The following is a 56,709-nucleotide window of genomic DNA, read 5'->3' as shown; positions in this document are numbered from 1 at the left end:
GGAATTCCACTGGCGCTGCGTGCGGTCTTGTCGTTTGAACGCCTGCTGGTTCGCAGCCGTATACTTCCCTACGACACGGAACCGGCGCGGCGGTTGCTGGAGGGCTTGCCGCGATTTCAGCCGGAGCATGGCGATTGGCAATGTGATCTTGCGGTCGCGTTGGGGGCCGGTCGCCTGCCTCGGGCAGGGCTCGACCGCGCCCGGTACGGGGAATGGGCGGTGTCCTATGCCGGGGCGTCAGACCCGACCTCGTTCGCCGCGGCGCCGGAGGTGCGAGCGCAGCCGCGCACCGAAGTGGAGATCACGGCCAGAACCGCGAAGCAGCCGCTGCCAGTTGTGCGCCGCAAGACGGGGTACAGCCCAAAGCCCGGCGCCGTGCTGAACGGGGCGTTCGTGGCTGAAAAGACAGTACTTTTCCTGATGCACGAAATCCGCTTGCTTGCCGAAGGTCGTGCCGTTGCACCGGAAGCCACAGCGCCGATGCCCGCGCCAGAGCCGCCGGGGATGAGCGCGACAATCGCGTATATGGCCGATTTCTTTCGGAAATCCGTTCGCAAACTGTCGGAGAGCCTGCGCCAACGCCGAAACCGCGCGCGGCAATTCTGGCGCATCGCGCGCGGTGAGGGCGATATCTTCGATTTCGAGCCGGCGAACGCGGAAGACCTGCCCGCAAGACGGCATCTGATGGCCGATCCGTTTCTGTTCGAGCACAAGGATGACGTGTGGGTTTTCTACGAGGCCACCAATGCCGACGGAGGACAAGGCTGGATAGAGGCCGCGCGACTTTCAGGGGCCGAGGCGGGGCCGTCCGAGGTGGCCTTGAAATGCCCCTATCATTTGTCTTTCCCATGTGTGTTCAGTACCGGGGATGAGATTTACATGATCCCTGAAACCCAGGAATCGCGTCGTCTTGAGGTCTGGCGAGCGACAGGTTTTCCAAGCAAATGGACGTTGCATGCCACGGCGTTCGAAGGCCAGTACCTGGCTGATTCCAGCATGTTTCGTGCCGATGACGGGCAGTGGTGGTTGCTGACGAACCTCTCGGAGCACTACGCGTTTCAGGATCATTCGAGCGAATTGTACCTTTTCGCCGTGGACGGCCCCGACCTGAAATCGATTGCGCCGCATAAGGACAACCCGGTGGTCTTCGGTGCGGACAGGGCGCGCAACGCCGGCGCCATCATTCGCCATCAAGGGCGATTGTTCCGGCCATCGCAGAACAACAGCTTTGGCGTCTATGGCTACGGCTTGAATCTCATGGAGATCCTGCGGTTGGACCATTCCGGCTACGAAGAGCGGATCTTCAGGCAGTTCACCCCGGCAGACAAACCGGGCAGCATTGCCTTGCACCATTTCAGTGCCGCCGGGGGCCAGTACGTGTTCGACTGGAGTGGAGAGTGAAATTTGCGCGGGCAGGCATTTCGCGCGCGACAACGGTCGTTGCGCGCCCTCGGATGGATGGGAAGGCCGACGAGCGGCGAGACCGACGCCCGCGCTACGCCTTCGGCGGGGTTTTCGGGAGGGTCACGTCAGCGGCTGGCGTGTCGGGGCGCCGGCGAACGCGGCCGATGCAGAGATTCCGGGGCCTTCAAGCAGGTGAAGTGTGGCGGAATTCCGTGGCAGGGGCCAAACTTATGCTTCAGTGGTAGGATTATGAATACCCCAGCGATTCGGGGGGCAAGCGACACGGGTTTTCACGACATACATTGGAGACAGCATGCCGCGAGTCGGTTTTAGTGAGTTTTTTGCCCTCGGACGTACAGTGGCCAACGGCCAGTTGCTTCGCTATGCGGGGAACGCGCCCGGCTACACGAGGCGTTTCGAAGACGGGCTGTCGCGCCTGACGGGCGCTGAGCACGTTCTGACCGTCAACAGCGGCACCAACGCGCTTGTCACAGCTTTGGCCGCCGCGGGGGTGGGGCCGGGCGACGAGGTTCTCGTCCCGGCCTATACCTGGGTGGCGACCGCGCTGGCCCCTCTGGCCGTGGGCGCCGTTCCGGTCCTGGTCAATATCGACGAAAGCCTCACGATCGACCCCGCAGACATCGAACGGAAGATCACGCCTTATACCAAGGCGATCATCCCGGTTCACATGCTGAATCTGGTCTGCGACATGGACGCGATCATGGACATCGCGCGCCGGCACAATCTGCTCGTGATCGAGGATGCCTGCCAGGGTGTCGGCGTAACCTACAAGGGGCGGCGCGTGGGCGCGATCGGGGATCTGGGCGCGTTCAGCTTCAACCATTTCAAGAACATCACGTCCGGAGAGGGCGGGGCCGTCCTGACCAGTGACGAACGCTACTTCGTGCGGGCGCGCATGTACCACGATCCGGGCAGCTTCATGCGCGGACATGAGCGAACCAACGAGCCGCTGTTCTCGGGCATGAATTTTCGCGTGTCCGAATTGACCGGTGCGGTCCTGCATGCGCAGCTCGGAAAACTCGAACCTTTGTTGAACCGGTTGCGCGCGCGTCACCCGATGGTGGCCGAAACCTTTGCCAACCTGCCCCACTGCCGCCTCTCGCCGCACAACGATCCGGAAAACGCGGTGAGCCTCAGTGTGATCTTCGATGACCCCGAAGAGGCCAAAGCCTTTGGACAGACCCGCGGAGCCGAACGCCTGCTCGAGACCGAGCGGCATGTGTTCACCAATTGGGAAGCCGTGCTGACCAAGAGGTCGTTTCATCCGAAGATGAACCCGCACAACTGGGCCAACCGTGAAATCACCTACGAGACCAAGGATTACCAGCGCACGCTGGACATCCTCGCACGGACATGCCGTGTCTCGCTGGGGGCGCAATACCCGCTGCCGGTGATGAAGCTACAGCAGCGTGTACTGCGCCAGGCCGCCCATCGCCGGACCGCGCCACAGGCCGTGGCGAATGCATAAGGCCGGCTGGACGGTTTTGCCGCCCGCCCAGCCGCCATTCTGAACTCGAGACGTTGCAGCGATGGCGAACAGCATCGAAATCGTCGTGATCAGCCTGGAAAAGGCCGTCGAACGAAGGCAGATGATACTTGGCCAATTTTCCGGGCTGACGATCCCGTGGTCGTTTTTCGATGCCCAGACCTGTCTCGCCAATCCCGCGCTGAGCTATGACGAGCCGCATATCCGACGCAAGTTCGGGCGAACGCTGTCGGTTCCGGAACTTGCAGTCTGGTCCAGCCATTTCAGCGTGATCCAGCGATTTCTGGAACAGGGGCAGACCGATTATCTCCTCGTTTTCGAAGACGACGTGATTTTCGACGCTTCTTTCCCGCTACGCGCTGTGGTCGATCTTTGCGAGGCGAAGGCGATCCACTACATCCGTCTTTTCGGGATGTATTACGCAGACGCGGTTCGTCTGGGCTTTTTCTACGATCGGTCGATCATACGCTACAAATCGAGCCCCGCAGGGGCGCAAGCCTATGTGATCTCGAAGGAAGGTGCGCGGCGGCTCGTGGCCAGCATGACAAGTGTCGAGGCGACGGTCGATCTGGAGATGGACCATTTCTGGAAGACCGGGCTGCCGATCTATGCGGTGTTCCCCTTTCCGGTTATCGAACGGTTTTCGTCAACCTCGATTCCGATGCACCAGCCCGGCGGCCTCAGCGGCGGAGAAAAGCGCGCCTGGCTGTACAATCGCGCCCGAAGAAGGTTGTCGAAAATGCGTGAAAACCGAAGACTTTTGGACGCGGATGCGGAATTCCGGAAATCGTCGATGGTATTCAAACAGATCCAAGACGCGGACTTGCAAGAGAGTTGACCGGTGGCGGAGCTTTGGGAGACCCGGCGCGCATTCGGCGTATGCCTCCGTTGACGGGAGTTGGGCTATGAACGTCGAAGAGCTTGCGGCACTGGCTGATGCCGGAACGCTGCGCTGCGATGTGCTTGTCGTCGGTGGCGGGCCGGCCGGGCTGACCGTCGCGCGCGCGCTGGCCGGAACCCGGCGCGATGTGTTGGTCCTCGAAAGCGGTCGCTTGCAGGAAGCGCCGGAGACCGAAGAGCTGAACACGGTCATCGGCGATCCTGACGCCTGGACGGCAGAGCAGTTGCGCCGGCGAGAAACGTTTCACGCACCCCAGGCGCGGCTCTGGAGCAATGACCGCCAGGCATTCGGTGTTCGCTGCCGCGCATTGGGCGGGTCAACCGCGGCTTGGGCGGGCAAGTCGGCGGCTTTTGACACCATCGATTTCGCTGCAAGACCCTGGGTGCCAAATAGCGGCTGGCCGGTTCGTCGTGATGAGATCGAGTTGCATTTGGATCGGGCGGCCTCTTCGCTGAACCTTGGGGTCAACTGCTACGACGACGGTTTGTGGGAGGTCATGCACCGCCGTCCGCCGGAACCGCGCCCAGATCCCGCGGTGATGGGGTCTTTCTTCTGGCAGTTCGCCAGGTCGACGATCGACCCGATGGACGTCATGCGCGTGGGCGCCGAGTTTCTGGCCAACCCTCCGGAAAACTGTCGCGTGCTGACCGGCGCAACGGTGCTGGAGGTGCTGACCGACCCTTCGGGTGGTCGTGCCACCGGCGTTGCGGCCGGCGACATGTCGGGCCGGCGGCACATCATCGAGGCGCGGGCCGTCGTTCTGGCCGCCTCGGCGATCGAGAATGCGCGCCTTTTGCTGAATTCTCGCTCCGAGGCGCATCCCGATGGGGTGGGGAACCGGCATGGCAATGTCGGGCGCTACCTGATGGATCATCCAAGCGCGGTCGTCGCGCATTTCGAACCGGACGCGGTGGTGCGGATGGCAGAAATGTTCGGCTTCTTCGGGGTCAAGTCCGCAGCCGGCGTGAACATGTACATGCGCGGGCTGGCGCCGACGCAACAGGTGCAGGAGGCCGAAAAGCTGCTCAACTGCGCTGTCTTCATGCCCGGTGAACGTGCCCCCGACGACCCCTGGGACGCCTTCAAGAGGCTGCTGAAACGCAAGAGCGGCAGTCCCGCCTCCGACGTCATGGCGATCGTCAAGTCTCCGGGCCTTGTCGCCAAAGGGGCGGGGCGTCTGGCCTTTCAGAGCAAATATTTCCCCAAGCCCGTTTCACGATTTGTGATCGATCAGATCATCCGTTTCCGGCCCTCTCTGGCGGTTGAGGAGTACATGACCGGCGGCGTGCCGCACAAGCTGGTTGGCCTTCCCATCCATGCGATCTGTGAACAGGCGCCCGACCGCGACAACCGCGTCTACCTGTCAGACCGGACCGACCGCTTCGGCATGCGACTGCCGGCTGTGCGCTGGAAGGTGGGCGAGATGGAGACCGGCACGCTGATCCGTTTGACCGAGATCGTGCAGCGGTCCTTGGGTGCGGCGGGTTTGCCGAAACCGGTGGCCGAACCATGGGTGACCCAAAAAGACGGCGCGGCGGCGGCGATCATCGACATGGCCCATACGGCGGGAACCACACGCATGTCCGAGACCCCGACGACCGGCGTGGTCGATGCGAATTGCAGGGTCTTCGGCTGTGACGGGCTCTATGTTGCCGGCGGGTCTGTCTTTCCGACAAGCGGTCATGCCAATTCGACGCTTATGATCGTGGCCTTCGCCCATCGCCTAGCCGATCATTTGGCCGGACAATTGCGGTGATTTTCACTTGTCATTGGAAGCGCCCGGCGAAGGGCGGCTTCCGCACGCTGGCGATCGGAGGAGTATGGGGCCGGCTATCGCGCGCCATCCGCGTGCAGCACTCTGATCCTGCGCCGCGCCGAGGTCGTCCAGCCGGGTTCGGCCGGACCCAGCTCGAAGTCCAGCGTGTCGCCTTCGGCGAGGTCGAGTTCCAGATCGCCCAGCATGAACGCCTCGTCGGTAATCCTGTCGACTTCGCGCAAGATCGTGCCGTTGTGGCGGATGATCAGCCTTGAGGGCTCGCTGTCTTTCGATGCCTTCCACCAGCCTTCAACCCTGTAGGTCCCGGGTTCGGAGGCCGTGAAGCGTTCGATGGCATGGTATGGCCGGTCGTTGAAACTTGCCGTCACGACCCCCCTGTCGCCGATGCGAAGCGGATTGAGGTCCGTAGCGCCGACATAGGAGGTCCAGTTCCAGTCGATGGTTTCGAGAGGCGTCAGTCCCCTCACCGGACGCCGGGCGAAATACGTCCAGGGGGCGCTGTTGAACTGATACTTGGTGTCTGCGACGACCGGCGTTTCAACTATGCTGACCGAAACACCGTCCCCGAGAATGACGATCGGTACGTCCGACAGCCGCGTTGTCGGCGCGATCTCATCGCCCCGCATGTCAAGAAAGGTGGCGTCGCCCTGTACTTCGATCGCAGCATCGCTTGCCCAGGCGACGAAACCGCGCCCGCCCTCTCCGAATTCGAAAAGGCGCACGGCCGAATTGTCGCTGCGCGAAGCGGCACGGCCGAGCGGCAAGAGCTTGTCCTGGAGTAGACGGAAGGCCGCCGCTGCGGGCTTCTCGACGTCGCCGCCCTGTTCGTACAACCCCATGTTCGGCCACCACTGCTCATCCAGCAGCGCGTACCAATGGGCCTCGGCAACGCCTGCGGCTGCCATGATACTCACCATCTTGACCATGAAGCCCGGCGCATCCGTCGGATCCTCGAACCAGTTTCCGAACTCGGTCACGTAGATCGGCTTCTCACCGCCGAATTCGCGCATAAGCGCCTGCAGCCGCTGTAGCTCCCACGGCAGGCTGTCCGGATTGTCCCGGTAGGGGTGAACCGAAATGGCGTCGCAGGATTGAAGCCCGCCATGCTCGAAGAACGCGCGCAGGAATCCCAGAGAGATCGTGTTGACACCCGAGCAGGAAAACTGCGCCTCCGGATGATCGCGCGCGAGCCTTTCATCAACGGCGGCCACGAGCTTGGCAAAGTAGAAGGGGCGGTCTTCGCTGAAAGGCCCGCGGGTGAAGTTTTCGGTGTTCACCTCGTTGCCGATCTCGATCGCCACCGCGTCGGCCCCGTAACGTGTCAGGATCGCGCTGATATAGGCGGCAAAGCCCTCTCTTCCTTCATCGGTATAGGGCGAGTTCTTATCGTCGTAGAGCGGGTTCGACTCGTTGACGACAATGAAAGGAACGAGCCCCGCGTCGATGATGGGAAGCATGTATTTGTCCGCGACATCGAACGTGAATTCGCCGCGTGTCGTTTCGACCGTATCCCAGTCTATTTCGTCGCGCACCGCGTAGGCGCCCAGATCCTTGGCGGTGTCGATCAGTCCAACATCCCAGCCTTGTTTGAAATGGGTCTGCACGCCCAGCCGGAAAGGCTGCTCGGTGCCCTGCGCCGACGCAGCGGCGGCACTCATCGCAATCGATAAAACAACAAGGTAAATCCAGACCATCCTGCCGGGCAGCCTATCAAGGTTGGGCTGCCTGCCAAAGTCAAATGATGCGGCGTCGGGCATCCTGACCGTATCTTGATCGATCTTCCGCCGCGTCGGCCCTAAGGCGTCGGAAGCACCAACACCCGCCGTTTCAGAAAAAGCAGCATCAAGAGGCTCCAGACCACCGCTGCGGCGGCCAGTTGTGCGGCAAGACCGGCGGTGTTGCCAAGAATATCGGGTGACATTTCCGTTCCGACGATCACCGCCGCGATGGCGGTCGCCAGCCCGAGGCCTGGCACGAAGGTTCCGATCAACTGTCGAAACGACATGTGGAGAGCCCGCACCATGACAGTCATCGAGATCACCGCGACGAGTGCCGAGCTCGTGAGATGCGCATAGCCCGCGGCCTCTGCGCCGTATCTTGCGAAAATCAGCAAGAGCAGCAGCAGCGTCCCCGCACCCAAGAGCCGGATGGCGAACTGGTGCCGCCCCCGTCCGGTGGTCATCAACGTTGGCTCCAGCAATGCGCTGAGAAACGAGATTGCGCGCGACACCGAGAGGATCGAGACAACACCCGCGGCTGGCAGCCACGTCTCGTCGAGGATCGTGGAGACGAGCTCGGGTGCCAGGAGCGCCACGGTTGTGCTCATCGGCCAAAGGATTGCCGCGGCAATCGACATGTTGGCGACCCAGGCATCGCGCAGCGGGCGAATGCCCACCTCCTCCTTCTCGATCCTGCTGAATTTCGACCAGCTGAGTACGCCAAGAGGCTGCAGGACGAGATCGGACGCGGTCATCGCGATTCGCGCGCCGCCGCGATATGCCCCGATCACCGAGGCAGAGGCGAACGCCCCCAAGATGATATCGGTGCCGTAATTCGTGAACAGATGGACGGAGGTCGTGCCCCATAGCGGAAAGGCCGTCGTCGAGGCTGTACTGGCCGTCGCGCGCCGCAGCCGCAGCCGCGGCAGCCGTTTCACCAGCCCGCCTGTTATGATTATCCCGACCAGAAGAGAGAGATAGCGCGGCGCGATCAGGGCCTCTATTCCCCAGCCGCGCTGCAACATGACGATCGTCATGGCCAATGCGCTTGCTTCAGCGACGAGAACGTAGAGGCTGGCCGCGCGTACCCGCTTCTTGCGGACGAGTTGGGCCTCCCACCAAGCGGTCGGCACGAGGAGAAATGGGAGCGGAGCGAGCGCGATCAGGGCAAAGCCCTGCGCCGTTTGCAGCCCTCCGGCGCCGAGGCCGAACAGCGCGATCACAACCATGCAGAGTGCACCGACGGCTGCGTTCAGCCAGAACAGCGTGTCGCGGTCATCGACGAAACGCCTGCTGCGCAAGAGTGCCTGATAAAAGCCGGTGAAGATGAAGGTGTTGCCGATCACCGCGGCGGCCCAGGCCAGCGCATAGGTGCCGAACACTTCGAGGTCGAGATACCGCGAAGCAACCGCGACCGAAATGAACGAGATCACCTGCCCGAGTATTCGTGCGCTCACACCAACGACGAAAGGCTCGGCAAGCTTTTTCAACATGGAGGTCCACGGTCCCTTCGCGCGGGGGGCGGGCAGAGTGCCACCCCACAGCAAAACAAAGCTCACATAGCTCGCGGCGAAGCACGTTCAAAATTTCGGTTAGACGCAATTCACATGGCAGTCAAGAACGGCGCCGGGTCTGAATACGCGCGGCCGTCGGTGTCGGCGCAAGGCCGCGCCCGGCAGGCGGTCCTTCGCTGCGCCGCGCGTTTCCAGCGACACGGCAGGGGCCGGAACTACGACCGGACCGGTCTGGCAGCACGGAGCGATTGGCGGTGTCGGCAAGCAGGAAAACGGCGATCACCGGCGATTGTTCCAGGCCGCAGACGCCGCCGTTGCGCGGATGGCGCGAAGGGTTTCACGCCACCAGTCACGCGCGCAGAAATGCCCGAACGCATGATGGCCCGCGTCGCAACGCCCGGCCTCGTCAGTGATGGCCGCGGTGCCGAGAACACTTCGGTGGCACGTCGGGCGGTCCTGGGTTAACTCTCGAGATGGATCACTCGACGGGGGCAGCCCAATGCGTGTCGTGCGGAAACTCATTGTCTTCGCCATCGTTGCCTTCGGGCTCTTGGTCGGTGTTCAAAGAGTATATGTGGAGACTTACAAACAGGCGCCGGTGAAACGGCCAGTGGGGGCGGTCGTGGTGCTCTCGTCAGGTCCGGTGGGGCCCCAGCGGAACGGCCGGACGGCGGTGCGCACGCGCGCCGGCGTGGATCTCTACTTCGAGCTCTCCAATGCGGGCGACACACCGCGCCTCGTGCTCTCGGGCGGCGGGGGCGGGCAGAATAGCATGGCTGAGGGCATGAAGGAAATCGCGCTCGATGCGGGTGTGCCTGCGGAGGTGATCCTCGTCGAGGGCCGATCCGGATCGACCCTTCAGAACGCCTTGTTTTCGCGCCAGGCGATGGGCGACAACGTTCCGGGCCACCTGGTCATCGTGACTGACCGTTTTCACATTCCACGCGCGTGGGCGAGTTTCCGTTGGGCGGGTATGAGCGACTTTGTCCTGGTGGCCGCAGATGGCGAGGACGAACCGGTGGATTGGGACAACCTGATGGGCGAGGCCGTGAAGTGGCCGGTAAACATTGCCCGGGCTGTCGCCTACTCCGCGCTGAGCGCGGCAGGCTGGCCGCAGCAAGAACTTCTCTGGATGATAGAGTAGCTAACACATCGGCGGTGCAATCCCTGGGCGGCGTTGGTATTGAATTGGGTCCGCCCGCGATTCCACCAAGGCCACGGCACCCATTGCAACAAATGGTTGTGCCCGGCTTTCATCGGGCGATCCGGGAGAGGGCGCCCAAGGTGGGCTTGCGGGCAAAAAACGGACCCGTTGCCGCTTTCCAAGACATTGTTCCAAAAAGATATTTACGTTTTCTCAAGTGGTTCGATCACAAGGAGCGGCCGAGGGCACGCCAACCGGCGTTTCATCTCTGGATAGAGCCACCTTGTCGGCGCGGCTTCCAGGCCGAGCGGCTGCCCGCTGCCGCATCCGATTGACGTTACCAGACCTGTAATGTACGCTTTTCCTAGGCACTTGGAATGTGCCGAGGGACAATTGACGCGTGTTGTATGGTTGTGTGAGCGGCTCGCGCTCTTATTTATTGTGAGCGAACAAAGCATGAATGAACAAAGAACTCTACCGGACAATCGCACCGGCATCTCGAAGATTGATTCTTTAACGATTTTTTCGCACGCATGGGCCGCGCAGAGCATGGTGCAGCTCGTGTTCTATTACCACTGGGCTGTCGACGGGCTGATCCTCGGCTATATTTTCGCGGCTCTGGCGATTGCCGTGTTCATGTTTCCGGGCCGGATTTGGCTGTTCGCGGCGATGATCGTCTCGAGCATCGCATATTTCGTGTCGGAATGGCCGTTCGTCGTGAACCACATCTTTATCGACACCTTCTTGTCGGTATGCATGCTCGCAGCGCTCGGTCTTACCGCATTTCACTTTTGGCGTTCGAAAGAACCGTTCGACCGACAAATCGCCGATGCCTGGTTCCAGAAATTCGCACCGGTATGTGGCGCCATCTTCGCGTTCTTGTACTTTTCGATCATCATATCGAAGCTGAATGCAGGGTTCTTCGACCTCAGTATCAGTTGCCTGTACGGCATGATTGAAGAAGCCCACGCAGAGCGGCCGTACATATCACCATTCCTGTCACTGGCCAGCGTCGAATTCTTCTTCTGGTTCTTCATGGTCGCAGAAGCGCTGCTGCCGGTCATGCTGGCGTTTCGCCGGACCCGGCTGGTCGCTTTCTACTTCGGCGTGCCGTTCCACATCCTGCTGGGCCTGATGGGACACTGGCCGTTCTCGTCCTTCATGATCTCGCTCTACATGCTTGTGGCCATGCCGTCCCTCGTGGAGGTCGTTCGCAGCGGTGCGGGATATCTCGACAGGCTGCGTGAGAAATTGCTGCCCTCGACGCCTGCGCCGTTGGCCTTTGCGGCCTGCAGCGGGCTGTTGCTGGCAAGCGCCGTGCCGTTGAAGCCAAGCCTTGTCTGGCTGGTCTGGACGGTCGTGGCATCGGCCGCGATTCTCTTCGCGGTCGTTCGTGAGCATTGGCGTCACGGCCTGTTTGCAGGCACCGGCGTGACCGAGATGTGGACTGCCAAGCCCGGCGTGCTGTGGGTCTTTTTTGCGCTTGTCGTGCTCAACTCCGCGTCGCCCTATATCGGCTTCAAGACGGAAAACAACGTTGCGATGTACAGCAACATGCGCACGGAAGGCGGGGTGAACAATCACCTGCTGTTGCCGGCTGTGCCCCTGTTCCACTTCCAGGACGACCTGGTCGAAGTCGTCGATTCCAACAACGAAGAGATCCTGAAGCTGAAGACCCATCCGGCGCGCTACGGCTTTGTCGGCCAGGAGTTCGATGTCTACGTCACCTATTTCGAGCTCCGTCGCGCCGTCAACGAAGTGGAAGACCCCGACCTGGAGATTACATATCTCCGCAATGGCGAGATGCGCACCTTCAAGCGCGGCGCTGAGGACAATGCCGATGCCAATCTGGATGTCCCTCTGCCGCTGCTGCTTGAGAAGGTCGGGTATTTCCGCCCGGTGTTCAAAGGGGAGGTGTCCTATTGTCTGCACTAGACATGCCCGATCCGGCCAAGGCGGTGCCGGCCGGAGAGGATAACTGGCTGCTATACGACGGCGACTGCCCGTTCTGCAGCCGGTATGTGGCGCTGGTGCGCATCCGCGACGCCGTCGGTCCCCTGCGGCTGATAAATGCCCGCGAGGGCGGCCCGGAATTCGACGAGGTCATGGCCAAGGGGCTCGATCTCGACGGGGGCATGGTGCTCAAATTGTCCGGCCAGTTCTATCATGGCCAGGACAGCATTCATGCCTTGGCGCTGCTCAGTGCCGCGACAGGGCCGATCAGCCGCTTCAACGGATGGGTGTTTCGTTCAAGGACGCGTGCAGCGGTGCTGTATCCGGTGCTGCGCGCCGGCCGGAACATGACGCTCCGCCTATTGGGGCGCAAACGAATCCGGCCGGAATGACGTCTCCGGCCCGACTGCGACCGCGCCGTATCTTGACATCTTCGAAAGGCGTTTAGAGGTGCATTGATGTGGTTGTCCAGTCGTCAGAGCCGGCCCCGTCTCCTGATCGACGTGAACGCGATTGACGCCGCGCCGCTTCGTAGGCGCGCCTCGCGTCGGACGGTCTGCGCAAGGAGGAGAGCGCCGTGACGCCCTGCTGGCATGGATGCGCCAAGCACGAAATTTTGTCGATATTGCAGCGGTATAGTACGTGAAGAAATAACGATCCCATCGTCGGGCGTGGATTGTCCACTGCTGCCCGGCAACCGGGCAGAAATCCTGTACACCGCAAAACGCCGCAGGTTACCTTCGGTCACAGTAAATTACGAATCGCTTTTTTACGGGGGGCACTGGGATGGAAAAGCTTTCGACGAGCGAAGGCCGTCGCGGCAAAGAGAAGCCGAAATCCGCGGAAATGAGACCCGGACCCGGCTTCATGGTGCGCCGCACTTTCAAGCGGCCGAATCCGTCGCTGGTCGACCGGCTGCGACAGTTCGAGTCCCCGGATATTTCGGACATGATGAATCGCATGTACACGATGGGGCGGGAGATCCATAATCTCGCGAACGACAAACCGCTGTGGGGTCCGGCCCTGACGGTGAAGTGCTTTCCAGGCGATAACCTGATGGTGCACAAGGCGCTCGATCTCGCCGAACCCGGCGATGTTATTGTCGTCGACGCCAGCCAGAGCCTGAGTGCCGCGGTGATCGGTGACCTTGTGGCCAACAAGGCGCGGCACCGAGGCATTGCCGGTTTCATCATCGACGGGTTGATCCGCGATCTGCCGGGCGTCACCGAATGCGGATTGCCGGTCTTTGCCAAGGGCGTCACGCCCTTCGGCCCGCTTCACCGCGGTCCGGGCGAGATCAACTATCCGATCAGCGCCGGCGGCATCGTCGTACAGGCTGGCGACATCCTTGTGGCGGACCCGAGCGGCGTCGTGGTCGTTCCGCAATGGGCGGCAGAGAATGTGCTGGAGCGGCTCGAACTCAACCGCGAACAACTCGAGGCCTACGTTGACAGCGTGAAGCGTGGCGTGTTCTCGAACGAGTGGGTTGACAAGCAACTGGCGGCGGACGGGTGTCTCTTCGATGAGTGATGCCGCCGCGCCGAAGCGCGGCCCTGTTTCCCTTGACGGACGAATGCGTCAGCGCCTCGACTGGATGGCACGTCGCGCACTCAAACTCGCCGATCTTCGCAGCGTCCTGAAGCGGCGCCGGTTCGGCCGGCTGCGCAACGAATTCTACGAGACCCTCTGGCGGGACGCCGCGCAAGAGCTGGGCGCAGACTACAGCGACATTGGCGGGCTCAAGCGCATTTCCCTGAATGGTCTTGTGACGTTTGTTTCGCACTCCGACCTTATGTTGGATGACGTGATCACCACGCGGGTCATGGCGCACAAGGCGGTCACCTATCGATTGCTTTCGGACAAGGGCTATTCCGTGCCGGATCATTGCGTGTTCTCGCTCGACCGGCTGGGCCGCGCGCGGGACTTCCTCACCCGGATGCCGGGACCGATCGTGGTCAAACCTGCCACGGGAACCGGTGGGGGGAATGGGGTGACCACTGGCATTCGCACTCAGGGAGAGCTGTTGCGCGCGGCGTTGCACGCGGCAAGCTTCAACGCCGAGCTTTTGGCTGAGCCGATGCTTTCGGGCAGTTGCTACCGCTTGCTGTATCTCGACGGTCAATTGCTGGATGCGGTCCGCCGCGATCCGCCGACGGTCTGCGGCGATGGGCATTCCACCATCCACGCCCTTGTCAAAACGGAAAACACCAATCGCCTGTCGAGGCGGCCGATCACCGCGCTGAGCCCGCTTGTAATTGACCAGGACGCTTTGCATCATTTGTCGGCGCAGGGCCTGAAGCCCGCAGCAGCTATCCCGGCCGGCAAACCGATCGTCGTGAAACACGCGATCAATGAAAACGCCGACCGAGAGAACCACACGGTCACCGGCGATCTGCATCCCGATATCGTATCGGCCGGCGCCAGACTGGTCACGGATCTGGGGGTCCGTTTCGCTGGGCTGGACATCATCGCCGACGACATCTCGGCGCCCCTTGGCGCGAACGGCGTCCAGTTTCATGAGGTCAATGTCGGGCCGGGTATCCACCATCATTACCTTGTGGCAGACCGATCCAGGGCAACGCCCGTCGCCACCAGGGTTCTCCACTACCTGTTCGAAAACCGCCAAGGGGTGATGAAGGTTTGAAGCTGTCCACCGCAAATGAAATCTCGCAGGAACTGGAGACATCGACTCCGGTGCTCATACTTGGGGGTGCGGCGAACAGCGCGGCGTTGGCCCGCAACCTCGCCCGCGTCGGAATCACTGTCAGCGCCGCCGGAAAGTCGGGCTGCCTGGCGCTGGATTCGCGCCACTGCCATGGCAAGTTTCGCGCACCCGCCGAATGCTCGATTCAAGACTTCTGGCGAGAGTTGCTGCTGGAGAGGCCGAGGCCGGAACTGGAGGGCAGCCTGATCTTTGCCCTTTGCGATGACTCCATCGAATTCGTCACGTCGAACCATGCCGCGCTTTCGCAACGCTATCTCCTGGAAGGGTTCGACCCCGCCTTGCGGCGCGAGATGCTGGACAAGCGGGCCACGCTGGTACGGGCGCGGGCGGCCGGGGTGGCCACGCCGAATTTCTGGGATGTGGACAGCGCCGAGAAACTGGAAGAGATCCGGGAGGACGTATCCTTCCCGGTGATGGTGAAGCCCATCCATTCGCATCTCTTCATTCCGGTCTTCGGCCGAAAGCTCTTTATCATCGAAAGCGATTGGGAAGAGCTGGTTGAAAAGGTTCAATTGGCCCAGGCCGCGAATTGCGACGTAATGGTAATGGAAATGGTCCCGGGCCCTGACAGCCTTTTGTCCAGCTATTACACCTATATCGACGAAGATGGAAAATCTCTTTTTCACTACACCAAATGCATTATTCGCCGCTACCCGGTCAATCGGGGCGGCGCCTGTTATCATCAGTCGAAATGGCTGCCCGAAACCGCCGAGGCGGGCCGCAAATTCTTCGGTTCAATGCCGTGGCGTGGCATGGCCAATATCGAGTTCAAGCGGGATCTGCGTGACGGCAAGCTGAAGGTCATCGAGGTCAATCCCAGATTCACCGATGCACATCGCATGGTGGTTTCCGGCGGTTTGCCGATCGACGAAATGATCTATCGCAGACAGACTGGGCAGGACGTTCCCGCTTTTTCAGGGTACGAAGAGAACGTGCGCATGTGGAACCCGCTGCGCGACTTCCTCGCCTTTCGAGAGCTCAACAAGCGTGGCGAGTTGAGCTTCCCTGGCTGGATCAAGAGCCTCATGTCAGGGCGCAAGGTCTTGCCCATCCTGAGCCTGACGGACCCGATGCCGACGGTGGTACGGTTGCGCGAAGAGTTCGGGCGCGCGTTCAAGCGTCTGGGGAAATGAAGGATGCTGCGGGTTGCAGTTTCCGACCTTCGCGGCTTCGTGGATGCCCTTATGAGCGCCGCTGGCGTCGATGGCGCCGAGGCGGAGGTGCTCTCGGATAACCTGCTATGGAACGATCTCGCCGGCCGCGCCAATCACGGGGTCGAGAGGCTGCCCATTCTGCTGCGCAGGGTAAAGGCCGGACTGATCCGGACGCCCGCGCAGATGAACCTGCAAGAGATTTCGCCGTCGGCGGCGCTGCTGGATGCAGACCACGGCTTCGGGCAGGTGGCTGGTACGCGCGCAACGGACCGCGCCGTGGAATTGGCGCGCGCGACCGGTGTGGGCGCCGTCGGAGTGCAGCGCAGCAATTTCTTCGGCACGGGCGCCTATTACATCAACCGCGCCGCAGAGGCGGGGATGATCAGCCTCGTTCTGAGCAACTCCTTTCCCAAGGTGGCTGCGGAGGGCGGCTACAAGCCCGTTCTGGGCACCAATCCCTTCGGCTTCGGCGCACCGGGGCGCGATGGCCGTTCGCTGATCGTCGACATGTCGACGGCGGGATTGGCCGGGTCAACCGTGCGGGCGTACCAACGAAATGGTCTCGACCTGCCCGAAGGGTTGGTGGTGGACGATCGCGGTCGTCCGGTGACCGACCCCAACGAGGCCATGAAAGGGACGTTGCTGCCGGCGAGCGGTGCAAAGGGATTCGGGCTGGCCCTGATGGTCGAAGTCTTGAGCGGCGTCCTCACCGGGGCCGGCATTTCCTCCCAAGTGGCCTCGATGTACAAGGATTTCGAGCGGCAGGGGAACAGCGGCCATTTCATCGTGGCGCTGGATGTCTCGAGATGGATGCCGCTCGAGAGCTTCTTCGAACGGATGGACGTGCTGGCCGACATGGTTGCGTGCTCGGGCCCGGCGGGCAGCGTGCGGTTTCCCGGCGAGGCACGCTGGAATGCGATGGCTGAAAACCGGGACCGCGGGATTTCGCTAGAAGCCAAGACCTCGACGGGGCTTCGGGAGCTGGCCGCCGGGTTCGGCATCGACGTTCCCTGGCAGGGCTCGGGCCCGGCTGTCTGATGCCGCGGTTGACTGGTGCGGTCCAGTCTTTGGAATGATGCGATGTCCTGCGGAACGGCTTCGCCGTCGAGCCGACTCACCGGGTGCTGGACGTGGGCGCCTGGCACATAGCCCTGAGCGCGCCGCCGATGCATAGTTTCCAAAATCGACGCAGTCCTTCCCAGCCAGACGCAATGTCCTGGCCCGGCTTTCAAAAAAATTTGACCCCGGAAATGGCAATTGTGCCTTGATGTTGGACGCAAAAGACAGGCACGCGCCTCGCGCGGCTTTAGATGCTGCTTGAAACTCTCGTCCACGTCACCGACAATAAAAGCGTCAGGTTGTTCAATTTGGCGACCTGATCAACCGAAGACTGAATCAATGCGCTGGATGCACCCTGTTTCTAGGTCTCATGAGGCCGTTATGGCGGGTTCGATGCCGCAGGGTGGGGCATCCACAGAATCGGTTCACACCTCGACAAGAGTTGCCGCTGCTTCACCATGCGCGGGACACGGTCCCGCGTTGTTGTGCGGAAACAACCTATCCTTGGTTTCGCAACAAAAAACTGCGACGCATTGGACTGCAAATAGGTGTACGATGAGGCGTATGCGATTCTAGTACTTGCTGGCTGGGGGCGTTGCTAAGCAACGTGTGTTCAATGATGTTTCGATCTGATTTTGACGCAGGCGTCAGAGTGTGTGATGCACAAGGCGCGCTGCGACTTCAAGACAACTGGCGAGCGCGCCGGGTTCCGTTAAAAAAGCAACTCTTCGACCGGGCCTTCGCTGCGCTGGCGCTATTGTTTTTCCTGCCATTCTTCATTCTGATCACGGTGTCGCTTATCATCAGCGACGGACGGCCCGTGTTCTTCGCGCAAGAGCGGATCGGACGGAACGGTCGGCCGTTCCGCTGCTTTAAGTTCCGGACCATGGTCCGCGATGCCGAAGAGCGTCTCGAGGAATTGCTTCGCACCGATCCCGTGGCGCGGCAAGAGTGGAACATGTCGCGCAAGCTGACCAACGACCCGCGGGTCAGTTGCGTCGGGGAGATCCTGCGCAAGACCAGCCTCGATGAGTTGCCGCAGTTCTTTAACGTGCTGCGTGGCGATATGTCGGTCGTCGGCCCGCGTCCGATCCTCATGGAGGAAACGGTCTACTACGGCCGCAATTTCCAGGATTACATGTCGGTCAAGCCCGGTGTGACAGGCGCCTGGCAGGTCAGCGGACGCTCCAACACCACCTTTGAAGAGCGTGTGGCGATGGATGTGGACTATGTCCGCAACTGGACGTTCCTGCGAGACCTGCAGATCGTGCTGCGCACTGTGTCGGTCGTGCTCAAGCAGGACGGCGCACGGTAGCGATGACGCCTCATGTCAGCGCCAGGCCGACGATCGCCAACCAGGTGAACGCGCAGCCGGCGATGACAACACGCCAGGCCGTGGCCGTGCCGATCTGGTTTGCGACTTGCCGGCAAGGGTCCGTCGACATATCTGCCCCAGCGTTTTTGTGCATTGTGCCCCGATCCCGTTCCCAAAGCGCTTATCGACTGTGGCCCCGCCCGTACCAATCTCATCGGCAGAGACCTCGGTCGGGCCAATGACATTTGAACCACGAAACATGAATGACTTACTAATGTGTCCAAAATGAGGCTAGTTTTTGCAATCGCATCGACCGGGCGTGAGCGTATTTTGGCCGATTGCCTGGCTCACATCGCGCTGCAAGACCGCCTTCCAGACCTTGTGATACTCAGTCTGGGCGCGCCCGAGGACGCCCCGGCGAACGGGTATGATGCGTTGCCCTTTCCGGTGCGGGAAGTGATCGGCCCCAAGGGCCTGACGCGCCAGCGCAACCGCGTCCTCGACGCCCTGGAGCCGGGTGACATCCTCTTGTTTTTGGACGATGATTTCCTGATGGCGCCTGATTATCTGCGCCAGACGCTGCGCCTGTACGAAGAACACCCCGATATCGTGATGCTGACGGGCACGGTGGTGGCCGACGGCATCAACGGCCCTGGTTTCAGCTTCGAGGACGGGCTCAAGTTACTGGCCGATGCGGCGCGGCCCGCTGGCGACGGGCTGACCGACACCTACAACGGCTATGGCTGCAACATGTCGTTGCGCGCCGACCCGGTGATCTCGCTAGGGTTGCGATTCGATGAGCGATTGCCGTTTTATGGCTGGCTTGAAGACGTCGATTTCGGCCGCCTTCTGGCGCGGCATGGCCGGATCGTCCGGGCCGAGGCGTTGGTCGGCGTGCATCTGGGCACCAAGACAGGGCGCGGCACGGGGCTCTTGCTGGGCTACTCTCAGATCGCCAACCCGCTTTACCTCATCGGCAAGGGGACCATGCGGCGCGACAGGGCGCTGCGCATGATGCGCAGGAATGTAACGGCCAACCTGGCAAAGGCGCTATGGCCCGAACCCTGGGTCGACCGCGTGGGACGGTTGCGGGGCAATCTGCTGGCCCTCGGCGATCTCGTGCGCGGCCGGATCGCGCCGGAACGGGTTTTGGACCTGCGATAGGGGCGGGGAGGCGGCGCCATCCCCTGACCGGCCGCCCGAGGGCCGCCCCCTTCGTTGACCCGGCGGTGTGGCCGGCAAGGTTGCCCGCGACGGACTGCGCAGTTAGGCCGCCGATGCCGCGAGCGTTTTCCCGTAGAGCGCCATCACCGCGTCGGCCCATCCATCGGGTTTCAGGGCAATCTCGGCTGCGCGGGCGCGTTCGCTGAGCGCCCGCATCTCTGCGACGGGCTTGTTCTTGATCTGGCGCAGGCAGGCGGCCAGCGCGGCCGTGTCCCGCGGCGGGTAGGTCAGCCCCAGGTCCCCTGCGCGAAGCTCGTCGACCAGAAACGAGAGTTCGGTCACGATCACCGGCAGCCCGCTCATCAGCGCCTCGGCCGCGACCAGCCCGAAGGGCTCGGGAAAGCGCGACGGCATGACAAGCACCCGCGCGTGGGCGGCTTGGCGGGCGATGCCGGCGCGATCCTGCCAGCCGACGAAGGTTACCTCGGGGTGCTGCGCGGCCAGCCTTTCGCGCAGCGGCCCTTCTCCGACCACACTGACCGGCATGTCGACGGCGCGGGCCGCCTCGATCAGGTCTTCTACGCCTTTGTCGGGCTCGACCCGCCCGACGAAAAGCGCGCCGGCATTCTCTTCTGCCGGAATGCGATGGTCGGTATAGGGCGAGGCGGGGTTGCGTACCGTGACCAGCCGCTCTGCTGGATAACCGGCGCGCTGCAATGGCTCGGTCATGCCCGGGTGAATCATGGCGATGCCGGCCCAGGGCAACGCCTGGCCGAACTGGCGAAACAGTGCAGCCTGCCTGGCGACGCGCCAGAGCTTTTGCGGATAAGACCGCTTGTCGCAATGTGTCGTGATGCAGTCGGCGCTCAGCGGGCGGCGGGTGCAGTGCAGGCCGTGGTGAAAATCCATGTAGACCCCGTTGGGACAGGCCAGGAACATGTCATGGGCATGCACGACGGTTCGCGCAGCGACGGGGGCCAATGCCGAAAAGATCGAGGGTGAAAAGATCTGCGCCCAGGAATGCACATGATAGATCGTGCCGGGCGTGTCGGTCTCGGCGACGAAGCGCGCGACCATCTCGCGCGCGGCAGGATTGTCGATGCCCTTGCGCAACGCCTCCAGCTTGCCTCGGCCAAGCAGGGGCACCTCTCCCAAGGCGACGATATCGACGCCGATCTCGGCCAGCCGCGGATTGTCGCCAGTGTCGCCGGCGATGAAGGTCACAGGCACCCCGCGTGCGCGCAAAAGCTCGACCAACAACAGCGCCAGCACCGCCGAACCGCCTTGTGCGGTTGCGGAATCGTTGATGATGACCACGCGGTCGGGCTGCGGCAGGGCTTGGGCTGCGGGATAACTCATTGACTTGGGCTTGAATTGGTTGATCGGGGAAAGCCTAGCAGGCGGCACGGCCCGCGCCCACCGCGTAGGCGATGCCTTGGGCCTTGTGTCGGCCATTGTGTCGCGCCTGCAGCAGCCGGGGTCAGGCGAAGGGGTCTTCGGGGTAGCCGACGCTTTCCAGATACAGCCCGTCGGGGGGGCAGACCGGACCGCAGGCGGCGCGATCACGGGCCTCTAGCGCGGTCTTCACGTCGCCGGGCGCCCAGGCCCCGGCGCCCACCCGTTCCAGTGTGCCCACGAAACTGCGCACCTGGTTGTGCAGAAAGCTGCGCGCGCGGACGGAAAAGCGGAACTCGGCGCCGCCGGGGAACGAAACCTCTTCGATCTCCAGCGCGTCGAGCGTCTTGACCGGCGAGGCCGCCTGGCAGATCGAGGCGCGGAAGGTGGTGAAATCGTGCCGGCCCGTCAGGTGTCGCGCGGCCTCCTGCATCGGTGCCAGCGCCAGCGGGTGGGGCACCCGCCAGACCAGCCCGCGCTGATGGGTCATCGGTGCGCGCCGGCTGACCAGGCGGAAGAGATAGCGCCGCTCGACGGCCGAGAAACGCGCGTGGAAATCCTCGCCCACACGGGCGGCGGCGAGCACGGCCACCGGGGCGGGTTTGAGGTGGTAGTTCAACGCCTCGGACAGTCGGAACGGGTCCCAGTCGCGCGCGAGGTCGCAATGGGCCACCTGGCCCAGCGCATGCACGCCGGCATCGGTGCGCCCCGCCGCGGCGATCGAGGGCACGCCCGTTTCGAGCCGGGCCAGCGCGGCCTCGACCGCGCCCTGCACCGAGGGCTGATCGGCCTGGCGCTGCCAGCCCGCGAAGGGTGTGCCGTCATATTCCAGTTTCAGCGCATAGCGGGGCATGGCCCCGGTTACCGCGACATTGCGACCGGCGCAATCGGCCGCGTGGGGGCTGGCAGCCGGCGCTGGTCGTGATTAACTGAATGGCGCAGCCGGCGGAGGAACATGTGCGCATCGGCGATTTCGCAGACGAGGTGACCCGCGGGGTCGAGGCCATCGGGTCGTCGATCTCGGAGACTTTCATGGAGCCGGTGATCCGGCTGGGCGTCACCGGCCTGTCGCGCGCGGGCAAGACCGTGTTCATAACCTCGCTGGTCGCCAACCTGATGGAGCGGGGGCGCATGCCGCAATTGCGCGCGGCGGCGGCCGGCGCGATCCAGGCGGCCTATCTGCAGCCCCAGCCCGACGACACGGTGCCGCGCTTCGATTACGAAAACCACTTGCAGGCGCTGACCGGCGCCAACCCGCACTGGCCCGAATCCACCCGCGCGGTGTCTGAGTTGCGGCTGTCGCTCCGGGTGCGGCCCGCGGGGCTGCTGGGCAGCGTGACGGGCCCGCGCACGGTGCATCTCGACATCGTCGACTATCCGGGCGAGTGGCTGCTGGACCTGTCGCTTCTGGAAAAGAGCTATGCCGAATGGTCGGAGGAAACGCTGGCGCGCCTCGACGAGCGGCCCGGCTCCGAGGCGTTCCGCGCAAAGCTATCCCAGACCAACCCGGCCGCCGAGTTGGAAGAGCCCGCCGTCCAGGCGCTGTCGGCTGCCTTTACCGGCTACCTGCACGCCGCCCGCGCGGCGGGGTATTCCGACTGCACGCCGGGGCGGTTCCTGCTGCCGGGCGATCTGGCGGGCTCGCCCGTGCTGACCTTCGCGCCGCTGCCCAAACCCGGCCAGACCCCGCGCGGCAGTCTCTGGCGCGAGATGGACCGCCGCTACGAGGCCTACCAGCGCGAGGTGGTCAAACCCTTCTTCCGCGAACATTTCGCTCGGATCGACAGGCAGGTGGTGCTGATCGACGCGCTGGGCGCCATCCATGCGGGCCCCCGCGCCGTGGCCGACCTGCGCCGCGCGATGACCGAGATCCTGGGCGCCTTCCGGCCCGGGCGCAACGCGTGGCTGACCTCGCTTTTGACCGGCAGGCGGGTGGAACGCATCCTCTTCGCCGCCACCAAGGCCGACCACCTGCACCATTCCCAGCACGCCCGGCTCACCGCGATCATGCAGGCGCTGATGCGCGACGCGCGCCGGCGGGCCGATTTCGCAGGTGCCGACACCGCGGCCATGGCCATCGCCGCGCTGCGCGCCACGGTGGAAGAGACCCGCACCCACGAGGGCGAGCCGCTCGATTGCGTGCGCGGCACGCTGCTCGAAACCGGGCGGCAGGCCGCGCTCTACCCCGGCGAGTTGCCCGAGGACCCCGCCGTGTTGTTGGAGGACGTGCAGCAGAACGCCGAGCGCTGGCTCGAGGCCGACTACAACATCATGCATTTCGCGCCCGCGCGGCTGACCCTGCGCCCCGGCGAAGGCCCGCCGCATATCCGGCTGGACAAGGCCGCGGAATTCCTGTTCGGGGACCGGCTGAGATGACCCGCGGACCCGTGATCTTCGACCTCGACGAAACGCCCGAGCGGCCGACGGGGCGCGATGCCCGGCGAAAGGCGGACACCGAGGCCGCGCCGGCGCCGGCGCCCGAGGCAAAGCCCGCCCCGACGCCCGAGCCCGAGGCAAAGCCCGCCCCGGCGGCACCGGCACCCGCGGAGCGGCGCGAACCCGACGCCGACACGGGGCAAGAGGCCCGGCCCCAAAAGCGCCGCATCCTGCGGCGCGCACCCGACCCCGCGCCCAAGCCGCCCCCCGAGACGGCTCCGAAGCCGCAACCCACCCCGGCGCCGACCCCCGAGCCCGCGCCCGGCCCCGCCGCGCAACCCACCCCGGCGCCGACCCCCGAGCCCGCGCCCGGCCCCGCCGCGCAACCCACCCCGGCGCCGCCGCCCGAGCCCGAGCCTGCGCCCAGCCCCGCCGCGCGGCGCACCGCCCGCCCGGCCTCTGAGCGTCAGCTCAAGCGCCCGGTCACCCGCGTGGTCGAGCCAGAGCCCGAGGGCGCGCCAGACCCATCGCCGGCCACCGCGCCCCCGGTGCCCGAGCCCGAGGCCGAACCGGCGCCCACCGGCCAGGCGATGCAGACCGTCGCCGCGCTTGCCGCGCGCCGCGCCTCGCCCATCGCGCGGCTGTTCTGGTGGGCCTTCACCGGGCTCGTGGCCTTCATCGTCAGCGTGGCCGCGTGGGATTTCGTCACTGGCCTTTTGGACCGCAGCACGATCCTTGGCACCGTCGCGCTGTCGCTATTGGGCCTTGTCCTGCTCGCGCTCGCGCTGCTTGCCCTGCGCGAGATGGCGGCCTTTGCCCGGCTGCGCCGCCTCGACGACCTGCACAAAGAGGCCGACGCCGCGCTTGCCGCCGCCGATCTCGGCGCCGCGCGCAAGCTGGTCGACCACCTGATCGGCCTCTATCGCGGGCGGGAAGACACCAGGTGGGGCCGCGAAAAGCTGGCCGAGCGGGCCGAGGATATCTTCGACGCCGATGCCCTTCTGGCCCAGGCCGAGACCGACCTGCTGGCCCCGCTCGATGCCGCGGCCATCCGCGAGATCGAGGCCGCCGCGCGGCAGGTGGCCGCCGTCACCGCGCTGGTGCCCATCGCCCTGGCCGACCTTTTCGCCGCGCTTACCGCCAACCTGCGCATGATCCGCCGCATCGCCGAGATCTACGGCGGGCGCGGTGGCATCCTGGGCAGCCTGCGCCTGACCCGCGCGGTGATGACCCACCTGGTGGCCACCGGCGCCGTCGCCGTGGGCGACGACCTGATCGGCACCGTCGCGGGCGGCGGCATGCTGGCCCGCGTCTCGCGCCGCTTCGGCGAGGGGGTGGTCAACGGCGCGCTCACCGCCCGCGTCGGCGTCGCCGCGATGGAGGTCTGCCGCCCGCTGCCGTTCCGCCGGCAACGCCGCCCCTCGGTCAGCGCGCTGGTCAAGCGCGCGCTGACCGGCGTCTTCAACAGGGCCGAGGGCTGAGGGGCCGCGGCGCGCCGTCCCTTTACGCCCCGGTGCCCCCGGCCTATAAGCCCGCCCATGACGCACCGCACCGCGATCATTCAACGAATTACCGGCCCGGCGCTCTGAGATCGGAGACGCCGGGATATAGGCGCTTGACCCTTCGCGCCGCCGCTTCCACACATCGCCAGACCGATATTGCCTGAGGACCCCGTCCCATGTGTGCCGACACGCCCGACTACAAAGACACCCTAAACCTGCCCGAGACCGAGTTTCCGATGCGCGCCGGCCTGCCCAAGCGCGAACCCGCCTGGCTGGAGCGCTGGGAAAAGATCGGCGTCTACGACCGCCTGCGCGACAAGCAGGGCCGGCCGCCCTTCACGCTGCATGACGGCCCGCCCTACGCCAACGGGCACCTGCATATCGGCCACGCGCTGAACAAGATCCTGAAAGACATGGTGGTCCGTTCCCAGCAGATGATGGGGCGCGATGCCCGCTACGTCCCCGGCTGGGACTGCCACGGCCTGCCCATCGAGTGGAAGATCGAGGAACAGTACCGCGCCAAGGGGCTCGACAAGGACAAGGTGGATGTCGTCGATTTCCGCCAGGAATGCCGGAAATTCGCCGAGGGCTGGATCGACATCCAGCGCGACGAGTTCAAGCGCCTGGGCATCACCGGAAACTGGGCCGATCCGTACCTCACGATGGATTTCCACGCCGAGGCGGTGATCGCCGAGGAATTCATGAAATTCCTGATGAACGGCACGCTTTACCAAGGGTCCAAGCCGGTGATGTGGTCGCCGGTGGAAAAGACCGCGCTGGCCGAGGCCGAGGTCGAATACCACGACCACCAGAGCCACATGATCTGGGTGAAATTCCCCATCATCGCCGGGGCCGGCTCGGCGCTTGAGGGTGCCAAGGTGGTGATCTGGACAACCACCCCCTGGACCATTCCGCAAAACCGCGCGGTCTGTTTCGGCCCCGGCACCGGCTACGGCCTTTACGAGATCACCGGCCGCCCCGAGGAATGCTGGGCCCGGATCGGCGACCGCTACATCCTAGCCGACGCGCTGGCCGAGGACGCCCTGCGCGCCGCCCGGCTGGAGCCCTCGATGTATCGCCGCCTGGGCGACGTCTCGGCCGACGAGTTGGCCGCGCTGACGCTGGCCCACCCCTTCCGCGGCGCCGAAGGGGCGGAGGGCGAGTGGGATTTTGACGTGCCCATGCTGCCCGGCGACCACGTCACCGACGAGGCCGGCACCGGCTTCGTCCACACCGCGCCCAGCCACGGCGATGACGACTACCAGATCGGCCTGAAACATGGGCTGCCGATGACCTACAACGTGCTGGAAGACGGCTCTTTCCGGCCCGACCTGCCGCTTTTCGGCGGCGCGGTCATCACCAGGCCCAACGGGAAAGAGGGCGACGCCAACAAGCGTGTCATCGACGCGCTGGTCGAGACCGGCGCGCTGATCGCCCGCGGCCGGCTCAAGCACAGCTATCCCCATAGCTGGCGCTCCAAGGCGCCGCTCATCTACCGCAACACGGCCCAGTGGTTCGCCGCCATCGACCGCGCGGTCAGCGACGGGCAGGACACCTACGGCACCACGATCCGCACCCGCGCGCTGACCAGCATCGACAAACTGGTGAAATGGACGCCGCAGACCGGGCGCAACCGCCTCTACTCGATGATCGAGGCCCGCCCCGACTGGGTGCTGTCGCGCCAGCGCGCCTGGGGCGTGCCGCTCACCTGCTTCGTCAAGACCGGCGCAAAGCCGGACGATCCCGACTTTCTGTTGCGCGATCCGGCCGTCAACGCCCGCATCGTTGCCGCTTTCGAACAAGAGGGGGCCGACGCCTGGTATGCGCCCGGCGCCAAGGAACGGTTCCTCGGAAACGACCACAACCCCGATGATTACGAACAGGTCTTCGACATCCTCGACGTCTGGTTCGATAGCGGCTCGACCCACGCCTTCGTCCTGCGCGACCGGCCCGACGGGTCCGAAGACGGCATCGCGGATCTCTACCTCGAAGGCACCGATCAGCACCGCGGCTGGTTCCATTCATCCATGCTTCAGGCCTGCGGCACCATCGGGCGCGCGCCCTATCGCGGCGTGCTGACCCACGGTTTCACCCTCGACGAGAAGGGCAACAAGATGTCCAAGTCATTGGGCAACACCGTGGCGCCCGAGGACGTGACCAAGCAATACGGCGCCGACATCCTGCGGCTTTGGGTGGCGCAGTCGGATTACACCGCCGATCTGCGCATCGGGCCGGAAATTTTGAAAGGCGTGGCCGACAGCTACCGGCGGCTCAGGAACACCCTGCGCTTCCTGCTGGGCAACCTCGCGGGTTTTTCCGAGGCCGAGCGGCTGGACCCCGCCGAGATGCCCGAACTGGAACGCTGGGTGCTCCACCGCCTGGCCGAGCTGGATCAGACCGTGCGCGAGGGCTACGACGCCTATGATTTCCAGGGCGTGTTCCAGGCGCTCTTCAATTTCTGCACGGTGGATCTCTCGTCCTTCTATTTCGACATCCGCAAGGACGCGCTCTATTGCGACGCGGCCGACAGCCCCCGCCGCCGCGCCGCGCGCACGGTGCTCGACATCCTGTTCCACCGGCTGACCACCTGGCTCGCCCCGGTGCTCGTCTTCACGATGGAGGAGGTCTGGCTCGACCGCTTCCCGGGCGACGACAGCTCGATCCATCTCACCGACATCCCCGACACCCCGCAAGACTGGCGCGACGACGCGCTGGCCGCGAAATGGGCCGCGCTGCGCCAGGTGCGCCGGGTGGTCACCGCCGCGCTCGAGATCCAGCGCCGCGACAAGGTCATCGGCGCCAGCCTCGAGGCCGCCCCGGTCGTCCATGTGCAGGACGCTGATGTGCTGGCCGCGCTGAAAACCGTCGATTTCGACGATCTGTGCATCACATCGGCCATCCAGCTCACCGCCGACCCCTCGCCGAACGAGGCCTTCCGCCTGCCCGAGGTGCCGGGCGTGGGCGTGGTCTTCGAAAAGGCCGAGGGTGCGAAATGCCAGCGTTGCTGGAAGATCCTGCCCGATGTGGGCCAGCACGCGCATGCCGATACCTGCGCGCGCTGCAACGATGCCCTCGGCGGATGAGATCGGCGCGGTCCTGATCGACCTTGCCCACCGGCGGGGCAGGCGGACACCCGTCTGCCCCGCCGAGGCCGCACGGGCGCTGGCCTCCGGCCGCCACCCGCAGATGCCGCCGGTCCGCGTCCGTGCCGCCGCGCTGCAGGCTGCCGGCCGGCTGCGGGCCAGCCAGAAGGGCGCGCTCGTCGATCAAGCCCGGGCCACCGGGCCGATCCGGCTCGGCCTGCCCGATGCCTGCATTTCTTCTTGGCCCAAATACCCCAACGCGGCCCGGAACGGGCCGCCCGGCAAAAGCTGTGCGCGCGCCAGCGCGCGCCTTTCGAAAACCGGCTCAGGCCTTGGGATGCGCCGCGGCGTAGACTTCCATCAGCCGCGCGGTGTCGACCGCCGTATAGGCCTGGGTGGTGGACAGCGAGGCGTGGCCCAGCAACTCCTGTATCGCGCGCAGATCGCCGCCCGCGCCCAGCAGGTGCGTGGCAAAGCTGTGGCGCAGCGCGTGCGGCGTGGCGGTCGCGGGCAGGCCCAGTTGCAGGCGCACCCGCTCCATCGCCTTGGCCACCAGACGCGGGTTCAGCGCGCCGCCGCGCACGCCGCGAAAGAGCGGGGCGTCGGGGCCGGGCTCGAAGGGGCAAAGCGCGAGATACCGGTCCACCGCCGCGCGCGCGGCCGGAATCACCGGCACCATCCGTTCCTTGCCGCCCTTGCCGTGGATCCGCAGCGCCTCGGGCAGGGGGGCATCGCGGCCGGTCAGCCCCAGTGCTTCTGAAATGCGCAATCCGCAGCCGTAGAGCAGTGTCACCACCGCCGCGTCGCGCGCCGCCACCCAGGGCGTGTCGCTTTGCAGTTCGACCGTGCCGATCACGGCGCGGGCGGCGTCCTCGGCCAGCGGGCGGGGCAGCTTGCGGCTGAACTTGGGCGCGCGCACCGACAGAACGGCCGTGGGTTCGAACCCGTCGCGCCGCCCGAGCCAGCGGTAAAACCCCTTGACCGCCGAAAGCGACCGCGCGAGCGAGCGTGCCGCCACGCCGCGCCCGCGTTCATGTGCCATCCAGGCGCGCATCTCGCGCAAGCCCACGCGGGCCAGCGCCCCGGTGCCGGGGGCCGCGCCCTGATACTCTGCCAGAAAGGCCAGAAAGCCCGTGACGTCGCGCCCATAGGCGGCCAGCGTGTTCTCGGCCGCGCCGTTCAGCGCCTTTTCCTGGGCCAGCCAGTCGGATAGCGCCGCGCGCGCGCCGTCGGAAAGCGCAAGGCTCACGACAGCCAGCGGCGCATCGCCCGTTCGAACACGCCCGCGAAAAAGGCCAGAAGGTCGGTGCCCTGGTTTGGGGCGAACAGGTGCGGGTCCTCGGCCCCCATGGCCAGCATCGCCGGCCGCCGCCCGGCGCCGAGATCGAGCCGCATCAGCGCCTCCGACCGGATATCGACCGCCTTGGCGCCGTAGACATCCGCATCGCCGGCCTGGCATTGGCGCAGCGTCACCGCCCGCCCTGTGCCGCGGCCCCGCCCGATCACGGCCTCGACAAAGCCGGGTCCGGCGATGACCAGGACCTCGCCCAGCCGATCCAGCCCGCCGGCCATCTCGTCGGCCTCGCCTTCCAGGATCAGCCGCAGGCAATCGACCCTCAACGTATCGGCGACCTCGCTGCCCAGCGCCGCGAGGAAGCCCTCGAAATCGGTCGGGTCCAGCAGGCGCAGGATGGCGCGGTGGATCTGGTTGGTACCGGCGAGGTTTTCATAGGCCGCGGCGATCACCATGCGGTGGGTCTCTTCCAGCCGGTCGAGCCGGGCCTCCAGCCGCTCCATCGCGATGCCGCGCATGTCGATGATATTGCCGCCCAGCACCTTTTCGTTGGCGGCCACCAGCGCGCGCATCACCTCGGGGTCTTCGAGGATCACGTCCGGGTCGGCGATGATCCGGGCGCGCAGATCGTCGCGAATGGCGGGCATGCTGCTCATATTCTTGCCTCGGCTCGTTTAAGTTCTCTGGATACTACACCAGATTCAAAGGATTTTCTGCCCCGTTTTTTCCCAGTCCGCCATGAAGGCGGCAAGCCCTTTATCGGTCAGCGGATGTTCGGCCATCTTTTTCAGCACGTCGGGTGGCGCGGTGGCCACATCCGCGCCCATCAGCGCAGCCTGGGTTACGTGGTTGACCGAACGGATCGAGGCCGCCAGTATCTCGGTCCCGAAGCCGTAATTGTCGTAGATCGTGCGGATATCCGCGATCAGGTCCATGCCGTCCATGTTGATGTCGTCGAGCCGCCCGATGAAGGGCGAGACGAAGCTGGCGCCCGCCTTGGCGGCCAGCAGCGCCTGCCCGGCCGAGAAGCAGAGCGTCACGTTGACGGTAAACCCTTCCGTGGTCAGCGCCTTGCACGCTTTCAGCCCGTCCCAGGTCAGCGGCACCTTGACCGCGATGTTGGGCGCGATGTCGGCCAGCTTGCGGCCTTCGTCGATCATCTCGGGCGCGCTCAGCGCGACGACCTCCGCCGATACGGGGCCATCGACCAGCCCGCAGATCTCGCGCGTCACTTCCAGGATGTCGCGGCCCGATTTCAGGATGAGCGAGGGGTTGGTGGTCACGCCATCGACCATTCCGAGCTCGGCCAGTTCGGCGATGGCGGCCACATCGGCGGTATCGACGAAGAATTTCATGGGAGGATTCCTGCGTTGGGGGGCCAAATGTCGCGCCCGTGATACCGGATTGGCCCGGCTTCCGAAAGCCTCTGTCGCCGGGCGCGGCGCGTGACCGGCCGGCCCGATTTCGCCGAAGGGGCGCGGCTGGGGGTGCTGACCGCCCAGCCGCTCGACCGGGTTCTCGACTACCGCGCGCCGCCGGGGGGCTGTTCGGTCGGGGATTTCGTCGAGGCGCCGCTGGGGCCGCGCCGCGTTCTGGGCGTGGTCTGGGGCGAAGGGCAGGGCGATTTCGACGCCGCCAAGCTGCGCCCGGTGGCCCGGGTTCTCGACGCCGCGCCGATGCGCGACGAGATGCGGCTCTTTCTGGGCCGGGCGGCCGACTACACGCTGACGCCGCTCCCGGCGATGCTCAGGCTTGCCACCCGCGCGCCGGGGCTGGGCGACGGGCCGGCGATGCAGAAGGTCTATCGGCGGGGCACCGGCGCGCCCGAGCGCGCGACCGCCGCGCGCGCGCGGGTGCTGGAGGTGCTCGACGCCTATGGCGGGCTCGCCTTCACGCTGGGCGAGTTGGCGGCGCAGGCCGGCGTGTCCCACTCGGTGATCAAGGGGCTGGTGAAACAGGGCGTCGTGCTTGAGGAAGACACGCCGCGCGACCGGCCCTATCCCCGGCTCGACCCGGCGCGGCCGGGCGTGGCGCTCTCGCCCGACCAGGCGGCGGCGGCCGGGCGGCTCCGTACCGGGGTCGCCGCGGGGGGCTTTGGGGTGACGCTGCTGAAAGGCGTCACCGGCTCGGGCAAGACCGAGGTCTATCTCGAAGCGGTGGCGGCGTGTCTGCGGCAAGGCCGGCAGGCGCTGGTACTCTTGCCGGAAATCGCGCTGACCGCCGAGTTCCTGTCGCGCGTCGAGGCGCGCTTTGGCGCGCGGCCCGCCGAGTGGCATTCGGGCGTGACCCTGACCGAGCGGCGGCGGTGCTGGCGCATGGTGGGCGAGGGCGGCGCGCAGCTGGTGGTGGGCGCGCGCTCGGCGCTGTTCCTGCCGTTTCGAGACCTCGGGCTGGTCGTCGTCGACGAGGAACATGACAGCTCTTACAAGCAGGAAGAGGGGGTGTTCTACAACGCCCGCGACATGGCCGTGCTGCGCGCCTCGATCTGCGGGGCGCAGGTGGTGCTGGCCTCGGCCACGCCGTCGCTGGAAAGCTGGGCCAATGCCGAGGCGGGCAAGTACCAGCGCCTCGACCTTGCAGCGCGGTTCGGCGCGGCGGAGCTGCCCGAGATGCGTGCCATCGACCTGCGCGCCGAGGACCTGCCCCCGGGCCGCTGGATTTCGCCCAGCCTGCAATCGGCCGTGGCCGCAAGGATCGCGGCCGGGGAACAGGCGCTGTTGTTTCTCAACCGCCGGGGCTATGCGCCCGTGACGGTCTGCCGGGCCTGCGGCCACCAGATCGGCTGCGCGCATTGCGATGCGCGCATGGTCGAGCACCGGTTCCTGAAACGCCTCGTCTGCCACCAGTGCGGCGAGACGCGCCCCATCCCCGAGACCTGCCCCTCCTGCGCGGTCGAGGGCAAGCTGGCGCCGGTGGGCCCCGGCGTGGAGCGGCTGGCCGAAGAGGCCGCGGCGCTGTTCCCCGAGGCGCGGCTGGCGGTGCTGTCGTCCGATCTCTTCGGCTCGGCGCGCGCGCTGAAAGAGCAGATCGAGGCGATTGCGGGTGGCGAGGCCGACCTGATCATCGGCACGCAGCTTGTGGCCAAGGGCCACAACTTTCCCAAGCTGACGCTGGTGGGCGCCATCGACGCCGATCTGGGGCTTCAGGGCTCCGACCTGCGCGCGGCGGAACGGACCTTTCAACTGATGCGTCAGGTCGCCGGGCGCGCGGGGCGCGAAGGTGGGCAAGAGGGGCTGGCGCTGTTGCAGACCTGCCAGCCCGAGCACCCGGTGATCCGCGCCATCCTGACCGGCGACGAGGAAGGCTTCTGGCGCGCCGAGGCGGCCGAACGGCGCGCGGCGGGCATGCCGCCCTACGGGCGCATGGCCGGGATCATCCTGTCGGCGGGCGCGGCGCAGCCGGCCTTTGCGCTGGGCACCGAGCTGGCGCGCAACGACGCGGCGCTCAGGCGGGTCGGGGCGCAGGTCTTCGGCCCCGCGCCGGCCCCCATCGCGCGCATCCGCGGGCGGCACCGGGTGCGGATGCTGGTCAAGGCCGACAAGGGCGCGCCGTTGCAGGCGGCGCTGAAGGACTGGCTGAAAGGGGTCAAGCTGACCGGCGACATGCGCCTTCAGATCGACATCGACCCGCAGAGCTTTTTCTAGGAAAGGGACGCGCAGGTACCGCCCGGCCCAAGAAAGCCGCAACCTCCCCGGCAAAATCCTTCGTAGAATGCCGTGCCCGTCACGCGGTCTTTGCAGCGCCCCTGGGCTGGTCGACCAGATAATCCGTCGCCATGCCGCCGATCCACATGGCAAACAGCGCGGCCCACATCGTGCCCGCGAAGATCGACGCGCCGGTCACGCCCGCCCCGATCGAGCAGCCGCCCGCCAGCATCCCGCCAAAACCCATCAGCGCCGCGCCGATCATCGCCTTGCGCATGTTGACCTCGTTCTCGAACCCCTGGAAGCGCAGATCGCCCGCGATCCAGGCGGCCAGGAACGAGCCCAGGAACACGCCGGGCACCAGCCCGACATCGAAATGCAGGATCGCCGGGCGTTCGAGGAAGAACATCAGCATGTTGGCCGAGGGGCCGGTGAAGGTGAGGCTCTCGATTTGCACCGGCTCGAAGCTGACCTCGCTGAGGCCGAAGGTCAGCACCCATCCCACAGCCACCGAAAAGCCGACGCCCGCGCCGAAGAAGAGCTTGCGAAACGATATGCGGTTGCGCCGGGCCATCCAGAGGGCCAGCGCGGCGAAGAAAAATCCCATGAGCAGCCCCGACACGTCGGGCAGGCCGGCCGCGTCGATCAGGTTGACATTACGCCCGCCCGGCGTGATCCAGAGCGCTGCCAGCTTATCGCGCAGGGGCGACAGCCAGCCATGCAGGCTCATCTGCGCGAGCACGGCAAAGATCAGCCCGGAGATGACCGAGCGCAGGTTGCCCGTGGCCGCCAGCACCAACAACCGCCCCGGACAGCCGCGCGCCAGAACCATGCCCACGCCGAAGATCAGCCCGCCGATGATCGCCCCCGACCACGAGCCCGTGACCGCCATGATCCGCGCGTCACCCGTCCGCATCAGTCCGGCGAGTTCGGCGGCCTGAACCCAGACCAGCGCGGTGGAAAAGCACAAGAGCCACACCGCCACCTTCGAGCCCATTTGCCCGCGGGCGAATTCGACGGTCGCGGCGCGCAGGCAGAAGGCCGAACGTTGCGCCGCCACGCCGAAGATCATGCCGGTGACCAGGCCGAAAATCGCCGCAGCCGGCGTTTCGCCGATGCCTTCCACCAATGACAGTATGTCCATGCCCGCGTCTCCCAAGGGCCCACAGAGTTTGATTGTGGATGCAATAATGGACGGGGCCGAGCCTTGATCCAGATCAGGCAGCACCGCGAATTGGGCCTCGCCAAGACGGCAAAAACGGCGTAATGGCCCAGCCATGCGCCGCCTTGTCCGCCTCGCCGAGGCACCGGCGCTGCCGCTTTGGCGGCGGCCGGTCAGCCTCTTGTTCCTGATGGCATTCGCCATGCCGGTGGCCTTTGCCACCTGGTCGGCGCTGCTCAACAATTTCGTCATCGAGGCGGCGGATTTCACCGGGGTCGAGATCGGCTGGCTGCACACGGTGCGCGAGATACCGGGCTTTCTGGCGGTCGGGGTGATCGCGCTGATCATCTTCATCCGCGAACAGGTGCTCGGCGTTGTCGCGCTCTTCATGCTGGGCGCGGCGACGGCGGTGACCGCCTTTTTCCCGACGCTCGCAGGGCTCTTGACGGTGACGATGCTCAGCTCGATCGGGTTTCACTATTACGAGACGGTCAACCAGTCGCTGCAACTGCAATGGATCGACAAGGAACGCGCGCCGCAAACGCTGGGCTGGCTGGTGGCCGCGGGCTCGGCCGCCTCGCTTTTGGCCTATGGCCTGCTGGTCGTCACCTGGCAGGCGTTCGATCTCAGCTATGCGTTCGTCTACCTGTCGGCGGGGGGCTTTACCGCTGCGGTGGCGGTCTTTTGCCTGCTGGCCTACCCGCAGTTCGAGGCGCCCAACCCGCAGATCAAGCGGCTGATCCTGCGCCGGCGTTACTGGCTCTATTACCTGCTCCAGTTCATGTCGGGCGCGCGGCGGCAGATCTTCGTGGTGTTCGCCGCCTTCATGATGGTGGAACGCTTCGGCTTCGAGGTGCACGAGGTCACGGCGCTGTTCCTGATCAACTTCGTGGCCAACATGGCCTTCGCGCCGCTGATGGGGCGGGCGGTGGCGAAATGGGGCGAACGCCGCGCGCTGGCCTTCGAATATATCGGGCTGATCGCGGTGTTCCTGGCGTATGGGGGCATCTACTATTTCGGCTGGGGCGTGGTGTTGGCCGCAGCACTTTACGTGATCGACCACATGTTCTTTGCGCTCGCCTTCGCGCTGAAGACCTATTTCCAGAAGATCGCCGATCCGGGCGACATCGCGCCCACCGCCGCCGTCGCCTTTACCATCAACCATATCGCGGCGGTCTTTCTGCCCGCCACGCTGGGCTATCTCTGGGTCACCTCGCCAGGCGGGGTGTTCGCGCTGGCCGCGGGGATGGCCGCGGCGTCGCTGATGCTGGCGCTGATGATCCCGCGCCACCCCGAACCGGGCAACGAGACGGTCTTTTCGGCCTTCGTCCCCACCCCCGCGGAATAGCCTGCGCAAGATCGCCCAGCCGCCGGCGGCGGGGCGCACGGCCGGCCCTCGCCGGCCGTGGTCGATACCGGGCGCGGTGTCGCGCCGAAACCTACGATCTTATGACCGCCGGCGCCGGCGCGACAGCCCGCCGACAAGCGCAAGGCCGCTGCCCAGCAGCAGCGCCGAGGCCGGCAGCGGAACGACCGTCTGCTCGACGCCGTAGCGCACGTTGTCCATGCCGTAGCCTTCCGACGCAGCGAGCCCGCGCAGGGTGAACTCGGTGAACGGGGTGTCCGATACGACCCCGAAGAACTCGATCACTAGGCCAGTGTTCTGAGCGAGCTGGAGGGTTGATCCGCCTACTTCGAACACGCTCCGGTCGGCGTTGTCATTGAGAGCCGCAAAGGACGCGCCGAAGCTGGTGATCGCGCTGTCGAAGGTCAGCGTCACCGTCTCGCCTTCGTTAACCCCGCCGATCATCGCGTTCGACGCGAAAAGGTTGTTGGGCGAACTCGGGGGCAGCGTATCGATGTAGTTGAAAGACCCGCCGGAGATCGAGCCGGTATAGCTGATCGTGAAATCGCCGACATCCAGCGGCGCCCCGGCAAAGCTGGTGTCCGAGGCAATGCCGTCGAACCCTTCGAAGGACAGCCCGCCCCCCGCTGCCGCTAGCCAGGCGGCCTCGCTTGTGTATCCGACGACCGCCGCATGGCCGCCCGTCGCGGCCGCCAATGCTGCGGCGAAGGAGAAAGCAATCGTCTTCATCTCGAAGTCCTCCCTGAAATTTAAGTGAGGTAATCCTACAACAGAATCGGCCGAAAAATCGAGCCTTCGGCCGGTCTGTCTGCCGCGTAGCGGGTGTGGCCCGCGAAAATCGCTGCGCTGCAGGGACTTGCACTGCGCGGAAACCGGCCGCTGGCCCGTCGCCTCTACTCGGTGCAGAGCGGGTTGATCTCGAAGGCGGTGATCTGTCCCTCGCGCAGTTCGAAGGCCAGTCCCGACGCGCAGCCGGACGCAGTGGTGGCGCGGCCCTGCAGCCTGGTGTGCGCCTCGGTGGTCTCGACCGACGCGAACGAGACCTCGGTATAGGGCGCGACCCTGGCGAACCTCTCTTCGAACAGCTCCGGCGGAAAGTCCTTTTGCAGTTGCGGATGCAACAGCGCGCGCGCCGCGTCGTAGTTCCCGGTGCTCGACAGAACCACGAATTGGCGCGCCAGGACGCCCGGGCCTGCGGTAAGGTACATCACCGCGGCGATGCCGCCGACCCCGATCGCCGACAGGGCCAGGATGACTATCACAAAGGTCCGCATCGCCCCCCGCCCGCGCTTTGCGCGTCTCTTCGGTCGAGTTTGCGCCGTACAAGGGCGTATGGGCAAGACATCCGATTGGCGCGGGCGGAGCGGGCGCTATATTCTGCACGACAGCATAACCGCGGGAGCGACAGATGTTCCTTTTCAACACCAACAAGACCAAGAAGACCGAGATGGTGGCCGCGGCCGACGCGCTGCCCGGCCGCGACACGCCGATCCCCACCGCAGAGCGGCATTTCGTGTTCGACCGCCCGCTGAAAGCGCCGGTGCCCGAGGGCATGGAAGAGGCAATGGTCGGCATGGGATGCTTTTGGGGTGTCGAGCGGATGTTCTGGAAGACGCCGGGCGTCTGGCTGACCATGGCGGGCTATGCCGCAGGCCACACGCCCAACCCGACCTACGAAGAGGTCTGTTCGGGCCGAACCGGGCATAACGAGGTGGTGCGCCTGATCTACGACCCGGCCGAGGTCTCCTATGACGCGTTGCTGCGCGTCTTCTGGGAAGGGCACGACCCGACGCAGGGCATGCGCCAGGGCAATGACCGGGGCACCCAGTACCGATCGGGCATCTATACCTATACCGAGGCGCAGACGGCGGCCGCCGAGGCCAGCCGCGACGCGTTTCAGGCGCGCCTGCGCTCGGCCGGTTTCGGGGCGATCACCACCGAGATCCGCACCGCACCCCCGTTCTATTTCGCCGAAGGCTATCACCAGCAATACCTGGCCAGGAATCCAGGCGGATATTGCGGTCTCGGCGGCACCGGCGTCACCTGCCCGGCGGGCACGGGCGCCTGAAGCGGATAGGGGCGCGGTGGGGCAGCGCATCCACATCACCGGCGCGAGCGGGGTAGGCTGCTCGACATTGGCGCGGGCGCTGGCCGACAGGCTCGCCTCGCAATCCTTCGACACCGACGATTTCTTCTGGCGTCCCAGCGAGCCGCCCTTTCGCGTCAAACGTTCGCGCGACTCGCGGGTGGCGTTGATGGAAGAGGTATTTGCCCCGCGCGGGGACTGGGTGCTTGCGGGGTCGCTGATGGGGTGGGGCGACGCGCTGATCCCGCGGCTGACCCACGTGATCTTCCTGACGCTGGCGCCGGGCAAGCGCCTGGCCCGTCTGCGCCGGCGCGAACGGCGGCGGCTGGGCGCGGCGATTGCGCCCGGCGGTGCCCTCGAGGCCGACCACCGCGCTTTTCTGGATTACGCGATGGGCTATGACGCGCCCGACTTCACCGGCCGCAACCGGCTGAAGCACGAGCTTTGGCTGGCCGAGTTGTCCTGCCCGGTGATCCGGCTGGACGCCGCGCCGCCGGTGGAAGAGCTCACCGCGGCGGCTATCGCCGCGCTTGACCCTCACGCCGACAGCGCCTAGGCGCCAAGGCCGGACCCCAGCAGGAAAGGCCGCGCCGATGCCCACGTTCACCGCATTGACCACTCTCACGGGCAAGGACGCCGCCGAGGCGCTGGGCGCCGCGCTGGAACGTCTGGACCCGGAGCCCACCGGCATCGGCGTTTTCGAGATGGAAGACGGCTCTGGCCTGTGGGAGGTGGGCGGCTTTTTCACCGAGGCGCCCGACCGGGCGGGGCTTGCCCTGCTGGCGGCGATGCACGGGGCCGCGGATTTCGCGGTGTCCGAACTGCCAGAGGTCGACTGGGTGGCCAAGGTGCGCCGCGAACTCGCGCCGGTGGAGGCCGGCCGGTTCTTTGTCTATGGCAGCCACGATGCTGACAAGCTGCCCGCGGGCCGCATCGGGCTGTTGATCGAGGCGTCGATGGCCTTTGGAACCGGCCATCATGGTACCACCAAGGGGTGCCTTCTGCTGCTCGACGCGCTGGCCGACGCCGGGTTTTCCGCGGCGCGCACGGCCGATATCGGCTGCGGCACGGCGGTGCTGGCGATGGCGGCCGCGCGGCTGTGGGGCGGCGTCGTGATCGCATCGGATATCGACCCGGTGGCGGTGGAGGTGGCCGAGGCCAACCTCGCGGCCAACGCTCTGGCCGGCGCGGTCGACTGTGTCGAGGCGGCGGGGTTCGACCATCCCGCCCTTGCCGCCGGCGCGCCGTTCGACCTGATTTTCGCCAATATCCTGAAGGGTCCGCTGATCGCGCTTGCCCCCGAGATCGCCGCGAATCTCCGCCCCGGGGGGCGGGCGATTCTATCGGGGATTTTGGGCGATCAGGCCGGTGATGTGGCGGCCGTTTACGCCGAAAACGGGCTCATCGTTCTCAACCGGGCGCCAATCGGCGAATGGGCAACGCTTTGTCTTGAAAAATCAGGGGCCTAAGCCCCATTTCCGCCTCATTCGGAACGCATGATCGTCACGTGGTGGGCAGATGGAGAGCGTTATGTACGATCCTCAGATGCAAGAATTTCAAGGCCGTCTTCGGCGCGTGGACAAGATGCATCGTCGGGGCTATGGCTTCGAGGCTGCGGGTACGCTGGGCCGATCCGCCTACGCACGTCGCGCCCCGGTGCGCGTCAATCTTCTTCGCCCCGCGATGTTTGTCGTTGCGATCGTGATCGTGACCAAGGCCGTTTTCCTGTCGATGATCGGCGAAGGCAACTACAACGAGCGGCTGGCGCGCCTCGAGGGGGCCAGCGTCGCCGAGAGGGCGGGCGCCTATATCATGCAAGTCGACCCGGCAACCGCACTGATTGCCGACCAGATTCGCGCATTCCTGCCGCGCGGCTGATCCCTCCAGGGTCGCGGGCGGACGCGAAAAAGGGCCGTGCCGGATGGGGCACGGCCCTTTTGGCGTCTGGGCGCGCGGTCAGCGGCGAATGTCGTCGATATCGCCGCGCACGAGTCCGATGTCGTAAAGCTCACGGTCGCTGAGCCGCGACAGGGCATTTCGGGTAACGCGCGCGTCGTTCCAGGCGGCCAGCCGCCCGATCAGCGCGACGGCGGATTGCGACAGACGGCCCCCGAAGAGGCGGCCGTGGGGCTGCGTGTGTGTCGGGTCGAAGGAAGCCATCCGTTTTCCCTTTCATAGTCAGACGTGGCGGTGTTTTCGGCTCTTACCAGTGCCAGTTAGGCATGGCCTAATTATTGTGCAACGCGGAAATTTGCATGTGAGTCATGCGCGCAGAACATATCGATGACGTTCGGTAACGCCTTGTTTCAAAATGATAAACAAGGGCCCCGGTCATGTCGCATTCAGACCTGTGGATGGCGCTTTCCGACCATTGATCCGCGCTTGTCCGGGCCGGGCCGGCGGCATCCCGCCGATGCATTCCGTCTAGCCGATGTTCGCTTTTCGTGCTACTGCGTCTGAAAAGCCACAAGAAACGGGGCGGGCATGCGAATTTTGGGCATCGATCCGGGGCTGCGCAATCTCGGCTGGGGCGTGATCGAATCGCAGGACGGGCGGCTTTCCCACATCGCCAACGGCGTCTGCCACCCCGCGGGCGAGAGCCTGGCCGCGCGGCTGGTGTCGCTGCACGAACAACTCACCGCCGTTCTCGACCGCTTCGCGCCGACCGCCGCCGCGGTTGAACAGACCTTCGTCAACCGCGACGGGGCCGGCACGCTGAAGCTGGGCCAGGCTCGTGGCGTGGCGCTCTTGGTGCCGGCGCAGGCGGGGCTGGAGGTGGGAGAATACGCCCCCAATGCGGTGAAGAAGGCCGTGGTCGGCGTGGGCCACGCCGACAAGCGGCAGATCGGCCACATGGTGCGGCTGCAACTGCCTGGGGCCGAAATCGCGGGGGCCGATGCCGCCGACGCGCTGGCCGTGGCGCTCTGCCATGCGCATCACCTGGGCGGGGCCGGGCGGCTGGCGGCGGCCGTGGCAAAGGCGCGGGCATGATCGGCAAGCTGACCGGCCGGCTGGACCATCGCGGCCCCGACCACGTTTTGATCGACGTCGGCGGGGTGGGGTATGTCGTGCATGTCTCGGACCGCACGCTGGCCGCGCTGCCGGGGCCGGGGCAGGCGGTGGCGCTTTATACCGACCTCATGGTGCGCGAGGATCTGTTGCAGCTTTACGGCTTTCTCACGCTTTACGAGCGGGAATGGCACCGTCTCCTGCTGGGCGTGCAGGGGATCGGCGCCAAGGCCGCGCTCGCCATCCTCGGCACGCTCGGCCCCGAGGGGGTGAGCCGGGCCATCGCCATCGGCGACTGGGGGGCGGTCAAGGCCGCGCCGGGGGTCGGCCCAAAGATCGCCCAGCGGGTGGTGAACGAGTTGAAGAACAAGGCGCCCGCGGTGATGGCGCTGGGCGGCACGCTGGGGCAGGCGACCGGCGACGCGCCCGCCGAGGCCGTGGTGGACCCCGCCGCGCCCGTCGCGCCCATGCCGACGCCCGCCGCCCCCGCCTCGGCGCAGGCCGACGCGCTGTCGGCGCTGGGCAATCTTGGCTACGCCCCGTCGGAGGCCGCGCAGGCGGTGGCCCGTGCCGGGGGCGAGGACCCCGCGGCCGATACGCCCGCGCTGATCCGCGCCGCGCTGAAACTGCTGGCACCCAAGGGCTGAGCCATGACCGAACCCGACCCGACGCTGCGCCCCGCCCCCCGCCCCGAGGATGCCGACCGCGCGCTGCGGCCCCAGACGCTGGGCGAGTTCATCGGCCAGGCCGAGGCGCGGGCCAACCTCGCTGTCTTCCTCGAAAGCGCGCGGCGCCGGGGCGAGGCGATGGATCACGCGCTGTTTCACGGGCCCCCCGGCCTCGGCAAGACGACGCTGGCGCAGATCATGGCGCGCGAACTGGGCGTCAATTTCCGGATGACGAGCGGGCCGGTTCTTGCCAAGGCCGGCGATCTGGCCGCGATCCTGACCAATCTCGACGCGCGCGACGTGCTTTTCATCGACGAGATCCACCGGCTGAACCCGGCGGTGGAAGAGGTGCTGTACCCCGCGCTTGAGGATTTCGAGCTCGACCTCGTGATCGGCGAGGGCCCCGCCGCGCGTACCGTGCGGATCGAGTTGCAACCCTTCACGCTGGTGGGCGCGACCACGCGGCTGGGGCTTCTGACCACGCCCTTGCGCGACCGGTTCGGCATCCCCGTTCGGCTGCAATTCTACACCGTCGAAGAGCTGGAGCACATCGTCGCCCGCGGCGCCCGCCTGATGGGCGTGACGGCCGAGCCGGAGGGCGTGCGCGAGATCGCCCGCCGCGCGCGCGGCACGCCGCGCATCGCCGGGCGGCTCTTGCGCCGGGTCGTCGATTTCGCGCTGGTCGAGGGCGACGGGCGCATCTCGCGGGCGCTGGCCGACAACGCGCTGACGCGGCTGGGGGTCGACGGGCTGGGCCTCGACGGTGCCGACCGGCGGTATCTGACGCTGATCGCCGAGCATTATGCCGGCGGGCCGGTGGGGATCGAGACCCTGTCCGCCGCCCTGTCCGAGGCGCGCGACGCGCTGGAAGAGGTGATCGAGCCCTATCTGCTGCAGCAGGGGCTGATCCAGCGCACGCCGCGGGGCCGGATGCTGGCCGCCCGCGCCTGGTCGCATCTGGGACTGCCAGCGCCGGGGCCGCGCCCGGGCCAGTCGGACCTGTTCGACGGAGACGGCTGAGATGCGCCTCGCCCCTCTGTTCGTCGCGCTTTGCCTGGCTGCCCCGGCGGCGGCCCAGCCGGTCAGCCTGGGTACCTACCAGGCGGTGCAGACCCGGTTTGGCACCCTCACGGTCGGCCCCGTTTCGCAATGGGAGCAAGGGCTTTACCTCAATGGCGGCGGCGTGCCGCTTGCCGCCGAGTGGCGGGTGACGATCCGCGGCGCCTTTGCCCGGCAGGGCGACGACCACGACTGGGTGCTGGTCGAGACCAGCCATAACGGCAACATGTGCCCGGTCAGCTATGTCGTGCTGCGCCTTTCGGCGGATGCGCTGCGCCGCACGGCGCCGTTCGGCTCCTGCCTGGGGCGGATCGATGGCGTGCGCCTTGCGCCCGGGCGTTTCGAGATCGACCTCGCCGATCCCGACATCCGGGTCGATCTGCAACGCTTCGCCTTCGACGGCGCGCGGCTGACGGTGGCCGCGATCGCCCCCGGGGCCGGCCCGTCCGACCCCGCCGGGCCGGGCGGCGATGTCACCCGGTGGCTCGCCGACCATGCCAGCGCGCTGTTCAACGACCCCGCCGAACAGGCGCGCTTTGCCGCGATCATGCCGATCGCGGCCTTCGAGGAGTTGCGCCAGCGCACCGCCGTAGCGGGCCGCGCCGAGCAGCGCGGCGGCTGGGTGTTCGGCGCGGGCTGCATGGCCCACCAATGCAATGCGCGCGCGGGTTTCTGGGGCCTGCGCATCGCCGATGGCACCCCGGTCGCAGCCTTTCTCGACAGGGGTGCGGCGCCGCGCTGGTTCGGCGACCGGGCGGCGCTGTCCGACCCGTCGGTCGCCGCCTTTCTCGCCGAACGGAGCCTGAGATGACCCCCGAAGACGTGACCGCCCTATTTACCCGCGCCGACGGGCAATACCTTTTCGCCCGCTGGGGCCGGCCCATCGCGCCCGTCGTCTTCGGGGTGGAGGACGCGACACTCGCCACCGTCAAGGGCGCGGCCGAGGCGGTGGTGGCGCTGGCCGGCCACCAGATGGCCGAGACCGACCCCGAACTGGGCAGCAACCTGATGATCTTCTTCCTGCGCGACTGGCAGGAGCTTTTGGAAACCCCCAATCTCGACCGTCTCGTGCCCGACCTCGCCCCGCTCGTTGCCCGTCTGCAGGAGGCGGGGGCCAACCAGTACCGTTTCTTTCGCTTCGACGCGGCCGGCGGCATCAAGGCCGCCTTCGTCTTCGTCCGCATGGACGAAGAGCTGTCGAAACTGCCCGCCGAAACCATCGCGCTCAGCCAGATGGTGCAAACCATCCTGCTGTGGTCCGACACCGCCTTTGCCGGCCAGAGCCCGCTGGCGCGCGCGCCCGACGGCACGCTGGTACTGCGCCCCGCTATCGCCGAGGTTATTCGCGCGGGCTACGACCCGGTGCTGCCGGTGATGGCGGCGGATGCAAGCCACGCGCTGCGGCTGGCGGCGCGGATGGGGGCGATGCAATGACCCACCGCTTCCAGACCCGCGTGTATTACGAGGACACCGACCTCGCCGGCATCGTCTACTACGCCAACTACCTGAAATTCATCGAACGTGCCCGCAGCGAATGGGTGCGCGACCTCGGCCTCGACCAGGCGCGGCTGAAGGCCGAGGCAGGCGTGGTGTTTGCCGTGCGGCGGGTGGTGGCCGATTACCTGGCCCCGGCGCGGTTCGACGATCTGTTGACCGTCGAGACCGATCTGAGACAGCTCACACCCGCGCGCTTGTTGCTGGAGCAACTCGTAAAGCGCGGGCAAGACAAGATTTTCACCGCGGAGGTGACGCTGGTTGCGCTGGGCCCCGAGGGCCGGGCGCAGCGGCTTCCGGCAGAGTTTCGCCGACTCGTTTCCGGGTCGGCTTCATAAACCCGCGATTACGGGGATTCGTTGGTAATTTCACTTAAAACCGGGTAGCGTCTGCGCTAATCAGGGCCGCGACAGCACGGTCCCCAACAACGAGCAGGCAGAATGGAAACGGAAACCCTTGCGATGGCGCAGGAGATTGACTTCTCGCTGCTGGCGCTTTTTGCGCGTGCCACCTTTACCGTCAAGATCGTCATGATTCTTCTGATCGCCGCCTCGTTCTGGTCGTGGGCGATCATCATCCAGAAGCTCATCCTGTTCCGCCAGGCGCGGGCCGAGGCAGAGGTCTTCGACCGCGCCTTCTGGTCGGGCGAGCCGCTGGACGAACTTTTCGAAAGCCTTGGGCCAGAGCCCCAGGGCGCGTCAGAGAAGATCTTCGCCGCGGGCATGATGGAATGGCGCCGCAGCCACCGGCAGGACGGCGGGCTGATCGCCGGCGCCGCGGCGCGGATCGACCGGTCGATGGACGTGTCGATCGCGCGCGAGTCCGAGGTGCTGAACGGCGGCCTGTCGTTTCTCGCCACGGTGGGATCGACCGCGCCGTTCATCGGCCTGTTCGGCACGGTCTGGGGCATCAAGCACGCGTTCGAACAGATCGCGCTGCAGCAGAACACCAACCTCGCCGTGGTGGCGCCGGGCATCGCCGAGGCGCTGCTGGCGACCGCGCTGGGCCTGCTCGCAGCGATCCCGGCGGTGGTCTTTTACAACAAGCTCTCGGCCGACAGCGACCGCATCGTGGGCGGCTACGAAAGCTTTGCCGACGAGTTTTCCACCATCCTGTCGCGCCAGCTGGACGCCTGAGCGATGGCTACGTCCATGACCCCACGCAAGGGCTCGGGCGGGCGGCGGACCCGGCGGCACAGCCGTCACCCGGCCGCGATGTCCGAGATCAACGTCACCCCCATGGTCGACGTGATGCTGGTGCTGCTCATCATCTTCATGGTGGCCGCGCCGCTTCTGACCGTGGGCGTTCCGGTGGAATTGCCCGAGACGGCGGCCAGCGCCCTGCCGACCGAGCAGGAAGAGCCGCTGACGATCACCGTGACGGCCGACGGCGCACTGGTGCTGCAAACCACCGAGACGCCCGAGGACGAGTTGATCCCGCGGCTGCGCGCGGTAATGGCGGAACGGACCGACGACAAGATCTACCTGCGCGCCGACGGGGCCATCCCGTACGAGCGGGTGGTTCAGGTCATGGGCGCGCTGAACGGCGCCGGGTTCCGCAAGATCGGCCTGGTGACCGAGACCGGCGGGCCGACGCTGGGCGGGCCGGGCAACTGACAGGGACGCTATGAACACCGGCACCCTCATTTCGGGCATCGCGCACCTGGTTCTTGTGGGCTGGGTGCTGCTGGCGGGGCTGTTTCAGGCCAGGCCGCCGGCCCCTTTGGATGTGACCGACGTGACCATCCTGTCGGGTGCGGAATTCGCGGCGCTGACCGCACCCGCGGCGGCGCCCGCTCCGGTACAGGAGGTGCCCGTGCCCCGCCCGCCGGCGCCCGAGGCGGCCGAGGCGCCGGCCAGCACCCCGGACAGCCCGCCCGACCGGCCCGAGCCCGAGGCGCCGCCGGTGGCCGAAGACCCGCAAGATGCCCCCGATATGGCGTCGCTCGCGCCGCCGCCCGCGGCCGAGGTGACGCCCGATCCGCCCGAGATCGGCCAGCCGCCCGCCGAAGAGTCCGCGCCGGTGCCCTTTACCGACAGCCCGGCGCCGCGGCCCGCGCCGCGCATTGCCCCGCTCGCCGCCCCGCCGCCCCCTGAAGAGGCCCGGCCCGACCCCACGCCGGCCCCTGCGACCACGCCGTCCCCCGCGCCAGAGGCGCCGGCCCCCGAAACCGAGGCCGCCGCGCCCGAAGAGGCCGCGCCCGAGATCGTCACCGAAGCCGAGGAAGAAGACACCCCGTCGGACTCGCCCTTCGCGGTGGCGCGCTCGATGCGGCCCGCGGCCCGGCCCGCGCGCGCGGCGCCTGCGCCTACGCCCCAGCCCAAACCGGCGGCGACCCCGCCGGCGCCTGCGCCCGAGGCCGAAGACCCCCTGGCCGATGCGGTGGCCGACGCGGTGGCCGAGGCGCTGGCCGACAGCGCTTCGGACCCCGCCCCGGCCCAGACGTCGGGGCAGGGCACCGCGGCCCTGGGCCCAACGCTGACCGGGGGCGAGCGCGACGCGCTGCGCGTGGCGGTCTCGCGCTGCTGGAATGTGGGCTCGCTGTCGTCCGAGGCGCTGGGCACCCGCGTGGTGGTGGCCGTCGACATGCAGCCCGACGGCACGCCGCGCGGCGAAAGCGTGCGGCTGGTCTCGTTCGAGGGCGGCTCCGAGGCGGCGGCGCGGCAGACTTACGAATCCGCGCGCCGGGCGATCATTCGCTGCGGTGCCTCGGGCTTTCCGCTGCCACAGGACAAATATGACCAGTGGCGCCAGATCGAGATGACTTTCAACCCGGAAAACATGAGGATCAGATGATGCGGCGGCTGTTCTTCCTCTGCCTTGCGCTGGCCATCGCCGGCGCCACGACCCCGGCCTTTCAGGCCCGGGCCCAGGGCCCCTTGCGGATCGTCATTGACGAGGGCGTGATCGAACCCTTGCCGTTCGCGCTGCCGGAATTCGTGGCCGAAACGCCCGCCGCCGCCCAGTACGCGCGCCAGATCAGCCAGGTGATCGCGGCCGATCTGGCCGGCACCGGCCTGTTTCGCGAGATCCCGCAAGAGGCGTTCATCGCGCGGGTGACCAGCTTTTCCAGCCCGGTGCAATATGCCGACTGGAAGGCGATCAACGCGCAGGCGCTGATCACCGGGGCGGTGGCGCTGTCGGGCGACCGGCTGACGGTGAAGTTCCGCCTGTTCGACGTGTTTTCCGAGGCGCCGCTGGGCGACGGGCTGCAATTCGGCGGCTCGACCGCGGCCTGGCGCAGGCTGGCACACAAGGTGGCCGACCAGGTCTATGGCCGGATCACCGGCGAGGGCGGCTATTTCGACAGCCGGGTGGTTTTCGTCGCCGAGACCGGCCCCAAGAACGCCCGCGCCAAGCGACTGGCGATCATGGATTACGACGGCGCCAACGTGCAGTACCTGACCGACAGCGCCTCGCTGGTGCTGGCGCCCCGCGTGTCGCCCACGGGCGACCGGGTGATCTATACCAGCTACGAGACGGGCTTTCCCCGGATCTTCCTTCTCGACATGGCGCGGCTGACGCGGCGCGCGCTCGACGACCAGCCCGGCACGATGAGCTTTTCGCCGCGTTTCGCGCCGAACGGGCAAACGGTGGTCTTTTCGCTCAGCCAGGGCGGCAATACCGATCTCTACACGCTCGACCTCGCCTCGGGCCGGCGCGAGCGGCTGAGTTCGTCGCCCTCGATCGAGACCGCGCCCAGCTACTCGCCCGACGGCCGCCAGATCGTTTTCGAGAGCGACCGCTCGGGCACTCAGCAGCTTTACGTGATGCCCGCCTCGGGCGGCGCGCCCAAGCGGATCAGTTACGGCCAGGGGCGCTACGGCACCCCGGTCTGGTCGCCGCGCGGCGACCTGATCGCCTTCACCAAGCAGAATAACGGGCGTTTCCATATCGGGGTGATGCGCACCGACGGCTCGGAAGAGCGTCTCCTGACCGCCTCGTTCCTGGACGAAGGGCCGACCTGGGCGCCCAACGGGCGGGTGATCATGTTCACCCGAGAGACCGCCGGGGCCGGCGGGGCGCCTGCGCTTTTTTCCGTCGACATCACCGGGCGCAACCTGCGACGCGTGCCGCTGCAGGGGGCGGCGTCCGACCCGGCCTGGTCGCCGTTGCTGCCCTGAGGCTATGCATTTCCAACCCGAGGCGGGGCTGCTAGCCTAAGCGGCGACAGGCCCGACCCAGACCGAGGACCGAAACCATGACACTCTTCGCCAAACCCCTTCTTCTGGTGGCCGCCATCGGCCTTGCGGCCTGTTCCGGCCCGGACCGGTTCGGCGCCGAGTCGGGCGCGGATTTCGGCGCCGCCGGCGCCCCCGGATCGGCCGCCGACCCGCGGTCGCCCGCCTATTTCCAGCAGGCCATCGGTGACCGGGTGCTGTTCGCCGTCGACCAGAGCACACTGAGCGATGCGGCGCGCGCCACCCTGGAGGGGCAGGCGCGCTGGCTGATCAGCAACACCGACTACAGCGCAGTGATCGAGGGCCATGCCGACGAGCAGGGCACGCGGGAATACAACCTCGCCCTTGGCGCCCGGCGCGCCAGCGCGGTGCAGGAATTCCTGGTCGAGCGCGGCATCTCGCCGGCGCGGCTGCGCACGGTGAGCTATGGCAAGGAGCGGCCCCTCGAGATCTGTTCGGAAGAAAGCTGCTATGCCCAGAACCGCCGCGCGGTCACGGTCATCGCGGCCGGCGGCACGAGCTGAGGGGCGGGGCGTGCGCGGGGCGCTGATCGCAGTTTGTTGCGCCGTGGCGCTGGGCCTTGCGCCCGGTGCGCAGGCGCAGGGCCGGGTCGAGACGCTGGCCGATATCCGGCAGGAGATGTCGGTGCTGTTCGTCGAGCTTCAGCGGCTCAAGCGCGAGTTGAACACCACCGGCGCCCCCGAGGTCGGGTCGCCCGCCGGCACCGCGTTGCAGCGCATCGACGCGATCGAGGGCGCGCTGCAGCAGCTGACCGCCCGCGCCGAAGAGATGGAGCATCGCATCGCGCGTATCGTCAATGACGGTACGACGCGGCTGGGCGATCTGGAGTTCCGGCTCTGCGAGCTTGAGCCCGGTTGCGATCCTGCAACCCTTGGCGAAACCTCGACGCTTGGCGGCGGGGCGCAACCCGTCGCCCCCGCGCCGGCCACGCCCAGCGCGCCGTCGGCCGGCGGCGCCGAGATGGCGGTGGGCGAACAGGCCGATTTCGACCGCGCCCAGGCCGCCTACCAGGCGGGTGATTTCGACGCCGCCGCCGCGCAGTTCGCCGCCTTTACCGAGACCTATCCGGGCGGGCCCCTGTCGGGCGTGGCCCATTTCCTGCGCGGCGAGGCGCTGAGCGCCCAGGGCCGCACCTCGGATGCCGCGCGGGCCTATCTGCAGAGCTTTTCCGGCGATCCCGATGGCGCGCGCGCGTCCGAGGCGCTGTTGCAGCTCGGCGTATCGCTGGGCACGCTGGGCCAGACGCAGGAGGCTTGCGTTACCCTTTCGGAGGTCGCCACACGCTTTCCCGGCGCGACCGTCGTGCCCGAGGCGGCGGCGGCGCGCGAGGCGCTCGGCTGCCCGTGACCGGTCTGGCCGCCGCGCTGGCCGAGGGGCTGGGTGCGGACCTGCCCGGCCGGCTGGGCGTGGCGGTGTCGGGTGGCGGCGACAGCATGGCGCTGATGCACCTGATGGCAGGCTGGGCGCAGGCGCGCGGCGCTGACCTCGCGGTGGTGACGGTCGATCACGGGCTGCGCCCAGAGGCGGCGGCCGAGGCCGATTTCGTCGCGCGCGTGGCCGCCGGGCTGGGCCTGTCCCACGATACCCTCAATTGGGACGGCTGGGACGGGCACGGCAACCTGCAGGACCGCGCACGCCGCGCGCGCCAGCGGCTGATCGCCGACTGGGCGTGCAGGCGGCGCATCGGTGCGGTGGCGCTGGGCCACACCGCCGACGACCAGGCCGAGACGTTCCTCATGCGGCTGGCGCGCGGCGCCGGCGTGGACGGGCTGTCGGGCATGGCGCCGCGCCGTGCCGCCGAAGGCATGCTCTGGCTGCGCCCGTTGCTGGCCTGTCGAAGGGCCGAGTTGCGCAGCTACCTTGAGGAGCTGGGGCAGGTGTGGGTCGAAGACCCGGGCAATGTCGACCCGCGCTTTGCACGGGTCCGCGCCCGGGCGGCGCTGACGGTGCTGGCGCCCCTCGGCATCGAGGCCGCCACGCTGGCCGGGGTCTGCCGCAACCTTGCCCGCGCGCGGGATGCGCTCGATGCCCATGCCGAAGCGGCGGCGCGCCGCGTGGCCCGCATCGACGGCGGCGACGTGGTCTTTGACCGCGCCGCGCTCGACGCGCTGCCGGGCGAGACGCGGCGGCGGCTGATGCGCCACGCGCTGGTCTGGGTGTCCGGCGCCGACTACGGGCCCAGGGAAGGCGCGCTGGAAGAGACGCTCGCCGCGCTTGCCGACTGCCCCGCCGCGACGCTGCACGGCTGCCTGATGCTGGCCGACGGCCCGACCTTGCGCATCGCCCGCGAGCACCGCGCCGTGGCCGCGGCCGAGACCCCGACCGGCGCGCTTTGGGATGGGCGCTGGCGGTTCGACGGGCCGCATCACGCCGAATTGACCCTCCGTGCCTTGGGCGAAGCGGGGCTGGCAGCCTGTCCGGACTGGCGCGCCACGGGCCGCCCTCGGGCCGCCCTGGTGGCCCAACCGGGCGTCTGGCGCGGCGAAAAGCTGGTTGCCGCGCCGCTGGCGGGCCTGTCCGAGGGGTGGCGCGCATGGCTTGCAACAGGCGAGGACAGCTTTTTCCGGCTGGTCGATTCGCATTGAACCTATGCCTCATATCTCTATCTTAGAGGGACGGGCGGTTATGCCGCCCCACAAGTTTCAAGGAGAAGACTGTGGGTAACGCGAGAAACATCGCCTTTTGGGTCGTGCTGTTTTTGCTGATCCTGGCCCTTTTCAACCTCTTCAGCGGCGGCCAGTCGACCATGTCGTCGCGCACGATCAGCTACTCGGAGTTCTTGCAGAACGTCGAGAATGGCGAGGTTGCGCAGGTGACGCTGGACGGCGAGCGCGCGCTGATCCGCGGCAGCGACGGGTCGAGCTATACCGCCATCGTGCCGCAGGGCGTGGACCTGACCGACCGGCTGGTCGAGAACAATATCGACGTCAAGGCCGAGCCGCAGGAGCAGAACGGCCTGCTGGCCTATGTCGGCACGCTGCTGCCGTTCCTCATCCTGATCGGCATCTGGATCTTCCTGATGAACCGGATGCAGGGCGGCGGACGCGGCGGCGCGATGGGCTTTGGCAAGTCCAAGGCGAAGCTCTTGACCGAAAAGCACGGTCGCGTGACCTTCGACGACGTGGCGGGCATCGACGAGGCCAAGGAAGAGCTGGAAGAGATCGTCGAGTTCCTGCGCAACCCGCAGAAATTTTCGCGCCTCGGCGGCAAGATCCCGAAGGGCGCGCTGCTGGTGGGCCCTCCGGGTACCGGTAAGACGTTGCTGGCCCGCGCCATCGCGGGCGAGGCGGGCGTGCCGTTCTTCACCATCTCGGGCTCCGACTTCGTCGAGATGTTCGTGGGTGTCGGCGCCAGTCGCGTGCGCGACATGTTCGAGCAGGCCAAGAAGAACGCGCCCTGCATCGTCTTCATCGACGAGATCGACGCCGTGGGCCGCTCGCGTGGCGTGGGCTATGGCGGCGGCAACGACGAGCGCGAGCAGACGCTCAACCAGCTCTTGGTCGAGATGGACGGGTTCGAGGCCAACGAGGGCATCATCATCGTGGCCGCGACCAACCGGCCCGACGTGCTGGACCCCGCGCTCCTGCGCCCCGGCCGGTTCGACCGGCAGGTGCAGGTGCCCAACCCCGACATCAAGGGCCGCGAGAAGATCCTTGGCGTGCATGCCCGCAAGGTGCCGCTGGGCCCTGACGTGGACCTGCGTATCATCGCCCGCGGCACGCCCGGTTTTTCGGGCGCCGACCTCGCCAACCTCGTGAACGAGGCGGCGCTGATGGCCGCGCGCGTGGGACGCCGGTTCGTGACGATGGAAGATTTCGAGAACGCCAAGGACAAGGTCATGATGGGCGCGGAACGCCGATCCATGGTCATGACCGAGGACGAGAAGAAGCTGACCGCCTATCACGAGGCGGGCCACGCCATCGTCGGCCTGAACGTGCCGCAGCATGACCCGATCCACAAGGCGACGATCATCCCGCGCGGCCGGGCGCTTGGTCTGGTGCTGAGCCTGCCGGAGCGCGACCAGCTGTCGGTGACCTACACCAAGTACACGTCCAAGATCGCCATGGCGATGGGCGGGCGCGTCGCCGAAGAGCTGATCTTCGGAAAGGACAACGTCACCTCGGGCGCGGCCAGCGACATCCAGCAGGTCAGCAAGATCGCCCGCGCCATGGTCACGCAGTTCGGCTTTGCCGATGCGGAACTGGGTTATGTGGACTACGCCAACGAGCAGGAGAGCTTTCTCGGGCCCTATGGCGGCGGCACCAACCACTCGGCGGCGACCCAGAAGATCATCGACGACAAGGTGAAAGAGATCATCGACGAGGGATATGAGACCGCCAAGCGTATCCTCACCGAGAAGCGTGACGATCTGGAGCGGCTGGCCCAGGGCCTGCTGGAGTACGAGACGCTCACCGGGTCCGAGATCACCAAGGTGATCGCCGGCGAACCGCTGAACCGCGGCGATGACGAGGACACGCCGCCCGACAGCGGCAACGCACCCTCGGTCACCGCGATCCCGAAGACCAAGCCGCGGCCGAAGCCGGGTTTCGAGCCCGAACCCTCGGCCTGACCGAAGGCCCTGCCGTCGTATCAGCCGCCGCGCCCCCGGGCGCGGCGGTTTTCATTCGAGCGCCTGCGGCGCACGCCTTTCGTATGGCGGCCCGTGCCGGGCCGCGCCTTGGGTATTTTCGCCAAGAAGAAGCCCCGGCGCAGGTGCGCCGCCGTAACCGGCGCGGTTTATGTCGGAAGCGGTGCTGTGGGGCGCCGCGGCGGCGGGTATCTCTCAAGGGGGAGACGGCCCAAGACAGGTCAGGGAGGAACGGGACATGGTGCACAAGACGGATATCGAGATCGCCCGCGCGGCGGACAAGAAACCGATCCAGGAGGTCGGCGCGCGGCTTGGGATCGGCGCCGACGATCTGCTGCCCTATGGCCATGACAAGGCGAAGGTGACAGCCGGATTCATCGCCGGGCTGGCGGACAGGCCCCAGGGCAAGCTGGTGCTGGTCACCGCGATCAACCCGACGCCGGCGGGCGAGGGCAAGACGACAACCACCGTGGGCCTGGGCGACGGGCTGAGCCGGATCGGCAAGAAGACGGCGATCTGCATCCGAGAGGCCAGCCTCGGACCCTGTTTCGGGATGAAGGGGGGCGCGGCCGGCGGCGGCCATGCACAGGTGGTGCCGATGGAGGAGATGAACCTGCATTTCACCGGGGATTTCCACGCCATCACCAGTGCCCATAACCTGCTGGCGGCGCTGATCGACAACCACATCCATTGGGGCAACGCGCTGGGCATCGACCAGCGGCGCGTCGCCTGGCGGCGGGTGATGGACATGAACGACCGCGCGCTCAGGGACATCGTCTGTTCGCTCGGCGGCGTGGCCAACGGCTTTCCCCGCGAGACCGGGTTCGACATCACGGTGGCCTCCGAGGTGATGGCGATTCTATGCCTCGCCTCCGACCTGTCCGATCTGGAGCGGCGGCTGGGCGACATCATCGTGGGTTACACGCGCGAGCGCGCGCCGGTCACCGCGCGCGATCTGAAGGCCGAGGGCGCGATGACGGTGTTGTTGAAGGATGCGTTGCAGCCCAACCTGGTGCAGACGCTGGAGCATACCCCGGCCTTCGTTCATGGCGGGCCTTTCGCCAATATCGCCCATGGCTGCAACTCGGTCATCGCCACGACCACGGCTCTCAGGCTGGCCGATTACGTGGTGACCGAGGCCGGGTTCGGGGCGGACCTCGGCGCCGAGAAATTCATGAACATCAAGTGCCGCAAGGCGGGGCTTTCGCCCGCCGCGGTGGTGGTGGTGGCAACGATCAAGGCGCTGAAGATGAACGGCGGCGTGGCAAAGGATGCGCTGGGGGCCGAGGATGTCGCCGCGGTCGAGAAAGGCTGCGCCAACCTGGGCCGCCATATCGAGAACGTCAAATCCTTCGGCGTGCCGGCGGTGGTGGCGATCAACCATTTCGCCGGCGACACCGAGGCCGAGATCGCGGCGGTGAAGGCCTATGCCGCGGGGCAGGGCAGCGAGGCGATCCTGTGCACCCATTGGGCCGAGGGCGGCGCGGGGGCCGAGGCGCTGGCCGAAAGGGTGGTCGCGCTGGCCGAGGCGGACCATCACGGCTTTGCACCGCTTTATCCCGACGAGATGGGCCTCTTTCAGAAGATCGAGACCATCGCCAAGCGCATCTATCGCGCCGACGCGGTGCTGGCCGACAAGAAGATCCGCGACCAGTTGCACGCCTGGGAGGATGCGGGCTATGGCGATCTGCCGATCTGCATGGCCAAGACCCAGTATTCCTTTTCGACCGACCCCAACCTGAGAGGCGCGCCCACCGGCCATTCGGTGCCGGTGCGCGAGGTGCGGCTGGCCGCCGGCGCGGGCTTTGTCGTGGTGATCTGCGGCGAGATCATGACCATGCCGGGCCTGCCGCGGGTGCCGTCGGCCGAGGCGATCGGGCTGAACGATCTGGGCCAGGTCGAGGGGCTGTTCTGAGCCGCATTGCAGCCCCGGCCCGCCCGCGCTAAGCGGTGGGGCGAGATCGAACCGATGCGGAGGGGGTGACGAATGCGAGCGCCTGAAGAGTGCCGTTCCATGGCAGAGCTGCGCGCCGAGATCGACCGGCTGGACCGCGCTCTGGTCGCCATGCTGGCCGAGCGGGCGGGCTATATCGACCGGGCGGCGGCGCTGAAGCCGGGCGAGGGGCTGCCGGCCCGGATCGGGAACCGGATCGACGAGGTGATCGGCAATGTGCGCGGATCGGCCGTCAAGGCGGGGCTGGACCCGGCGCTGGCCGAGACGCTGTGGCGCGAACTGATCGAATGGGCCATCGCCCGCGAAGAGGCGGCGATGGGGGCAAAGGAGAACCGGGCATGAGCGCAACCCTGATCGACGGCAAGGCCTTTGCCGCGACGATCCGCGAAAAGGTGGCCGGCCATGTGCGCCACCTGCATGGCGAACACGGGCTGACGCCCGGCCTGGCCGTGGTGCTGCTGGGCGAGGATCCGGCGAGCCAGGTCTATGTCCGCAACAAGGGCAAGCAGACCGTCGAGGCCGGCATGGCGTCCTTCGAGCACAAGCTCCCGGTGGAGACCTCTCAGGCCGAGCTTTTGGCGCTGATTGCGCGGCTGAACGCGGCGCCGGCGGTGCATGGCATTCTGGTGCAGCTTCCGCTGCCGGCCCATATCGATGCGGGCAAGGTGCTGGACGCGATCGACCCGGCCAAGGATGTTGACGGGTTTCACGTGCTGAACGTCGGGCGGCTGGCCACGGGGCAGAAGGCCATGGTGCCCTGCACGCCGCTGGGATGCCTGATGATGTTGCGCGGCCACCTGGGCGACATGTCGGGGGCCGAGGCCGTGGTGGTGGGCCGGTCCAATATCGTGGGCAAGCCGATGGCGCAGCTTTTGCTGGGCGAGAACTGCACGGTGACCATCGCCCATTCGCGCACCCGCGATCTGGGCGAGGTTTGCCGGCGGGCCGATATCCTGGTCGCCGCGGTGGGCCGGGCGCAGATGATACCGGGCGACTGGGTGCGCCCAGGCGCGACAGTGATCGACGTGGGCATCAACCGCATCGCGGCGCCGGAACGCGGCGAGGGCAAGACGCGGCTGGTGGGCGACGTGGATTTCGACAGCGCGGTCGGCGTGGCGGGCGCGATTACGCCGGTGCCGGGCGGCGTCGGGCCGATGACCATCGCGTGCCTCCTGGCCAACACGGTGACGGCCTGCTGCCGGGCCAACGACCTGGCCGAGCCGGAGGGGCTGACGGCCTGAGGGCCTGATCGGCGCTGAACCTACTCTGCGCCTCTGTGGACCCTGGTGCGCCCTTACCGGCTGTCTGACCGGGGCGTCCGGGCCGCGGCCGTCCCACCCCTCGGCAGGGCGCATCGCAACGGCTCGATCAGCAGGATGCGGGGCGGTATTTGGCGCCATGTATCAGGGAAATACGGCGGAGCGAAGCGCCCGCCCATGGTCTGGCGCGGCCTTCTTCACCTTGGTTCAAGCGCCATCGGCACCATCGTGCCCAGAAGCGTGGCCACATGCGCCCGGTCCGCGCCGTCCTCGGCGTAGATCTCGGCGCGCACGATCATCAGCCGCCGTCCGGGGCGGATGACGCCGCCCTCGGCGACCAGCCTCTCGCCGCGCGCCGGCGCCAGCAGGTGGATCTTGATCTCGCTGGTCAGCACCTCGTGGCCCGGCGGCAGCAGGCTGAGCGCGGAATAGCCCGCCGCGGTGTCGCCCAGCGAAAAGCTGAGGCCTGCATGGGCATAGCCGTGCTGCTGGCCGGTTTCGGGGCGGATCGGCGCGGCGATGGTCACCGCGCCGGGGACGAGGGAAACGATTTCGGCGCCCAAATGGGTCATCAGACCCTGCCGGGCAAAGCTTTCGCGCACGGCGGTGGCGAAATCGGGGTTCTTGGGCTGGGTCATGCGTGTGTCACCTCATGCGCCGCCGCGCGGCAGGGCGGTTTCGGCAGTGGGCGGGGCGGGTTGCCCAGCATTATCGCGCGCGCCTCTGTCCCGAAGAGCGGGGCGAAGGCCGGGTCGTCCCAGCAAAGCCCCCCGGTATAGGCGCCGTAGGCGGGCAGGATCAGCCGCGCCGCATCGTGCAGGAAACACGGCCGGCTCAGCGCCCGTCCGCCCAGGCTGATTCGCGCCTTGGGGTGGTAATGGCCCGAAACCTCGCCCACGGCGCCGGGCCGGGCGATGTGGCGAAAGATCAGCGGCCCCGCCGCATATTCGGCCAGATGGCTGCCGCCAAAGGCGATGGGCCCCGGGTCGTGATTGCCCTCGATCCAGAGCCAGCGCCGCCCGGCCATCAGCCGCATCAGCCATTGGGCTTCATCCTCGGGCAGGCCCGCGGCCGCGTCGAGATCGTCGAAGCTGTCGCCGAGGCAGAGCACCGTGCGCGCGCCGGTGACCGTGATATCGGCCTCCAGCCGGGCCAGCGTCTCGCGCGTCTCGTAGGGGGGCAAGAGCGCGCCGCCGCGCCGGGCGATCCGCTCGGCCTTGCCCAGATGCAGGT

Annotated in this window: 52 protein-coding genes and 1 pseudogene (2 of these 53 only partly in view); 40 read left to right on the top strand and 13 right to left on the bottom strand. The window is 66.8% G+C overall.

Annotated elements, in window-relative coordinates; translation table 11 throughout:
• From Ga0609869_RS15375 to Ga0609869_RS15360, 4 genes are all read left to right on the top strand, one after another.
• On the top strand, positions 1-1,401 hold the 3' portion of the coding sequence (locus Ga0609869_RS15375; RefSeq protein ID WP_125403294.1) for a glucosamine inositolphosphorylceramide transferase family protein. 159 nt of this gene lie to the left of the window's left edge; the window shows 1,401 of its 1,560 coding nt (coding positions 160-1,560); the start codon falls outside the window, past its left edge; the stop codon is at positions 1,399-1,401.
• Positions 1,402-1,717: 316 nt separating this feature from the next.
• Positions 1,718-2,893 (top strand): DegT/DnrJ/EryC1/StrS family aminotransferase, encoded by a 1,176-nt coding sequence (locus Ga0609869_RS15370; RefSeq protein WP_125403293.1) that lies wholly within the window; start codon positions 1,718-1,720, stop codon positions 2,891-2,893.
• A gap of 61 nt (positions 2,894-2,954) precedes the next feature.
• Complete coding sequence (locus tag Ga0609869_RS15365) at positions 2,955-3,749, top strand: glycosyltransferase family 25 protein (protein ID WP_125403292.1); 795 nt, start codon at positions 2,955-2,957, stop codon at positions 3,747-3,749.
• A 67-nt stretch (positions 3,750-3,816) separates the two neighbouring features.
• A complete protein-coding gene (locus tag Ga0609869_RS15360) occupies positions 3,817-5,568 on the top strand; it encodes a GMC oxidoreductase (RefSeq protein WP_125403291.1) in 1,752 nt (583 codons plus the stop codon).
• Between the two features lie 74 nt (positions 5,569-5,642).
• On the opposite strand, the gene Ga0609869_RS15355 is transcribed toward Ga0609869_RS15360, so the two are convergent.
• On the bottom strand, positions 5,643-7,346 hold the full coding sequence (locus tag Ga0609869_RS15355) for a glycosyl hydrolase (RefSeq protein ID WP_125403290.1): 1,704 nt from the start codon (positions 7,344-7,346) through the stop codon (positions 5,643-5,645).
• A gap of 38 nt (positions 7,347-7,384) precedes the next feature.
• Complete coding sequence (locus Ga0609869_RS15350; protein ID WP_125403289.1) at positions 7,385-8,800, bottom strand: oligosaccharide flippase family protein; 1,416 nt, start codon at positions 8,798-8,800, stop codon at positions 7,385-7,387.
• A 520-nt stretch (positions 8,801-9,320) separates the two neighbouring features.
• Between Ga0609869_RS15350 and Ga0609869_RS15345 the strand changes: the two genes are divergently transcribed.
• The 9 genes from Ga0609869_RS15345 to Ga0609869_RS15305 all read left to right on the top strand — a co-directional run bounded on the left by Ga0609869_RS15345 (position 9,321) and on the right by Ga0609869_RS15305 (position 19,335).
• The gene (locus tag Ga0609869_RS15345; RefSeq protein WP_170168743.1) at positions 9,321-9,965 is read left to right on the top strand and encodes a YdcF family protein; all 645 of its coding nucleotides are present in this window, start codon (positions 9,321-9,323) and stop codon (positions 9,963-9,965) included.
• A gap of 372 nt (positions 9,966-10,337) precedes the next feature.
• Complete coding sequence (locus Ga0609869_RS15340) at positions 10,338-11,900, top strand: hypothetical protein (RefSeq protein WP_369022871.1); 1,563 nt, start codon at positions 10,338-10,340, stop codon at positions 11,898-11,900.
• Between the two features lie 2 nt (positions 11,901-11,902).
• Complete coding sequence (locus tag Ga0609869_RS15335) at positions 11,903-12,310, top strand: DCC1-like thiol-disulfide oxidoreductase family protein (RefSeq protein WP_125403286.1); 408 nt, start codon at positions 11,903-11,905, stop codon at positions 12,308-12,310.
• A gap of 394 nt (positions 12,311-12,704) precedes the next feature.
• Positions 12,705-13,448: an RraA family protein gene (locus Ga0609869_RS15330; RefSeq protein WP_125403285.1), complete on the top strand. Its 744-nt coding sequence runs from the start codon at positions 12,705-12,707 to the stop codon at positions 13,446-13,448.
• Entirely contained in the window at positions 13,441-14,562 is a 1,122-nt protein-coding gene (locus tag Ga0609869_RS15325) for a cyanophycin synthetase (protein WP_125403284.1), read from the top strand. The genes Ga0609869_RS15330 and Ga0609869_RS15325 overlap by 8 nt, the downstream gene beginning before the upstream one ends.
• Complete coding sequence (locus Ga0609869_RS15320) at positions 14,559-15,776, top strand: carboxylate--amine ligase (protein ID WP_125403283.1); 1,218 nt, start codon at positions 14,559-14,561, stop codon at positions 15,774-15,776. The genes Ga0609869_RS15325 and Ga0609869_RS15320 overlap by 4 nt, the downstream gene beginning before the upstream one ends.
• Before the next feature lie 3 nt (positions 15,777-15,779).
• Positions 15,780-16,835 carry an Ldh family oxidoreductase gene (locus Ga0609869_RS15315; RefSeq protein ID WP_125403282.1) on the top strand — a complete coding sequence of 352 codons (1,056 nt, stop codon included), beginning with the start codon at positions 15,780-15,782 and terminating at the stop codon, positions 16,833-16,835.
• Positions 16,836-17,472: 637 nt separating this feature from the next.
• Complete coding sequence (locus Ga0609869_RS15310) at positions 17,473-18,171, top strand: sugar transferase (RefSeq protein WP_125403281.1); 699 nt, start codon at positions 17,473-17,475, stop codon at positions 18,169-18,171.
• A 285-nt stretch (positions 18,172-18,456) separates the two neighbouring features.
• Entirely contained in the window at positions 18,457-19,335 is an 879-nt protein-coding gene (locus Ga0609869_RS15305) for a glycosyltransferase family 2 protein (protein WP_125403280.1), read from the top strand.
• A 102-nt stretch (positions 19,336-19,437) separates the two neighbouring features.
• Here the strand turns inward: Ga0609869_RS15305 and Ga0609869_RS15300 are convergent, their stop codons facing one another.
• Together Ga0609869_RS15300 and truA are read right to left on the bottom strand one after the other, a co-directional pair.
• Positions 19,438-20,694, bottom strand: coding sequence for a glycosyltransferase family 4 protein (locus Ga0609869_RS15300; RefSeq protein ID WP_170168742.1), 1,257 nt, complete (start codon positions 20,692-20,694; stop codon positions 19,438-19,440).
• A 121-nt stretch (positions 20,695-20,815) separates the two neighbouring features.
• Positions 20,816-21,583 carry a tRNA pseudouridine(38-40) synthase TruA gene (truA, locus tag Ga0609869_RS15295; RefSeq protein ID WP_125403278.1) on the bottom strand — a complete coding sequence of 256 codons (768 nt, stop codon included), beginning with the start codon at positions 21,581-21,583 and terminating at the stop codon, positions 20,816-20,818.
• An 80-nt stretch (positions 21,584-21,663) separates the two neighbouring features.
• Here truA and Ga0609869_RS15290 point away from each other — a divergent pair, with 80 nt between their 5' ends.
• From Ga0609869_RS15290 to Ga0609869_RS15275, 4 genes and pseudogenes are all read left to right on the top strand, one after another.
• Positions 21,664-23,106, top strand: a complete 1,443-nt coding sequence (locus Ga0609869_RS15290) for a YcjX family GTP-binding protein (RefSeq protein ID WP_125403277.1) — start codon at positions 21,664-21,666, stop codon at positions 23,104-23,106.
• 491 nt (positions 23,107-23,597) lie between these two features.
• Entirely contained in the window at positions 23,598-24,587 is a 990-nt protein-coding gene (locus tag Ga0609869_RS15285) for a YcjF family protein (protein WP_125403797.1), read from the top strand.
• A gap of 197 nt (positions 24,588-24,784) precedes the next feature.
• Complete coding sequence (ileS, locus tag Ga0609869_RS15280) at positions 24,785-27,691, top strand: isoleucine--tRNA ligase (protein WP_125403790.1); 2,907 nt, start codon at positions 24,785-24,787, stop codon at positions 27,689-27,691.
• A pseudogene (locus Ga0609869_RS15275) lies at positions 27,630-27,854 on the top strand (DUF3253 domain-containing protein); the annotation flags it as partial. The gene ileS and the pseudogene Ga0609869_RS15275, both read left to right, overlap by 62 nt.
• A 162-nt stretch (positions 27,855-28,016) precedes the next feature.
• On the opposite strand, the gene Ga0609869_RS15270 reads toward Ga0609869_RS15275, so the two are convergent.
• From Ga0609869_RS15270 to fsa, 3 genes are read right to left on the bottom strand one after another with little or no spacing between them, the layout of a single operon-like run.
• A complete protein-coding gene (locus tag Ga0609869_RS15270) occupies positions 28,017-28,949 on the bottom strand; it encodes a tyrosine recombinase XerC (RefSeq protein WP_438826892.1) in 933 nt (310 codons plus the stop codon).
• Positions 28,937-29,641, bottom strand: a complete 705-nt coding sequence (locus tag Ga0609869_RS15265; RefSeq protein ID WP_245972139.1) for a DUF484 family protein — start codon at positions 29,639-29,641, stop codon at positions 28,937-28,939. The genes Ga0609869_RS15270 and Ga0609869_RS15265 overlap by 13 nt, the downstream gene beginning before the upstream one ends.
• Before the next feature lie 45 nt (positions 29,642-29,686).
• Positions 29,687-30,340, bottom strand: coding sequence for a fructose-6-phosphate aldolase (gene fsa, locus Ga0609869_RS15260; RefSeq protein WP_125403788.1), 654 nt, complete (start codon positions 30,338-30,340; stop codon positions 29,687-29,689).
• Positions 30,341-30,430: 90 nt separating this feature from the next.
• Here fsa and Ga0609869_RS15255 point away from each other — a divergent pair, with 90 nt between their 5' ends.
• The gene (locus Ga0609869_RS15255; RefSeq protein WP_125403787.1) at positions 30,431-32,629 is read left to right on the top strand and encodes a primosomal protein N'; all 2,199 of its coding nucleotides are present in this window, start codon (positions 30,431-30,433) and stop codon (positions 32,627-32,629) included.
• Between the two features lie 79 nt (positions 32,630-32,708).
• Here the strand turns inward: Ga0609869_RS15255 and Ga0609869_RS15250 are convergent, their stop codons facing one another.
• Positions 32,709-33,773, bottom strand: a complete 1,065-nt coding sequence (locus tag Ga0609869_RS15250; protein WP_125403786.1) for a YeeE/YedE family protein — start codon at positions 33,771-33,773, stop codon at positions 32,709-32,711.
• 133 nt (positions 33,774-33,906) lie between these two features.
• On the opposite strand from Ga0609869_RS15250, the gene Ga0609869_RS15245 reads away from it, so the two are divergent.
• Positions 33,907-35,139, top strand: coding sequence for an MFS transporter (locus Ga0609869_RS15245; protein ID WP_125403785.1), 1,233 nt, complete (start codon positions 33,907-33,909; stop codon positions 35,137-35,139).
• A 99-nt stretch (positions 35,140-35,238) separates the two neighbouring features.
• Here the strand turns inward: Ga0609869_RS15245 and Ga0609869_RS15240 are convergent, their stop codons facing one another.
• The gene (locus tag Ga0609869_RS15240; protein ID WP_125403784.1) at positions 35,239-35,886 is read right to left on the bottom strand and encodes a hypothetical protein; all 648 of its coding nucleotides are present in this window, start codon (positions 35,884-35,886) and stop codon (positions 35,239-35,241) included.
• Positions 35,887-36,050: 164 nt separating this feature from the next.
• The gene (locus tag Ga0609869_RS15235) at positions 36,051-36,431 is read right to left on the bottom strand and encodes a hypothetical protein (RefSeq protein ID WP_125403783.1); all 381 of its coding nucleotides are present in this window, start codon (positions 36,429-36,431) and stop codon (positions 36,051-36,053) included.
• A 134-nt stretch (positions 36,432-36,565) separates the two neighbouring features.
• Here Ga0609869_RS15235 and msrA point away from each other — a divergent pair, with 134 nt between their 5' ends.
• From msrA to Ga0609869_RS15215, 4 genes are all read left to right on the top strand, one after another.
• Positions 36,566-37,225 carry a peptide-methionine (S)-S-oxide reductase MsrA gene (gene msrA / locus Ga0609869_RS15230; protein WP_125403782.1) on the top strand — a complete coding sequence of 220 codons (660 nt, stop codon included), beginning with the start codon at positions 36,566-36,568 and terminating at the stop codon, positions 37,223-37,225.
• A 16-nt stretch (positions 37,226-37,241) separates the two neighbouring features.
• The gene (locus tag Ga0609869_RS15225) at positions 37,242-37,799 is read left to right on the top strand and encodes a P-loop NTPase family protein (RefSeq protein WP_125403781.1); all 558 of its coding nucleotides are present in this window, start codon (positions 37,242-37,244) and stop codon (positions 37,797-37,799) included.
• Positions 37,800-37,836: 37 nt separating this feature from the next.
• A complete protein-coding gene (locus Ga0609869_RS15220) occupies positions 37,837-38,712 on the top strand; it encodes a 50S ribosomal protein L11 methyltransferase (protein ID WP_125403780.1) in 876 nt (291 codons plus the stop codon).
• Positions 38,713-38,773: 61 nt separating this feature from the next.
• A complete protein-coding gene (locus tag Ga0609869_RS15215) occupies positions 38,774-39,121 on the top strand; it encodes a hypothetical protein (protein WP_125403779.1) in 348 nt (115 codons plus the stop codon).
• 78 nt (positions 39,122-39,199) lie between these two features.
• Here the strand turns inward: Ga0609869_RS15215 and Ga0609869_RS15210 are convergent, their stop codons facing one another.
• Positions 39,200-39,403, bottom strand: coding sequence for a DUF1127 domain-containing protein (locus Ga0609869_RS15210; RefSeq protein WP_125403778.1), 204 nt, complete (start codon positions 39,401-39,403; stop codon positions 39,200-39,202).
• 324 nt (positions 39,404-39,727) lie between these two features.
• Here Ga0609869_RS15210 and ruvC point away from each other — a divergent pair, with 324 nt between their 5' ends.
• The 17 genes from ruvC to folD all read left to right on the top strand — a co-directional run bounded on the left by ruvC (position 39,728) and on the right by folD (position 55,458).
• Positions 39,728-40,234, top strand: a complete 507-nt coding sequence (gene ruvC / locus Ga0609869_RS15205; protein ID WP_125403777.1) for a crossover junction endodeoxyribonuclease RuvC — start codon at positions 39,728-39,730, stop codon at positions 40,232-40,234.
• Positions 40,231-40,899, top strand: a complete 669-nt coding sequence (gene ruvA, locus Ga0609869_RS15200) for a Holliday junction branch migration protein RuvA (RefSeq protein WP_125403776.1) — start codon at positions 40,231-40,233, stop codon at positions 40,897-40,899. The genes ruvC and ruvA overlap by 4 nt, the downstream gene beginning before the upstream one ends.
• 3 nt (positions 40,900-40,902) lie before the next feature.
• Entirely contained in the window at positions 40,903-41,940 is a 1,038-nt protein-coding gene (ruvB, locus tag Ga0609869_RS15195) for a Holliday junction branch migration DNA helicase RuvB (protein ID WP_125403775.1), read from the top strand.
• A gap of 1 nt (position 41,941) precedes the next feature.
• Positions 41,942-42,790 carry an Ivy family c-type lysozyme inhibitor gene (locus Ga0609869_RS15190; RefSeq protein WP_125403774.1) on the top strand — a complete coding sequence of 283 codons (849 nt, stop codon included), beginning with the start codon at positions 41,942-41,944 and terminating at the stop codon, positions 42,788-42,790.
• Positions 42,787-43,413 (top strand): hypothetical protein, encoded by a 627-nt coding sequence (locus tag Ga0609869_RS15185; protein WP_125403773.1) that lies wholly within the window; start codon positions 42,787-42,789, stop codon positions 43,411-43,413. The genes Ga0609869_RS15190 and Ga0609869_RS15185 overlap by 4 nt, the downstream gene beginning before the upstream one ends.
• The gene (gene ybgC, locus Ga0609869_RS15180) at positions 43,410-43,811 is read left to right on the top strand and encodes a tol-pal system-associated acyl-CoA thioesterase (RefSeq protein WP_125403772.1); all 402 of its coding nucleotides are present in this window, start codon (positions 43,410-43,412) and stop codon (positions 43,809-43,811) included. The genes Ga0609869_RS15185 and ybgC overlap by 4 nt, the downstream gene beginning before the upstream one ends.
• Positions 43,812-43,913: 102 nt before the next feature.
• Entirely contained in the window at positions 43,914-44,609 is a 696-nt protein-coding gene (gene tolQ, locus Ga0609869_RS15175) for a protein TolQ (RefSeq protein ID WP_125403771.1), read from the top strand.
• 15 nt (positions 44,610-44,624) lie between these two features.
• Positions 44,625-45,089, top strand: coding sequence for a protein TolR (gene tolR, locus Ga0609869_RS15170; protein WP_125403770.1), 465 nt, complete (start codon positions 44,625-44,627; stop codon positions 45,087-45,089).
• A gap of 10 nt (positions 45,090-45,099) precedes the next feature.
• Positions 45,100-46,269 (top strand): cell envelope integrity protein TolA, encoded by a 1,170-nt coding sequence (gene tolA, locus Ga0609869_RS15165; RefSeq protein WP_125403769.1) that lies wholly within the window; start codon positions 45,100-45,102, stop codon positions 46,267-46,269.
• Positions 46,269-47,597 (top strand): Tol-Pal system beta propeller repeat protein TolB, encoded by a 1,329-nt coding sequence (gene tolB / locus Ga0609869_RS15160; RefSeq protein ID WP_438826884.1) that lies wholly within the window; start codon positions 46,269-46,271, stop codon positions 47,595-47,597. Before tolA ends, tolB begins: the two co-directional genes overlap by 1 nt.
• A 77-nt stretch (positions 47,598-47,674) precedes the next feature.
• Positions 47,675-48,178, top strand: a complete 504-nt coding sequence (gene pal, locus Ga0609869_RS15155) for a peptidoglycan-associated lipoprotein Pal (RefSeq protein WP_125403767.1) — start codon at positions 47,675-47,677, stop codon at positions 48,176-48,178.
• A 10-nt stretch (positions 48,179-48,188) separates the two neighbouring features.
• Positions 48,189-49,022, top strand: coding sequence for a tol-pal system protein YbgF (gene ybgF / locus Ga0609869_RS15150; protein WP_245972137.1), 834 nt, complete (start codon positions 48,189-48,191; stop codon positions 49,020-49,022).
• A complete protein-coding gene (gene tilS / locus Ga0609869_RS15145; protein WP_125403765.1) occupies positions 49,019-50,260 on the top strand; it encodes a tRNA lysidine(34) synthetase TilS in 1,242 nt (413 codons plus the stop codon). Before ybgF ends, tilS begins: the two co-directional genes overlap by 4 nt.
• A gap of 71 nt (positions 50,261-50,331) precedes the next feature.
• Positions 50,332-52,245: an ATP-dependent zinc metalloprotease FtsH gene (ftsH, locus tag Ga0609869_RS15140; RefSeq protein WP_125403764.1), complete on the top strand. Its 1,914-nt coding sequence runs from the start codon at positions 50,332-50,334 to the stop codon at positions 52,243-52,245.
• 256 nt (positions 52,246-52,501) lie between these two features.
• A complete protein-coding gene (locus Ga0609869_RS15135) occupies positions 52,502-54,178 on the top strand; it encodes a formate--tetrahydrofolate ligase (protein ID WP_125403763.1) in 1,677 nt (558 codons plus the stop codon).
• 72 nt (positions 54,179-54,250) lie between these two features.
• Positions 54,251-54,559, top strand: a complete 309-nt coding sequence (locus Ga0609869_RS15130) for a chorismate mutase (RefSeq protein ID WP_125403762.1) — start codon at positions 54,251-54,253, stop codon at positions 54,557-54,559.
• Positions 54,556-55,458 carry a bifunctional methylenetetrahydrofolate dehydrogenase/methenyltetrahydrofolate cyclohydrolase FolD gene (gene folD / locus Ga0609869_RS15125; RefSeq protein WP_125403761.1) on the top strand — a complete coding sequence of 301 codons (903 nt, stop codon included), beginning with the start codon at positions 54,556-54,558 and terminating at the stop codon, positions 55,456-55,458. Before Ga0609869_RS15130 ends, folD begins: the two co-directional genes overlap by 4 nt.
• Positions 55,459-55,673: 215 nt before the next feature.
• Here folD and Ga0609869_RS15120 read toward each other — a convergent pair whose 3' ends face one another.
• Positions 55,674-56,114 (bottom strand): PaaI family thioesterase, encoded by a 441-nt coding sequence (locus Ga0609869_RS15120; protein WP_125403760.1) that lies wholly within the window; start codon positions 56,112-56,114, stop codon positions 55,674-55,676.
• On the bottom strand, positions 56,111-56,709 hold the 3' portion of the coding sequence (gene pdeM, locus Ga0609869_RS15115; RefSeq protein WP_125403759.1) for a ligase-associated DNA damage response endonuclease PdeM. The gene runs 97 nt beyond the window's last position; 599 of the gene's 696 nt are visible here — the last part of the coding sequence; the start codon falls outside the window, past its right edge; the stop codon is at positions 56,111-56,113. The genes Ga0609869_RS15120 and pdeM overlap by 4 nt, the downstream gene beginning before the upstream one ends.

Source organism: Rhodovulum iodosum (assembly GCF_041020385.1).
Lineage (GTDB): Bacteria > Pseudomonadota > Alphaproteobacteria > Rhodobacterales > Rhodobacteraceae > Rhodovulum > Rhodovulum iodosum.
Note: the sequence above shows the minus strand (reverse complement) of the source record. Positions and strands in the feature narration are given on the sequence as shown.

Excerpts from the sequence above, each read along its gene's own strand:
- Ga0609869_RS15365 (WP_125403292.1), top strand. The coding sequence starts at position 2,955 with ATGGCGAACAGCATCGAAATCGTCGTGATCAGCCTGGAAAAGGCCGTC.
- tolQ (WP_125403771.1), top strand. The coding sequence starts at position 43,914 with ATGGAAACGGAAACCCTTGCGATGGCGCAGGAGATTGACTTCTCGCTG.
- Ga0609869_RS15220 (WP_125403780.1), top strand. The coding sequence starts at position 37,837 with ATGCCCACGTTCACCGCATTGACCACTCTCACGGGCAAGGACGCCGCC.
- fsa (WP_125403788.1), bottom strand. The coding sequence starts at position 30,340 with ATGAAATTCTTCGTCGATACCGCCGATGTGGCCGCCATCGCCGAACTG.
- ruvC (WP_125403777.1), top strand. The coding sequence starts at position 39,728 with ATGCGAATTTTGGGCATCGATCCGGGGCTGCGCAATCTCGGCTGGGGC.
- Ga0609869_RS15250 (WP_125403786.1), bottom strand. The coding sequence starts at position 33,773 with ATGGACATACTGTCATTGGTGGAAGGCATCGGCGAAACGCCGGCTGCG.
- truA (WP_125403278.1), bottom strand. The coding sequence starts at position 21,583 with ATGCCCCGCTATGCGCTGAAACTGGAATATGACGGCACACCCTTCGCG.
- Ga0609869_RS15315 (WP_125403282.1), top strand. The coding sequence starts at position 15,780 with ATGCTGCGGGTTGCAGTTTCCGACCTTCGCGGCTTCGTGGATGCCCTT.
- msrA (WP_125403782.1), top strand. The coding sequence starts at position 36,566 with ATGTTCCTTTTCAACACCAACAAGACCAAGAAGACCGAGATGGTGGCC.
- Ga0609869_RS15240 (WP_125403784.1), bottom strand. The coding sequence starts at position 35,886 with ATGAAGACGATTGCTTTCTCCTTCGCCGCAGCATTGGCGGCCGCGACG.
- Ga0609869_RS15185 (WP_125403773.1), top strand. The coding sequence starts at position 42,787 with ATGACCCCCGAAGACGTGACCGCCCTATTTACCCGCGCCGACGGGCAA.
- Ga0609869_RS15215 (WP_125403779.1), top strand. The coding sequence starts at position 38,774 with ATGTACGATCCTCAGATGCAAGAATTTCAAGGCCGTCTTCGGCGCGTG.
- pal (WP_125403767.1), top strand. The coding sequence starts at position 47,675 with ATGACACTCTTCGCCAAACCCCTTCTTCTGGTGGCCGCCATCGGCCTT.
- Ga0609869_RS15310 (WP_125403281.1), top strand. The coding sequence starts at position 17,473 with ATGATGTTTCGATCTGATTTTGACGCAGGCGTCAGAGTGTGTGATGCA.
- ybgC (WP_125403772.1), top strand. The coding sequence starts at position 43,410 with ATGACCCACCGCTTCCAGACCCGCGTGTATTACGAGGACACCGACCTC.
- tolA (WP_125403769.1), top strand. The coding sequence starts at position 45,100 with ATGAACACCGGCACCCTCATTTCGGGCATCGCGCACCTGGTTCTTGTG.
- Ga0609869_RS15330 (WP_125403285.1), top strand. The coding sequence starts at position 12,705 with ATGGAAAAGCTTTCGACGAGCGAAGGCCGTCGCGGCAAAGAGAAGCCG.
- Ga0609869_RS15325 (WP_125403284.1), top strand. The coding sequence starts at position 13,441 with ATGAGTGATGCCGCCGCGCCGAAGCGCGGCCCTGTTTCCCTTGACGGA.
- folD (WP_125403761.1), top strand. The coding sequence starts at position 54,556 with ATGAGCGCAACCCTGATCGACGGCAAGGCCTTTGCCGCGACGATCCGC.
- Ga0609869_RS15120 (WP_125403760.1), bottom strand. The coding sequence starts at position 56,114 with ATGACCCAGCCCAAGAACCCCGATTTCGCCACCGCCGTGCGCGAAAGC.
- Ga0609869_RS15370 (WP_125403293.1), top strand. The coding sequence starts at position 1,718 with ATGCCGCGAGTCGGTTTTAGTGAGTTTTTTGCCCTCGGACGTACAGTG.
- Ga0609869_RS15345 (WP_170168743.1), top strand. The coding sequence starts at position 9,321 with ATGCGTGTCGTGCGGAAACTCATTGTCTTCGCCATCGTTGCCTTCGGG.
- tolR (WP_125403770.1), top strand. The coding sequence starts at position 44,625 with ATGACCCCACGCAAGGGCTCGGGCGGGCGGCGGACCCGGCGGCACAGC.
- ileS (WP_125403790.1), top strand. The coding sequence starts at position 24,785 with ATGTGTGCCGACACGCCCGACTACAAAGACACCCTAAACCTGCCCGAG.
- Ga0609869_RS15355 (WP_125403290.1), bottom strand. The coding sequence starts at position 7,346 with ATGCCCGACGCCGCATCATTTGACTTTGGCAGGCAGCCCAACCTTGAT.
- Ga0609869_RS15305 (WP_125403280.1), top strand. The coding sequence starts at position 18,457 with ATGAGGCTAGTTTTTGCAATCGCATCGACCGGGCGTGAGCGTATTTTG.
- Ga0609869_RS15245 (WP_125403785.1), top strand. The coding sequence starts at position 33,907 with ATGCGCCGCCTTGTCCGCCTCGCCGAGGCACCGGCGCTGCCGCTTTGG.
- Ga0609869_RS15335 (WP_125403286.1), top strand. The coding sequence starts at position 11,903 with ATGCCCGATCCGGCCAAGGCGGTGCCGGCCGGAGAGGATAACTGGCTG.
- Ga0609869_RS15135 (WP_125403763.1), top strand. The coding sequence starts at position 52,502 with ATGGTGCACAAGACGGATATCGAGATCGCCCGCGCGGCGGACAAGAAA.
- ruvB (WP_125403775.1), top strand. The coding sequence starts at position 40,903 with ATGACCGAACCCGACCCGACGCTGCGCCCCGCCCCCCGCCCCGAGGAT.
- Ga0609869_RS15190 (WP_125403774.1), top strand. The coding sequence starts at position 41,942 with ATGCGCCTCGCCCCTCTGTTCGTCGCGCTTTGCCTGGCTGCCCCGGCG.
- Ga0609869_RS15265 (WP_245972139.1), bottom strand. The coding sequence starts at position 29,641 with ATGAGCAGCATGCCCGCCATTCGCGACGATCTGCGCGCCCGGATCATC.
- Ga0609869_RS15210 (WP_125403778.1), bottom strand. The coding sequence starts at position 39,403 with ATGGCTTCCTTCGACCCGACACACACGCAGCCCCACGGCCGCCTCTTC.
- Ga0609869_RS15290 (WP_125403277.1), top strand. The coding sequence starts at position 21,664 with ATGGCGCAGCCGGCGGAGGAACATGTGCGCATCGGCGATTTCGCAGAC.
- Ga0609869_RS15300 (WP_170168742.1), bottom strand. The coding sequence starts at position 20,694 with ATGAGTTATCCCGCAGCCCAAGCCCTGCCGCAGCCCGACCGCGTGGTC.
- Ga0609869_RS15350 (WP_125403289.1), bottom strand. The coding sequence starts at position 8,800 with ATGTTGAAAAAGCTTGCCGAGCCTTTCGTCGTTGGTGTGAGCGCACGA.
- tolB (WP_438826884.1), top strand. The coding sequence starts at position 46,269 with ATGCGGCGGCTGTTCTTCCTCTGCCTTGCGCTGGCCATCGCCGGCGCC.
- Ga0609869_RS15130 (WP_125403762.1), top strand. The coding sequence starts at position 54,251 with ATGCGAGCGCCTGAAGAGTGCCGTTCCATGGCAGAGCTGCGCGCCGAG.
- Ga0609869_RS15235 (WP_125403783.1), bottom strand. The coding sequence starts at position 36,431 with ATGCGGACCTTTGTGATAGTCATCCTGGCCCTGTCGGCGATCGGGGTC.
- ruvA (WP_125403776.1), top strand. The coding sequence starts at position 40,231 with ATGATCGGCAAGCTGACCGGCCGGCTGGACCATCGCGGCCCCGACCAC.
- Ga0609869_RS15360 (WP_125403291.1), top strand. The coding sequence starts at position 3,817 with ATGAACGTCGAAGAGCTTGCGGCACTGGCTGATGCCGGAACGCTGCGC.